The organism is Streptomyces sp. R41, from assembly GCF_041053055.1.
GTDB lineage: Bacteria > Actinomycetota > Actinomycetes > Streptomycetales > Streptomycetaceae > Streptomyces.
The window spans coordinates 1,476,552-1,534,222 of sequence record NZ_CP163443.1; the positions used below are offsets into that span (position 1 = coordinate 1,476,552).

A 57,671-nucleotide genomic window follows, 5' to 3' on the forward strand; every position below is an offset into this window, starting at 1 on the left:
CCGCCCCCACGACGGCGGCCCTCAGCTCCGCGGACGCGTTCTCCCGGACTCCCGACGCCACGCCGCCCGCAACGGACGGGCCGAGCCGCGAAGAGGTCCGGCAGCGGATCAGCTCCCTCTACGACCAGGCCGAGACCGCCACCGGGAACTACAACGCGACCCGCGCGATGTCCACGGGGACGCGCAGGCGCGTCAACCCGGCACTCGACAGCGGGAGCAGGCCCACCGACACCGCCCTCGACGACGTGGCCAGACAGTGGTTCGACGTGGCGCGGACACGGCTCGGTCCGACCGTCCCGGCGAGGCTGCCGGCCGACAGAACGCCGAACCGCCCGGCCCAGGCGCGGCCCACACGTCCGGCTGACGAACTCGCCGACCGTGGGCGGGAGTCGGCCGCACGACCCGTCCCGGAGTTGACCGCCGGGCCTGTCGCAGGAGTGACTGCCGGGCCGGTGGCGGAGTTGACCTCCAGGGCCGTCGCGGCGCTGCCGGCCGCGCCGCGGACACGGCGGGAAGTCGCCAAGGCCGTGCCCGCACCGGCAGCGCAACCGCGACAGCCCTCGGCCTCCTTGAAGACTTTCAAGGAGCAGATCCAGCAGAAGCTCGCGGTGGCCCGAGGGCTGCTCTCCCAGCACACCGCGCAGCTGAGCGCGCCCTTCCCGGCGATCGAATCCCGGCCGGCAGAAGACACCTGGCATAGCTACGGGGAACCGGCTCCTCGCCGGCCCGAAGAGGAGTGGCAGCAACAGCAATCGGTCACTCTCGGCACAGCCACGTCCATCGCCGCGGACGTGCCCATCGGCGCGGACAGCGCGTCGGACTCCGGGTACGGCAGCAAGGCCGCGAACGTACTCGCCTTTGCCCGTGGACAGATCGGCAGGCCGTGCGTCTGGGGCGCGTCCGGACCGGGCTCGTACGACTGCTCGGGCCTCACCCAGGCCGCCTGGAGAACCGCCGGGGTCGCGCTCCCGCGCACCGCGCGCGACCAGGCGAGCGTCGGTACGGCCATCCCCCTCGCCGACATCCGACCGGGCGACCTGATCTTCTTCTACGGCGACGTCAGCCACGTCGGCCTCTACATCGGCGACGGCATGATGATCCACGCGCCGAGCCCGGGGGCATACGTGCGCGAGGAGTCGATCTTCTACGCCGGAGCGTCGGCGATCCACAGCGCGGCACGGCCCGCGTGAAGCCCTGCGGCGTGGTGCACAGGGCCGCCCCGGGATCATGAGGGGCGCAGAACGGCCCATTGACCAAGCGGACGGTGAAGGGGGGTAGTTGGCAGAGTGAATAGTGCGCGACCATGGTGCGCATGACCGTGGCCGATCGCGCCATGACCCAACTGGAGTCATGGCCGAACCTGATAAGTGGCTCACCCCGATGCGCCGCTGGACGCGCCTTCGGGACGATGGGGCACGACATCGTGCACTTCCACTCCGACGACGCCGCGGATCTGCATCTCACGCATGCGGCCGTCCATCGGCTTCTCCCCCACCTGCAGCACAGCACCGCTGTGCGGGTGCACCCCGGATCCTCGTGGATCACCGTGCTGCTGGACTGCGACGCCGATGTGGCGCTTCTGCTCACGCTGATCAGTGTCGCTCTCAAGGAGCACGACCGGGCCGGAGGAGACGAACCTCCCGAGGGCCCCTCGACGCTCTGCGACTGGCAGCCTCAGGCATTCCCCTCGCCGCGCGCGGGGGCCTCCGCGGCCGTCCGTCACCGGCGGGTTCCGGCCGCGTGGAAGGCGGTCGGGCGGTTCATCCCGCACGGGCGCTGAACGCGATCACGGGCCTACGGACCTGCCACGGCCCCCACTCCCCCGGCCGACGGACCTGCCGAGCCCTGCCGGTCACGCGCGCACGGCGACAACGTGCCAGTGCCGGCCCTCCAGGTCGACGTACAGGCCGGGGTCGACCAGCTCGTCGCCCTCCCGCTCGTACGTCTGCTCGGTGAGCAGCTCGGTGAGGTGGCACGGGCGGCCGCGGAGGTCGGTCCACGGCAGGCGGATCCGGCCCTGGGCGGGCTGGTCGGAGAGGTTGACGACCACGAGGTGGCGGGCGGATCCGGTGGTCCAGCACCAGGCGACCAGGTTGTCGTGGGACGGATTGTCCGGCCAGCCCGTGCAGTCGAGCAGCCGCCACTCCCCTCCCTTGCGCATGCCGGACGAGGCGACCGAGGCCAGCAGCCGGTGGTGGAAGGCGAGCAGTTCCTTGTCGACGGGCTCCTCCGGGCGGCGGGAGAGGAAGACCGGCGGCCTGACCCGTCGGCCCTCGAACTGGCCCTCGTGCCACAGCGTCGCGCCGGGCAGCGTCGCGACGGTGACGGCCGCCGCCCGCTCCCGCTCGGGCGACATGGCGGCGGCGGCCCGCGGTTCGTCGTGGTTCTCCAGGAAGCGGACGAGCCCGCGCTGGTGGCCGAGGTCGGCCAGCAGATGCGGACGCACCGAGTCGGCGCCCTCGTGCAGCAGCCGGTCGTAGAGCCGCTTGTCGTAGCAGTGGTCGAACCCCTGCTGCTGGAGCGCCCATTCGAGGTCCCAGTAGGCCTCGGCGACGAAGAGGAGGTCGGGGTGGCTCTCGCGGACCCTGGGGATGACGTACGGCCAGAAGTCCTCGGCCGGTGCGGCGCCCGCGCGGTCGCCCCAGGTCTTCGCGAACACGTCGGTCATGAGCAGCATGGCCATGTCGCAGCGGACGCCGTCGGCCTGGCCGCCGATCGCGGCCAGGGTGTCGACGGCCGCCGTACGGAGCTCGTCGCTGAAGGCGTTCAACTGGACGACGTCCGGCCAGGGCGGGAAGTAGGGGTCGCGGCCGCGGGCGAAGACCTGCCCGCCTGCTTCCAGGAACGCGTCGGGGTTCCGGGCCAGGTCGTCCAGGGTTCCTTGGACGAGGCAGCCCGGGCGTTCGGTGAGCCATGAGTGGTCCGGGGCCACGTGGTTGGGGACGTAGTCGAGGATCAACCGGACGCCGCGGGCGGCCAGTTCGGCGCGGGCGGCGGCCAGCCCCTCCGGCCCGCCGAGCCCCTCGTCGACGACGTAGTTCCGGACGCAGTACGGCGATCCGGCCACGTCCTCCGTGCGGAGGTCGGTCAGTGCCGCGCGGAACGAGGCTTGGAGCGACTCGTCGCGCAGCGCGATCTCCAGCCCGGCCGGGCTGCGCTCCCAGACGCCCATCAGCCAGACCGCGTCGACGCCGGGCAGGACGACCTCGTCCCAGGCGGCCGCGGGCACTTCGCCCAGGGTGACCGGGTGGCCGTAGCGGCTGCTCAACTCCCGCAGCCAGATCAGGGTATTGATCTCGTAGATCACCGGCTGGTCGGGCCACGCGGTCATGACAGCGGCTCCTCTCGGTCACCCGTCGGGCGCAGGCTCTCGCGGCCGCGGGCGGACCAGTCCTCGGCGCCGAGCGTGTGGAACAGCGTCGCGGTCACCGCGGCCAGTCCGGTCCAGCCCGTCTGATGGGAGGCGCCGAGACCGGCGCCGTTGTCGCCGTGGAAGTACTCGTAGAAGAGGATCAGGTCCTTCCAGTGCGGGTCCTTGGCGAACTTGGCCTGGGCGCCGTGCACCGGCCGGTGTCCGTCGCCGTCGCGCAGGAAGGTGGCGGTGAGCCGGTCGGAGATCTCGCGGGCGACCTCGTACAGATTGAGCTGCCGGCCCGATCCGGTCGGGCACTCGACGGTGAAGTCGTCGCCGTGGAAGGCGTGCAGGTTGAGCAGGGCGCGGATGAGCAGCAGGTTGACCGGGAACCAGACCGGCCCGCGCCAGTTGGAGTTGCCGCCGAACATCCCGGAGTCGGACTCGGCGGGCAGATAGCCGACACCGTATGTCTCACCGTGCACTTCGAAGGTGTACGGGTGCTCGGCGTGGTGGCGGGAGAGCGAGCGGATGCCGTGCGGGCCGAGGAATTCGGACTCGTCGAGCATCAGGGACAGGATCCGCCGCAGCCGGTCCTCGCCGAACAGGGCGAACAGATACCGTCCTTCGGCGTTCGGGCCCAGCGCCTCGTGAGAGGAGACGGTGGCCTCGACGGCCGGGTGGCGCTCGACGAACTCCCTTGCTCCCGCGACCAGTTCGGGGAAGCGCTGATCCGCCCAGCCGCCGACCACGCTGGTGGCGGCGAGCGGGATGAGTCCCACGAGCGAGCGCACCTTGAGCCGGGTCGCCGTGCCGTCAGGCAGTCGCAGCACGTCGTAGAAGAAGCCGTCCTCCTCGTCCCACAGGCTCGCGTTGTCCGCGCCGATGCGGTTCATGGCCACGGCGATCCACGCGAAGTGCTCGAACAGGGACTGCGCCTGCTCGATGTAGACCGGGTTGTCGACGGCCAGCTCTATGGCGATTTCCAGGAGGTTCTGGCAGTACAGCGCCATCCACGCCGTGCCGTCCGCCTGGTCGAGGTGGCCGCCGGTGGGCAGCGGGGCACTGCGGTCGAAGACGCCGATGTTGTCGAGGCCGAGGAAGCCGCCCTGGAAGACGTTGTTGCCGTCGGGGTCCTTGCGGTTGAGCCACCAGCTGAAGTTCTTCATCAGCTGGTGGAAGGCGTTCTCCAGGAAGGCGCGGTCGCCGTGGCCGGTGCGGTGCTTCTCCAGCTCGTAGAGGAAGAGGGTGGCCCAGGCGTGCACCGGTGGATTGACGTCGCCGAAGTTCCACTCGTACGCCGGGATCTGCCCGTTGGGATGCAGGTACAGGCGGCGCAGCAGCAGGTCCAACTGCCCCTTGGCGAAGGCGAGATCGACCATGGACAGGGCGACGGTGTGGAAGGCGAGGTCCCAGGCGGCGAACCACGGGTACTCCCAGGTGTCCGGCATCGACATGATCTCGTCGTTGACCATGTGGTACCAGTTGCTGTTGCGCACCCGGGGGTCGGAGCCGAGCGGGTCGACTCCGTGCTCGGACAGCCAGCGCTCGACGTCGAGGTAGTAGTACTGCTTGCTCCACAGCATCCCTGCCAACGCCTGCCGGACCAGCCGCCGTTCGTCCCCGCCCATGCCGGCCGGGGTCATACCGTCGTAGAACTCGTCGGCCTCGGCGCGGCGTTGGATCATGACGGTGTCGAAGTCCGCACTCCAGTCGGCCAGTTCGGTGTCGCTGAGGCGCAGGCGCACGGTGGCGCTCTGCCCGCCGGGGACGGCCAGCACATGGTGAACGGCCGCCTTGGTTCCGGTCCGTTCGGGGTTGACGGCTCCGGTCTCCCCGTGGACGACGTATCGGTGGATGCCGTCCTTGACGTACGGGGAAGCGTTCGGGCTGTTGAAGATCCGCTCGTTGTTCGTGTCGTTCTCGGTGAACAAGGTCCGTGCGTCCGTGTCGCGGTACAGCCACCGAGGGCCCAGCTCCTCGTGGTCGGCGCGGAGCGGGCCGCCGGGTTCCTGCCGGATGCTCGGTACGGCGGTGCCGCCGGCCCAGGACCAGGTGTGCCGGAACCACAGGGTGGGCAGCAGGTGCAGGGTCGCCTCGTCGGGGCCCCGGTTGTGCGCGGTGATCTCGATCAGCAGGTCCTCGGGTCCCGCCTTGGCGTACTCGACAAACACGTCGAAGTAGCGGTCCTCGTCGAAGACGCCGGTGTCGAGGAGTTCGTACTCGAAGTCGCGGCGGCCCCGCGCCCGATTGGTCGCGGTGAGGTCGTCGTACGGGAATTCCGTCTGCGGGTATTTGTAGAGGTACTTCATGTACGAGTGCGTGGGCGTGCTGTCGAGGTGGAAGTAGTACTCCTTGACGTCCTCGCCGTGATTGCCCTCGGCGTTGGTGAGGCCGAACATCCGCTCCTTGAGGATCGGATCGCGGCCGTTCCACAACGCCAGCCCCAAGCAGAGGCGCTGCTTGTCGTCGCTGACGCCGGCGATGCCGTCCTCGCCCCAGCGGTAGGCGCGGGAGCGGGCCTGGTCATGGGTGAAGTAGGACCACGCCTCACCGTCCGGGCTGTAGTCCTCCCGGACGGTGCCCCACTGACGCTCGCTCAGATAGGGACCCCAGCGACGCCAGGGCACCCCGGCATCGTCGGCCTCGGCCAGCCGCCGGCGCTCGGCGTCCGGTGTGTCACCGCTCGTCCCCATCGCCCGCCCTCCTCACGATCCGGCACATTCCCCCAGACTCGGGCGTCTCGGACTCGACGGCAATGGCTGTGCGCCGATCAGGTCGAGCCGCAGGCTCGGCTGTTCGACGACCGGCGCGCACCACGGCTCAGGCGATCTCGACCAGGAGATCGCCGCCCTCCACCTGCTGGATCCTGTTGATCGCGAGCCGGGACACCTTTCCGGCCTTCGGGGCGGTGATCGCGGCCTCCATCTTCATCGCCTCGATGGTGGCCACCACACCGCCTTCCGCCACCTCGTCGCCCTCGGCCACCGCGAGCGTCACCACTCCGGCGAACGGCGCGGCCACGTGGCCGGGGTTGGCCCGGTCGGCCTTCTCGGTCGGCGGAACGTCGGAGGCCGCCGCGGTGTCGCGTACCTGGATCGGCCGCAGTTGGCCGTTCAGGGTGGACATCACGGTGCGCATGCCGCGCTCGTCGGCCTCGCCGATGGCCTGCAGTTCGATGAGGAGCCGTACGCCGGGTTCGAGGTCGACGGCGTACTCCTTGGCGGGGCGCAGCCCGTAGAAGAAGTCCTTGCTGTCCAGCACGCTGGTGTCGCCGAAGGTCTGACGGTGTGTTTCGAAGTCGCGCGTCGGCCCGGGGAACAGCAGGCGGTTGAGCGTCGCCCGCCGCTCCTTCGCCAGCCCCGTACGGTCGTCCGAGGCCAGCTCCCGCATGGGCTTGGGGTCGGCGCGACCGGCCAGCGCCTTGGTGCGGAACGGCTCCGGCCACCCGCCGGGCGGACTGCCCAACTCGCCGCGCAGGAAGCCGATGACGGAGTCGGGGATGTCGAACTTGTCCGGCGTCGCCTCGAAGTCCTCCGGCGTCACTCCGGCGCCGACCAGGTGCAGGGCCAGGTCGCCGACCACCTTGGACGACGGGGTGACCTTCACCAGACGCCCGAGGATCCGGTCGGCGGCGGCGTACATCGCCTCGATCTCCTCGAAGCGGTCGCCGAGGCCGAGCGCGATGGCCTGGGTGCGCAGGTTGGAGAGCTGCCCGCCGGGGATTTCGTGGTGGTAGACCCGTCCGGTCGGCGAGGCCAGGCCCGCCTCGAACGGCGCGTAGATCCTGCGGACGCTCTCCCAGTACGGCTCCAGGTCCCCGACCGCCTTCAGGTCAAGGCCGGTCGGCCGCTCGGAGTAGTCGGTCGCCGCCACGATCGCCGACAGCGACGGCTGCGACGTGGTGCCCGCCATGGACGCCACCGCGCCGTCCACCGCGTCCGCGCCGGCCTGGATCGCCGCGAGGTAGGTGGCGAGCTGGCCTCCCGCGGTGTCATGGGTGTGGACGTGCACCGGCAGGTCGAACTCACGGCGCAGGGCCGATACGAGGGTCGCGGCGGCCGGGGCCCTGAGCAGCCCCGCCATGTCCTTGACGGCCAGCACGTGGGCGCCGGCGGCCACGATCTGTTCGGCCAGCCGGAGGTAGTAGTCCAGGGTGTACAGCCGCTCGGACGGGTCGGACAGGTCGGCGGTGTAGCAGAGCGCGACCTCGGCGATCGCCGTTCCGGTGCGCCGCACGGCGTCGATGGCGGGCCGCATCTGCTCGACGTCGTTGAGGGCGTCGAAGATACGGAAGATGTCGATGCCGGTGACCGCCGCCTCCTGTACGAAGGCGTCGGTCACCTCGGTCGGGTAGGGCGTGTAGCCCACGGTGTTGCGGCCGCGCAGCAGCATCTGCAGGCAGATGTTGGGTACGGCTTCGCGAAGTGCGGCCAGCCGCTCCCAGGGGTCCTCCGCGAGAAAGCGCAGCGCGACGTCGTACGTGGCACCGCCCCAGCACTCCAGGGACAGCAGGTGCGGCAGGGTCCGCGCCACCACGGGGGCGACGGCGAGCATGTCCTTGGTGCGGACCCGGGTGGCGAGCAGCGACTGGTGGGCGTCCCGGAACGTGGTGTCGGTGACGCCGATGGTCGGGGACTCGCGCAGCCATCGGGCGAAACCACCCGGGCCGAGCTCGGCGAGCCGCTGCCGGGAGCCGGCGGGCGGTTCGGTGCTGGGCAGGGGCGGCAGTTTGGTGGTCGGATCGATCAGGTCGGGGCGCTCGCCGTGGGGCTTGTTCACCGTCACGTCGGCGAGGTAGGTGAGCAGCTTCGTGCCGCGGTCGGCGGAGTGCCGTGCGGTGAGCAGGTGCGGCCGCTCCTCGATGAACGACGTGGTGACCTGTCCGGCCTGGAAGTCCGGGTCGTCCAACACGGCTTGCAGGAAGGGGATGTTGGTGGCCACGCCCCGGATGCGGAACTCGGCCACCGCGCGTCGGGCGCGGCCGATCGCGGTCTTGAAGTCCCGGCCCCGGCAGGTGAGTTTGACCAGCATCGAGTCGAAGTGCGCGCTGATCTCCGTACCGGCGTGGGTGGTGCCGCCGTCCAGCCGGATGCCCGACCCGCCGGGCGAGCGGTAGGCGCTGATCCTGCCGGTGTCCGGGCGGAAGCCGTTGGCCGGGTCCTCGGTGGTGATCCGGCATTGCAGTGCGGCGCCCCGCACGGTGACGGTCTCCTGCGCGAGGCCCAGGTCGGCCAGCGTCTCGCCGGCTGCGATCCGCAGCTGTGCCTGCACGAGGTCGACGTCGGTGACCTCCTCGGTCACCGTGTGCTCGACCTGGATGCGCGGGTTCATCTCGATGAAGACGTGGTTCCCGTCGCGGTCGACGAGGAACTCCACGGTGCCCGCGTTGCGATAGCCGATCTCCCGGGCGAACCTCACGGCATCGGCACACATCCGCTCGCGCAGCGCCGGGTCCAGGTTCGGCGCGGGCGCCAGCTCGATCACCTTCTGATGGCGGCGCTGCACCGAACAGTCACGCTCGAAGAGGTGGATGACCTGCCCGTGCCCGTCGGCGAGGATCTGCACCTCGATGTGCCGGGGTTCGATGACGGCCTTCTCCAGGAAGACGGTCGGGTCGCCGAACGCCGACGCGGCCTCGCGGGCCGCCGCCTCGATGGACTCGCGCAGCAGGGCGGGGTCCTCGACGCGGCGCATACCGCGCCCTCCTCCGCCGGCGACCGCCTTGACGAACACGGGAAAGCCGATGTCCTCAGCGGCACGGACCAGTTCGTCCACGTCGGTGGAGGGCGCCGAGGAGCCGAGCACCGGTACCCCGGCAGCGCGCGCGGCGGCCACCGCGCGCGCCTTGTTCCCGGTCAGCTCAAGGGTTTCGGCGCTCGGCCCGACGAACGTGATGCCCGCCTCCTCGCACGCGCGCGCCAGGTCGGGGTTCTCGGACAGGAACCCGTAGCCCGGGTACACCGCGTCCGCGCCGGCCCGGCGCGCCGCACGGACGATCTCCTCGACGGAGAGGTAGGCCCGCACCGGATGCCCCGGCTGACCGATCTCATAAGCCTCGTCGGCCTTCAGCCGGTGCAGCGAATTGCGGTCCTCGTGCGGGAAGACGGCGACGGTTCGCGCGCCCAGCTCATAGCCTGCGCGGAAAGCGCGAATCGCGATCTCACCACGGTTGGCGACCAGCACCTTGCGGAACATGCACAATCCCTTCAGCCTGCCGGTGACGAGGACCATGGTGTCGGTGACGCCCCGGCCGCGCCATGTGAGCCGGGCCACTCACCCGCCGGCATTGCGCCACAGGCTCCAGGCGAGCGCCAGCCCTGCGAGGGCGATCGCGACCCGTAGCGGCGTCTCGGGCAGCCGCCGTACGACCGCCGGTCCCATCCAGGCGCCCGCGAGGCAGCCGAGGCCGAGCGCGGCGGCCGCGCTCCAGTCGACCGGGGCGAGAAAGGCGTAGGCGAGGGCCGCGGTGACGTTGGCGGCGCCGGTGGCGATGTTCTTGACGGCGTTGGTCACCGGCAGCGGCTCCGTCGTGGACAGGGAGAGTACGGCCAGCATCAGTACGCCGGCCGCGGCGCCGAAGTATCCGCCGTACAGGCCGACCAGCAGGACCGCGCAGGCGAGGGGTATCCGGGGTACGGAGGCCGAGTCCGAGTTGAGCTTCGCGGTCAGGCGTCGCAGGGGTTCGCGCGCCAGGATCAGCACCGAGCCGAGGGCGATGAGCCAGGGGACGACCAGTTCGAAGGCCGAGGACGGGGTGCCGAGCAGCAGGGCCGCGCCGATCGCCCCGCCCAGCGCCGCGGTGACCGCGAGGCGGACGAGCCGCCCGCGCTGCCCGCGCAGTTCGGCCCTGGATCCGGCGGCGCTTCCCACGGTGTTGGAGAAGAGGGCCACCGTGTTGGTGACGTTGGCCGCCACCGGCGGAAGTCCGGCGGCGAGCAACGCGGGGTAACTGAACAGCGAGGCCAGGCCCGCGACCGAACCGGCGAGCCCGGAGGCGACCCCCGCCGCGAGGAGCAACAAGGCCGCACCGAGCCCCGACTGACCGGCGATCAGTTCTTTCACGTGACCCTCTCGCTCCCGCACGACGACGCCGCGCCCTGGTATGCCTCAACTGGCGTTCCATAATATGAACACCATCCACATGGGCAGACAGCGGGATCAGCTGGCGAACGGCAGGGGAGACATTCCGGGCGGCATGTTGTACGGCGTGACCACCTGGATCGCCGAGGGCAGGGAGGGCCCGTCGTCCGGGAGCGCCCTGTGGGCCCGCATGATGGTCTGGCAGGCGCGGCGCACGTCCTGGCGCAGATCGTGATGGAGGACCGCGGACAGGCGGCGCTCGCGCAGCAGCCGGGTGTTGTCGTGGTCCAGGTCGTGGGCGATGAACACCGCGCACTTCCGGCCCAGGGCGTCGAAGGCGTCGAGGGTGGCGAGGTTGCCCCCTCCCATGGAGTAGACCGCGATGATGTCTTCGTCGCGCTCGAGTGCTTCGAGGACGAGGTCGCGCTGAGTGGCGTCCAGACCGTCGCTGTCGGTGACCTCCACCAGGGATCGCTGGGGATGAGCGACGCGCATCGCCCCGCGGAAGCCCATCTCGCGCTCCTCCTCGCCACGGAAGGAACCCCGGCTGATGGTGGTGAGCACGTTGCCGGGCCGGTCGCCGAGCCACTGCCCGAGGAGGTAGGCGGCGGTGGCCCCGGCCGCACGGTTGTCGATCCCGACATACGCCATGCGCGCACTGCTCGGCAGGTCGGTGACCAGGGTGACGACGGGGATGCCGGCCGCGACGAGTCTGCCGACGGCGGCACCGATCTCCGGCAGGTCAGGAGCCTTCAGAATCACCCCTTGCGAACCACGCTCGGCGATCTTGTCCATGGTCGCGACCAGCTCGGCGCAGGGGCCCGTCTCACGGAAGTGGAAGCGTGAGCGCACCACGGCGGGACGCAGGGAGGGCAGTTCGGCCTCGAGTGCCTCGCGCACCGCGGTGGAGAACCGCTGCGGCGTCTGCATCACGATGTCGATCATGAAGGTACGTCCGCCGATGCGGACCTGGGTCCGCTGGCGATCCAGGTCCTTGATCGCCTGACGCACTTCCCTGATCGTGCTCTCCCGTACGCCGCCCCGGTCGTTGAGAACCCGGTCGACGGTGGCCGTGCTCAGTCCGGCCTGACGGGCGATCTCCCTGATCGTATAGGGGTGACGCATGACCGACCTCAAAGATGATGATGGTTTTTTGATGTGTTTCTGCCGATTGAATGATGGGTTCGCGTTCATAAGACTGACAGAAGGACAGGGACGGCGAAAGGACCCGGGATGTCTCCCACACGTGCGGGATCACGGACTTGGCTGACCGAGGAAGACTGCGATCCGGACACATTCCGTCGGCTCGTCGAGCAGCGCACCGACGCCACCCACTACCCCTCGGCGGACCGGGTCGAGCAGAACGTTCCGCTCTACGACAGCGACCGGCTCCGCGCCCTCGCGGTCACCTCGCAGGGTCGTCGGGCGCTGCAGGAGGAACTGGTCCGGGCTCTGCTGGACGGGCCCGGCATCGTGGTCCTCAAGCGGGCGTTCGCCGACGCGGCCGTCGTGGACCGGGCGTCCGACATCTTCAACGCCCTGATCGAAGAAGAGCGTGCCACGGGCGCCGCCCACGGTGACCACTTCGCCAAGCCGGGCGCCAACGACCGCGTGTGGAACGCTCTGGACAAGGTGGCCGTCCGCGCACCGGAGGTCTTCGCCGACTACTACGCGGACGACATGCTGGCACTGGTCTCCGAGGCCTGGCTCGGCCCCGCCTACCAGGTGACCTCGCAGGTCAATGTGGTCAACCCGGGTGGCGCAGCACAGAGTGTGCACCGCGACTACCACCTCGGGTTCCTCTCCCAGGAGCAGGCGGCGGCGTATCCCGCCCATGTGCACCGGCTCTCACCGGTGCTGACCCTCCAGGGTGCGGTCGCGCACTGCGACATGCCCGTCGAGTCGGGCCCGACGCTCTATCTGCCGCACTCCCAGAAGTACGAGCCGGGCTATCTGGCCTGGCGGCTCCCGAAGTTCGTCACGTACTTCGACAAGCACCACGTCCAACTCCCCCTGGAGAAGGGCGACGCCGTCTTCTTCAACCCCGCGCTCTTCCACGCCGCCGGGCACAACCGCTCGACCGGTATCAAGCGCATGGCGAATCTGCTGCAGATCTCCTCCGCCTTCGGCCGCGCCATGGAGAGTGTCGACCGCGAGGCGATGGCTAACGCGCTTTTCCCGGTGCTGCTGCGCCGCAAGGCCGAAGGCGCCTCCGAGGACTGGCTGCGTCGCGTGGTCGCGGCCACGGCGGAGGGCTACCCCTTCCCCACCAACCTGGACCTCGACCCCCCGGTCGACGGTCTCGCACCACCCGCCCAGGCGGACACCGTCTGGCAGGCCGTCACCGAGGGCTGGGCCCCGGAGCGACTGCGCCAGGAACTGCGGGCCGGCGCCAAGCGCCGCCAGAGCTGAAGGAGACACAGCACTCATGGGACTGCTTGAGGACAAGGTCGTCCTCGTCAACGGCGGCAGCCAGGGCCTGGGCGCGGGCATCGTACGGGCCGCCGTGCGAGAGGGCGCGACCGTCGCCTTCACCGGGCGCCGGGCCGAGGCCGGCGAGAAGCTCGCGGCGGACGCGGGTGCCCACTTCATCCGCGCGGACCTCGCCGACCCGGCGCAGGCGCGTGACAGCGTCGTACGGACCGTGGAGACACACGGCCGCATCGACTGCCTGGTCAACGCGGCAGGGCTGACCTCGCGCGGCACGCTCCTGGACACCACCCCGGAGCTGTTCGACGCGCACATCGCCATCAACCTGCGGGCACCGTTCTTCGCGATGCAGGCGACCGCCCAGCACCTGGTGGACCGCAAGTCGCCGGGCACCATCGTCAACATCATCACCTCCTCCGAGCACGGCGGGCAGCCGTTCCTCGCCCCGTACGTCGCCGCCAAGGCCGGACTCGCCGGACTGACCCGCAACGCGGCGCACGCGCACCGCTGGGACCGCATCCGGATCAACGGTCTCGACATCGGCTGGACCGACACCGAGGGCGAGGACGCCACGCAGCGCGCCTTCCACGGCGCGGGCGACGACTGGCGCGATAAGGCCGCCGCGGCACAGCCCATGGGCAAGCTCGGACAGGTCGACGAGATCGCCGACTTCGTCGTCTTTCTGCTCTCCGACCGCAGCGGAGTGGTGACCGGCTCGGTCATCGACTGGGACCAGACCGTCCTCGGCGGACTCGACTGAGCCCCTCCGTGGGCCGAAGGAGCAAGATTCTCATGCGTATGGGCATCATGGGGCTGGGCCGGATCGGCGCGTTCCACGCGGAAACCCTCGCCGGCCTCGACGCGGTGGACTCCCTGGTGGTCACCGACCCGGTGGCCGCGGCCGCCGCCTCGGCCGCGGAGCGGTTCGGAGCCACCGCGGTGAACTCCCCCGAGGCCGTGTTCGCGGCCGGCGTCGACGGCGTCGTGATCGCCGCCGCCACCGACGCGCATCCGGAGCTGATCCTCGCCGCGGTCAAGGCCGGCGTCCCGGTCTTCTGCGAGAAGCCCGTGGCCCGCGGTATCCAGGAGAGCCTGGAGGTGCTGCGCGCCGTGGCGGGCAGCGGCGTCGAGGTGCACATCGGCTACAACAGGCGCTTCGACGCGGGCTGCGTCGCCGCACGCGAGGCCGTGGTGAGCGGCGAACTCGGCAAGCTGCACACCGTACGGTCCACCACGCTGGACCCCGCGCCGCCGCCGGAGGCCTACGTGGCGGTGTCCGGCGGCATCTTCCGGGACTGCTCGGTGCACGACTTCGACATCGTTCGCTGGGTCACCGGCCGTGAGGTCATCGAGGTGTACGCGACCGGCGGCAACCGCGGTGCCGAGTACATCGCGGCCGCGGGTGACGTCGACACCGCGTCCGCGCTTCTCACGCTCGACGACGGCACCATCGCGGTCGTCTCCAACTCCCGGCACAACGCCCGCGGTTACGACGTGCGCCTGGAGCTGCACGGCATGAAGGACAGCATCGCGGTCGGCCTGGAGGACAAACTGCCGCTGCGCTCCGTGGAGCCGGGCGCCACCTTCCCGGCGGGCACCCCGCACCACTTCTTCATGGACCGCTTCGCCGCCGCCTACCGCGCCGAACTCACCGCGTTCACCGAGGTCGTGGCCGGCACGCGCCCCTCCCCCTGCACGGTGGCGGACGCCGTCGAGGCGAGCCGGATCGCCGAGGCGTGCACGCTGTCGCTGGCCGAGCACCGCCCCGTACGTCTGGAGGAGGTGCGCACCGTATGACGGACGAGCCCCTGCGCATCGGCGTCCTGGGCGCGGCCCGGATCGCCGAACTGTCCATCGTCGGGCCGGCCCGTGCGGGCGGCCACCGACTCGTCGCGGTGGCCGCCCGCGACCGCGCCCATGCCGAGACATTCGCCGCCGCGTACGACGTCGAACGCGTCGCCGACTCGTACGCCGACCTCGTCGCCGATCCGAAGATCGAGGTCGTGTACAACCGTTCCTAGAGACTGAGCGGGAACGAGTCCTGTTGCCAGGACTCGTGCTCAGCCGTGTGCCCCGAACGGTTGTGGGCCCACTGGTCCCCCGCTTTCGCTCCGCATCCGGCGCCGACGGATCGTGCCCGTGGTCCGGGAATGCGGGGGCGGGTTTCCTCACGCCCCGAGATGCCCGATTCGGCCTGGACGGTCCGATGCCCCACCGCATCACGCTGGTGCTGTGGGGGCGGGTGCCGTCCGTCGCCGGATCGGGCATCCCAGGGGCGCGCCTTCCGATCGCCACGGCGGCAGCGTCGTGGCGGGTGATTTTGCGCGTCTTTGTGGTCAGGGGCTGCTGCCAGTGCTGGGCGCCCCAACGGCTGGTGTAGGCGGGATCGACGGCGACGATGGTGAGGCCGAGTTCGGCGGCCATGGACACCAGCCGGTTGCGCAGCTTCGCCGTGGGCATGCCGGAGATCAGCTGGCGGAACCGCTTTCGCCGCCCATGCTTCTCCCGGGTCTTCTCCGCCTGGAAGTCCAGGTTTTCGATGGCGAGGGATAGGCCGTGGCGCTGGGCCCAGTGCAGGAGGCGGATCAGGGCATGCCGCACCTGGGCGTCCCGATGCCGCGCGGTGCCGGTCAGGTCGTAGTCGAACCTGCGGGGCTCGCCGACGGGGTTGCCGTGGGTGTCCAGGCGCCAGGCGCCATGTGGTCGGCGTTGGTGTCCACGCCGATCAGCCCGCCGGTACGGACTGCGTCCAGCGGCACGGCCGTGACGGGCGGGATCTGCCAGGAGGCGGTCAGGTACCAGCGGGCACGGGCCACGTCGTGGTGGATGCGGTAGGCCACGGCACGGTTCGCGGTGATGCGGTCGGCCCACTGCTCGCCGCGGTGGCGGAAGCCGGCCCGGCAGGCCAGCACGTACCGGCCGTGCGGCGCGTTCGCCAACCCGGCAAGTGGCGTCGGGAGTTTGATGCTCACCTCACCGTCCGGGGTGACGCGGATGGTCTCGTTCCCGTACCGCTTCCCCGACTCGCCATCGGCCTGGAGGAACCAGCGTTCAGCCTCCCAACGGCTGCGCCACCCCGCCTCGGTCAGCTGGGCGGCTTCGAGGTGGTGCCGGTTGCGCAGCAGCTTCTTGCCACCGCGCACCACCCGCACGCGTCCGGCGTCACGGTCGGCCCGCTCACGCTCCAGCCGGTCTTCGAGCTGGTGCAGGCGCCGGAACTTGGTGAACCACTCCTGCTTCGAACGGTAGCCACCCGGCGAGCCCTTGGAGCCCTTGGCCCCGATCATCGGTTGCGAGAGCCGGTGCGCGATCGTGAGGATGCCTGCTTCGAGGTTGTGGATGCAGGCGAGCTGTCCACGCCGGGCCAGCGCGCATTGGTCATGCGTGGCCTTGGTCATGCTGCCCGCCCAGCGGGAGGACGACTCTGCGGTCAGAGCACGCTTGCGCTGGGCCCACTGGTGGCTGTCATGGTGGATCCCGGCTGCGCAGCGTGCCTTCAGGTCGCGCGAGGCCAGGGAGCCGAGCAGCTCACCAACCAGACGCAGGACCTTCTCGTCATGAGCGGTCAGGCCCTTGAGGCTGGCGCGGATCGCCACCCCGGAGGGCCCGGGCACCACGAACGGGGCCGCCACCTCGCGCAGGCCGCCCATTCCCCACCCCCACCCGGTACCGAAGATCCCAACAACACACCCAACGAGCACCCCTCGCAAAGGTCACCCATTCGATGCAGGAACCTTCGTTCCCCTCCAAGGTCCTTGCGCATATTCGCGACGCTCACTCATGCACACCAGAATGTGCCCAGGCGCTGTCAACCGCCAGCAGTTTCCAACCCCTTGGCCAACGGCCTCCACGGCCCCTGGAACCTGGCCGCCCTCGAAGCCGGCAAGCACGTGCTCCCCGAGAAGCCGTCCGCGAGCAACGCCGAGGAGGCGGCGGAGGTCCAGGAGGCGGCCGCCAGGGCGGGCACCGTCTTCATGGAGGGCTTCCACTATCTCTTCCATCCGGTCACCCGGCGCCTGCACGAGGTGCTGGACAGCGGGGAGTTGGGGGACCTCCGGCACGTCGAGACCATGGTCGCCATGCCCCCGCCGCCGGACGACGACGTACGGTGGTCGCTCCCGCTTGCGGGCGGAGCGCTGATGGACCTGGGGTGCTACAGCGTCTCTGATTAGCTGAGTGATCCTATGCAAGTCGTGGTGTCTGGCATGGGTTCTGCCCACCGTGGAGGGGTGGCGTGGGTGTGCAGGTGGAAGCCCGCGCCCAGTGCTGCTCCTCGTGGCCGGTGTCGGCTGGTGGTGGGTGTGCTGATCGTCGTCACGCCCTGGTGCCGGTGGGCTGCGCGGGGCAGCCGGGTCCGGTCCGTGTGAGCGTGCCCCTCCGGACGCTGGCCCGCCGAACCCGAGGGTCTGGCAGGGGAGGGTGCCCTGCGTCGCCTGGGCGCGGGGCGTGTGGTGCGGTGCCGGGTGGGTCCGGTCTTGGACCGATCAGTCCGGCTGCTCTTCGGCGGCGGCGCCGTGATGACCGCGCCTGCTTCGAGTCTGTCCACCACCGTACGGATCGTCATGGCCCCGCTGGTGCGGTCGGTGACGGTTTTGGTCTGGTGGGTGAGACCGCGGGCGGCGATGCGCCGCCACGCTCCTTGGTCGCGGTCGCCCTGCCAGCCGCAGGAGCCGCACACGGCCCATTTCCAGCCCGGTGTCGTGGGCCGGTCGGGGGCCTTGCGGTGCCGCAGTGGCACCAGGCAGTGCGGGCAGCGCTTGGAGGTGCCTCTGGCCGGGACGGTGACCACGGCGATACCGGCCTCCGCGGCCAGGTGCCGCATACGGTCCACGATCCGGCCGCGCACCGCCTGGGACATGCGGGTGTTGATGCTGCGGCCCATGCCGCGGGCTTCCATCGAACGGAGGTCTTCGACGTAGATGACGCTCGCCCCGGCGGTGATGGCCTGGTCGACGGCCCAGCGGGCGGCGGCCCGGGCCAGCGCGTCGTTGAGGTTCGACCGCCGATAGGAGACGTGCCGGATCTCGTCGGCCAGCACCGCGTGCCTGCCGGTCAAGTAGTGCTCTTCGGCCCCGCCGATGAGCCGCTCGTAGTGGCCGGCCTTGGTGTGCAGGTGCTCGCCCTGACGGCGCAGCCGGTGCTGTTTGGCGAGGACTCCGGCGGCGCGGAACATCGCCCCGGCCCCGAGGGCGGTGATCGTGCCGTCGCCGTGCAGGCGGGCGGCTCCGGCGGACAGCAGGGTGTTCAGCCCCCAGTCCACGCCCAGCGCGACCACATGCCCGGTCCGCTGGATCTTCGGGACGGCGTGGGTGTAGGCGAGATCGGCCCGCACCCGGCCCTGGTGGATGCGCAGGGTGGGCAGGTGCAGCACCACGTTCGCGGGGATCGTCGGCGGCAGCGCGAGCGGACAGGCCACCCACCCCCAGTCCGCGTAGGACCGCGGGTGGGGACGGGTCGGCAGTTGCAGTCGCAGCAGGGCCCGGCCTGGATCGGTCTCGTGCCGTTCGATGGTGTCCTGCTGCCCGTCACAGGCCGACAGCAGCAGCATCCGCGCGCTGCGGGGCGCGGCCTCCACCTCGAACACATCAGCCGGCATCCGACCGTGTTCCTTGACGAAGGCGGCGATCTGCCGGGTACGGGACTTGATCACGCCGGACGGCACAGACCGCCCGCCGGGCACCGCCTCCCGCACCGCATCCCACTCCTCCGCAGTGCGCCTGGCGGGGTCGGCGGGCCAGGTCGCGATGACCGCGGCGGTCAGGTCGGCACGCCACTTCGCCGAACGCAGTGTGCGCCCGGCCGTCTCCTGGGCCATCCGCACGATGCGGTCGTTGACGCGGATGCCCTCGGACGGGCCGACGGCCCAGCCCAGGCGACGCAGGGCCATCCACGCGTTCGACGGCAGCGCACGGCCCCCGGCGTCCTCACCGCGCGCCAGCACGTCCACATCACCGGTATTCCAGTGCTCGGCCAGCAGGGCGGCGGCCATGCCGGACACCAGATCGGCAGCCCAGCCCACCCGCTCCGACAGCACAGCAGCCGACAGGACTTCGCCGCCCCTCTCCTCCACGCCCGTACGCAGCAGACCACGGGCACAGGCGGTGCGGGCAGTCTCACCCTCGCCGAGCGGCAGCTTCCGGCTCACCACCGCCCCCTCCCCGTCCGTGATGCTGTCATCAGATCAACGACACACCCCACAAGAAGGTCACCCATTCGATCCCTGCACTCACATGCGACACAAACACCGAACACACCGCATGACGCCAGCAGATGACGAATCACTACGGATACCTAAGGAGGCATGTGAGCCTGCACGCCCAGCGCATGCTCGCCCCTTGGGCGGGCGGCCCGCCCCGACTGGTCGCCGCGCGGGGCGGCGAGCGAGGCGACAGCGGGGTCCCCCCGGACGGAGTCCGCAGGGCCGACGCTCCCGGAGTCGACGAATGGCTCGACGCCGACCTGGAGTTCCCGGGCGGCGCCACCGGTACCGCCCGCTGCCACATGGCCTACCACGAGTGGCGGATGAGCTGCCGGATCGTGGGCACGCTCGGTGAGGCCACGGCGGTGAACTTCGTCCAGCCACATCTGGACGACCGGGTCGTGGTGCGCACGGCGTCGGGCGAGCGCACCGAGGAGCTCGGCCGCCGGTCCTCGTACACCTACCAGCTCGACGCCTTCGCCGCCCACCTGCGCCACGGTGCGCCGCTGCCTCTCGACGCCGGGGACGCGGTCACCACCATGCGGCTGATCGACGACTGCTACCGGGCGGCCGGGTTTCCGGTACGGCCGCGAACGGTGCTTCCGAGTGCGACCGGTCCTTGAGAGCGCGGTACACCGATTGCGGGGCAATCGCGGCCCACGGTCATTTCAGGATGTTGACGGCCCGGGCGACCACCAGGACCACAGTCACCAGGGAGACCGAGGACTGCAGCATCATCAGCATCTTGGCCCAGCGCGACAGCGGCATCACGTCGGTCGGGCTGAAGGCGGTGGAGTTGGTGAACGACAGGTACAGGTAGTCCAGGAACGCCGGCTCCCAGTCCGGCGGCGCGGCCTGAGGGCTCTGCATCTGCACGAAGAGGAAGTCGGCGAACTGGTGGTGACCGCGGGCCCGCGCCATCGGGCCACCGCGGTCCCACTCCCAGTACCACAGCGCGAACACGATGACGTTCGTCAGCCAGATGCCGCCGCCGGTCAGCAGCAGCGGCCCGGCGTCCTTCCCCTCGGTGCCGTTCACCAGGCCCGCCACCAGCTGGACCGCCGCCCAGCCGTTGGCCAGGCTGATCACGCCGATCAGGGCCAGGCCCAGCCACCGCAGCCACCGGGTCCGGGGCTCGACCCGCCGTGGGTTCGCGGCGATCAGACCGGCCAGCAGCACCAACTCCAGGACCGGCAGCACCCAGTACGGCTGGAGGGTGAGCCGGTGCGGCAGCATCAGCTGGAAGGCGACCGCCACCAGGATCACGGCGGTCACCGCCCAGCGCGGCTCACCCCGCGTCGCCCGGCGCCACGCGGGTGCCACCTCGCGCTCGCGGCTCTCCAGCAGCCGCTCGATCCTGGCCAGGCGGCTCTCGGCGTCGTCCATACCGTCGGTCATGGCGACGATTGTCCCGGGTCACATATTGATCATGTGACCGGCCAGCCCGTGGATGGCCTCCTTGACCGCCTCGCCGAGCGTCGGGTGGCCGTGCACGTTGCGCGCGACCTCGTGGACGGTCAGGTCCCACTGCTGAGCGAGGGTTAGCTCCGGGAGGAGCTCGGTGACCTCGGGGCCGATCAGGTGGGCGCCCAGGAGCTCGCCGTGCCGGGCGTCGCTGAGGATCTTGACGAAGCCCGCGGTGTCGCCCAGACCGTGCGACTTGCCGTTGGCGGTGAACGGGAACTTCGCCACCTGGACGTCGAAGCCCTGCTCGCGGGCCTGCGCTTCGGTCCAGCCGAAACTGGCGATCTGCGGCTGGCAGTAGGTCGCCCGCGGGATCATGACGTAGTCGAGCTCCATGGTCTCCGCGTCGGCGATCGTCTCTGCCGCCACGATGCCCATCGACTCGGCCGCGTGAGCGAGCATCAGCTTCGCCGTCACGTCGCCGATGGCGTAGATGTGCGGGACGCTCGTGCGGCAGCGCCCGTCGATGTCGATCGCCCCACGGTCGGTGAGCTTCACACCGGTGTTCTCCAGGCCGTAGCCCTGCACGCGCGGCTGGAAGCCGATCGCCTGCAGCACCTTGTCGGCCTGCAGCGTTTGCCGCTGGCCGCCCGTGGTCACCATGACCTTGACCGCATCGCCCGAGTCGTTGATCGCCTCGACCCGGGTGGAGGTCAGCACATTGATGCCGAGCCGCTTGTAACGGCGGGTCAGCTCCGCGGAGACCTCCTCGTCCTCCAGCGGGACGATGCGGTCGAGGAACTCGACGAGGGTGACCTGGACGCCGTAGTTGTGCAGTACGTAGGCGAACTCGACGCCGATGGCGCCGGCGCCCGCGATGATGATGCTCTCCGGGAGCGTGTCGGACAGGATCTGCTCCTCGTACGTCACCACGCGCTCGCTGAGCGAGGTACCGGGCAGCAGCTTCGTGGTGGCGCCGGTGGCGATGATGCAGTGGCCGAAGGTGACGGTTTCCGTGCCGCCGTCGGCGAGGGCGACTTGGAGGGTGTGGTCGTCGGTGAAGGTGCCGTGGCCGGTGTACTGGGTGATCTTGTTCTTCTTCATCAGGTAGTGGACGCCCTTGACACGCCCGTCCGCCACCTTGCGACTGCGGGTGAAGGCCTCGCCGTAGTCGAAGCTCACCTCGCCGTTCACCCGGATGCCGAAGGTCTTGGCCTCCTGGGTGAAGATATGCGCCAGCTCTGCGTTGCGCAGCAGCGCCTTCGACGGGATGCACCCCACGTTGAGGCACACTCCGCCCCAGTACTTCTCCTCTACGACCGCCGCGCTGAGGCCGAGCTGGGCGGCCCTGATCGCCGCGACATATCCGCCCGGGCCGGCGCCCAGGACCACCACGTCAAAGTGTGCGCTCATGACGGCCAGCCTAATGCGAGGACAAAGAAAGATCACAAGGTGACCGCGGGCCACGGCGCAGACGCTGCCGACTGCCAGCCGATGGGCCGTCACCCGCCTGTGCCCGACCTTCGCGATCGCCTGCGAGGGCCACGAGGTGACGACGATCGAGGGCCTGGCCAAGAACGAAGAACTCGACGCCAGGCAGCACGCGTTCATCGCCGACGCACATGGTCACGATGGGCGGCAACATGATGCAGCACGTGCTGATGGAGGACTACCTGCGTCGGTTCCGGCTCGGGCCGCGCACGCAGAGCCTGGCCTGGACTGTGGCAGTGGCGCCGGCGGACTGGATCGGGAGTGGGACCTGGGTCCGGACGGCGCGCGGCCTCAGCGGGCAGGAGCGGGACGCGGTCCGGTTCCGGGTGGCGCAGGGCATCACGGGCCGTCCGGGGAACGCCTCGAAGGGGTGGCGGCGATGGGCGGAGGAGGCCTTCCATCCGCCGTAGCCCTGGCGGGAGTTGCTGGACGCGGCGGTCCGTTCGGCGGCCTCAGGCCCGGGCGCGGGCGCGGGCTACACGTACGGCCGGCCGTCACGGCGCTCGGCCGGGAATGCCCGGCGCCGTGCTGCCGAGCCTTCGGCGCAGGCCGCCCCGGGTCTCCGTGGTCATCGACACCTCCGGCTCGGTCAGTGACACCGAACTGGGCAGCGCGATCCTCGATGTTGCCGCGATCTCCCGTGCCGTGGGCGCCCGTCGCGACCGGATCACCGTGCTGCCGTGCGACGCGGCGGCCCGGATCGTGCACCCGCTGTGCCGCGGCGAGGGCATACCGCCGATGGGCGGTGGGGATACGGATCTTCGTGCGGGCTTCGCCAAGGCGCTCCGAGCGAATCCCCGCCCCTATGCCATCGTGGTCCTGACCGACGGCCAGACGCCCTGGCCGGCACGCGACCACCGTGCCGGACGGTGGTGGGTCTGTTCCCTCGGCAGCACGCAGCGAGGTCGTGGGACGAGGACGATCCCGTGCCGGACTCGCCGCCCGACTGGGCACGAGTGGTCGTCATCGGGTCGGCTCCCGCCGCCCGGTGAGGCAGCGATCCCGGGCACTGGAGGGGCTCGCGCCTCAACCCGAAGATCACGGCTCCCGGTGCTCGTGCGACGCCGCTTCCAGCGCCTCGGCCTCCGCCTCCGCCAGGCGTGTCTCGGCCTCGACGTCGATCGACCGGGTGAGCAGCCAGTAGAGCGCCGCGGAGACGGGCAGCCCGATGAACAGGGCGATGTCCGCTCCGCCGAGCGCCTCGGCGGCAGGTCCGACGTAGAGCGTGCCGACGGAGAAGAACGGCACCATCACGGCGAACCCGACCAGGTAGGCGATGATGCCGTGCCAGCCCCAGCGGCCGTAGATGCCGTGCGGATTGAAGATCTCGGCGACCGCGTAGTGGCCGCGGCGCACCACGTAGTAGTCCATGAGGTTGACCGCGGTCCACGGAATGAACAGGTAGAGCACCAGCAGAAGGAAGTTGTTGAAGTTCTCCAGGAAGTGGGCGGTGGCGGCCAGCGCACCCACCACGGAGAGCACCGCGGTGAGGCCGATCGTCACGAGCCGTACGGCCAGGGTCGGCCGCACTCTCTTGAACGAGTCGATCGCGCTGATGAGCGTGAGGGACCCGCCGTACATGTTCAGCGCGGTCACCGAGATCAGGCCCAGGGCGGCGAACAGCAGCACGATCGCGCCGAACCCGCTGAAGACCTTGTCACCCGCGGCGTTGATCGAGCGGATCGTCTCGAAATCCTCGCCCGCCCACGCGGCGAGCAGCGCCCCGAGCATCATCAGCCAGATACCGCCGAGCGCCGACCCGAAGTACGTCCAGTAGAAGGTCTTGCGGACGGTCACGTCCGGAGGGAGGTAGCGGGAGTAGTCCGAGACGTAGATGGCCCAGCTGATCTGGTAACCGGCGACCACGCCGAACTGCGCGAGGAACGGGGTCCACTGGAAGCCGCCGAGGTCGAAGGAGCCGGGGGGATAGTGCAGGGTGACCAGCACGCCCACGGTGAAGACCCCGAAGATGACCAGGAAGGTGTAGGTGAGGACCCGCTCGGCGCGGTGGATGACGTCATAGCCCACCAGCGCGATGACCAGCGCGATGAGGGTGACCACGACGACCCACAGCTTGACGCCGCCGTGCACCGTGGTGTGCAGCGCCTCGCCGGCCAGGATCGTGTTGAAGACGTTGAATCCGGCGTACTGCACATAGGCGAACAGCCACACCAGCAGGGCTCCGACATAGCCGAACTGCGGCCGAGACTGGATCATCTGCGGCAGACCCAGTTGCGGGCCCTGCGCGGAGTGGAAGGCCATGAAGAACGTGCCGAGGATGGTGCCCGCGGCGATGGCGATCAGCGACCAGACGAGGTTGCCGCCCTCGGTGATGCTGATCAGTCCCACCGCCAGAGTGGCGATCTGCGCGTTGGACATGAACCACAGAGGCCCGAGGTGCCACAGCTTTCCGTGCCGCTCGTCCAGGGGGACGTAGTCGATGGAGCGGATTTCCAGACCCGATACCCGTGGCTGTGATGCTGTGGTCACGAGTGCCTCCTTTGATGATATTCACCATCGAATGAGAAGATTCTCCACCCATGACCACGTTCATCCCCCGAGCCGCACCGGTCAAGGAGGACCGTACCGGCCGGTGGGTCCGACCGGCCCGCACTCCTCCGCTTCCCGGCGGGCTGCCGAGGCGGCACCGATAAGCCTACGAAGTGGTAACAGGCGACAACCGTGAGGTAGTTGCCGTGGTCTAGCCCACCATGAAGATCTCTTTCCTGCTCCACAACGCCTACGGAATCGGAGGCACGATCACCACCACGTTCAACTTGGCCCACGCACTGGCCGAGCGGCACGAGGTGGAGATCGTCTCCGCGCTGCGGCACCGGGAGCACCCGACCTTCACCCTGGACCCGAGGGTGTCGCTGCGGCCACTGGTGGACCTCAGGCAGGAGGAGCGGCATCCGTTGCATCTGAGACCGGCGAGGGTGTTCCCGCGCGGCGAGTACCGGTACCGGCAGTACAGCGAGTTGACCGACCAGCGGCTCGGCGAGTGCCTCGCCACGATCGACGCCGACGTCGTGATCGGAACCAGGCCGGGCCTCAACGTGCATCTCGCGCTCCAGGCTCCGCGCCACGTCGTACGCATCGGGCAGGAGCACCTCACCCTGGACAATCATCCGCCGCGGCTGCGCAACACGCTGCGCCGTGCCTACCGTGGGCTCGACGCGATCACCACGGTGACCGAGGCGGACGCCGCCGTCTACCGGCGCAAGATGAGGCTGCCCGGCGTACGGGTGGAGACACTCCCGAACAGCGTGCCGGATCCCGCACTGCCGGCGGCGGACGGCAACGCGAAAGTGGTCGTCGCGGCCGGCCGACTGGTCCCGGTGAAACGGTACGACCTGCTCATCGAGGCCTTCGCCGTGGTCGCCGCCGAACGCCCGGACTGGCAGCTGCGCATCTACGGCAGGGGTGAGCAACACGATCGGCTGCGACAGCTCATCGCGGACCTCGGTCTGTGGAACAACGTCTTCCTGATGGGTGCGGTGGCTCCCATGGAAGCGGAGTGGGTCAAGGGCTCGATCGGAGCGGCCGCCTCCAGCTTCGAGCCGTTCGGCATGACGATCGTCGAGGCGATGCGCTGCGGCCTGCCGGTGGTGAGCACCGACTGCCCCTATGGACCCGGTGAAATCATCCAGGACGGGGTCGACGGCCGGCTCGTTCCGGTCGGGGACCGTGACGCGCTGGGCGCGGCCCTGCTGGAACTGGTCCGTGACGACGACCGGCGCCGCGATACGGGCCGAGCGGCCCTGGAGAACGCGCGGCGGTTCTCTCCCGGCCCTGTGGTCGAGCAGGCCGAGCGCCTGTTCGCCGAGGCGGTCTCGGCGAGAAGGGCGGGGCGACGGGCCGTACAAAGGCGTGCCCGCGTGCACCGCGTCCTCGTCAGCCAGGGTTTCGCCGCCCGCGACGTCGCATCCGCCGCGGCCGGCAGCGCGCTGCGCCTTGCATGGAGGGGGCGGCGGTGAGCGGGGGCGACGGTGCGCAACCACGCGTCGACTGCGTGGTCGATACGGACGGCCGCATCACCTTCGGTCTGCCGATGGGGTCGACCGAAGGTCATCAGTTGCTGCTGCGGCTGCGCCCGAAGAAGGGACAACCCGAGAAGGTCCGTCACGTCCTTGACCTGGAGCTCGCCGACGACGGTCGCCGACGCGCCGTCCTGGGCCCGGACGCCGTTCTCGCGGAGGGCCGGTGGGACGTGTACCTGCTCCGGGAACCGGGATCCCAGCGGCAGCGTGTGCGCCCAGGCCTGCGCGACCTACGGGCCCTCGTCGACGGACACCTGCATGACCGGCGGTCACCGCTGGCCGTGCGCATTCCCTACGTCACCAAGGACGGCTGTCTCGCGGTACGGGCCTGGTTGCGCCCCGCCCACGCGGAGGTCGACGGCATCGACGTCACGGACCGGTCGATGACGGTCGGCGCACGCCTGCACGGCGCCTCGCTCGGGGAGGGAGCCGTCGTATGCCTGCGCCTGCGGGGCGGCAGCGGCACCCTACGCGTCCTCGAGCCGCGGGCCGGCGACGACGGCCGAAGCTTCTCCTTCACCGTCGACTACGAGGAGTTGGACGCCGGCACGGGCGCTGGGAGCGGCGTCTGGGACGTCTTCGTGCAGCCTGCCGCGGCAGCACCTCTCATCCGGGTCGCCCGTCTCCTCGACGACGTGGCGGACCGCAAGGAGGTGTTCGTCTACCCGGCGGTCACGCACGGCGGTGCCGTCCTGCGCCCCTACTACACCGTCGACAACGACCTCTCCGTGACGGTGACGAAGGCTGGTTGAGGCTCGGTCGGCAGCAGGCCCTGGAGGCAGGCGGGTGATCAGTACTCCAGTTCGGGGCGCAGGGGGCCGCCCACCGCGTGGAGGTGCCGCAGCACCTGGGCGTAGGAGTTGAGGAGTCCGGTCTCGTGATACGCGATGCCGTGCCGGGCGCAGAACGTGCGCACGAGTTCCTGGGCATGGCGCAGGCTGGGCCGCGGCATGGAGGGGAACAGGTGGTGCTCGATCTGGTAGTTCAGCCCGCCGAGCGCGAGGTCGGTGATCCGGCCGCCGCGGATGTTGCGTGAGGTCAGTACCTGCCGGCGCAGGAAATCGATCTTGTCGTCCTTGGCGAACATGGCCATGCCCTTGTGGTTGGGGGCGAAAGAGCACCCCATGTACAGCCCGAACAGGCCTTGGTGCACGGCGATGAAGCACACGGCCTGGACGGGAGACAGGACCAGGAACACGGCGGCGAGATAGCCGCCGAGATGCGCCGTCAGCAGTCCCGCTTCGGCCAGCTTGGTCGTCCGCGAGGTCGCGGTGCCGGTGCGGTCGAGCAGCGCCCGTACGCCGGCGACGTGCAGGGCGAGTCCTTCCAGAAGCAGCATCGGGAAGAACAGCCAGGCCTGGTGACGGGCCAGCCAGGCATACGCCCCGCTGCGGACGCGGGCGTGGTCCTCGGTGAAGGCGATCGCGCCATCGGCGATGTCGGGGTCGCGGTCGACGTGGTTGGGGTGGGAATGGTGCCGGTTGTGCTTGGCGATCCACCAGCCGTAGCTGAGGCCGATCAGCAGGTCGGCGTGCACGCGGCCGAGCACGTTGTTGACGCGCTTGGAGGCGGCGATCTGGTGGTGTCCGGCGTCGTGCCCGATGAACCCGGTCTGGGTGAACATCACCGCGAGGAAGGCGGCGGTCACCAGCTGCCACCACGACTGCCCGATCAGGGCGAACGCGGTCCAGCCGGCGGCGAGCAGGAGCAGGTTCGCCCCGACCTTGACGGAGTAGTAGCCCGGCCGCCGCTTCAGCAACCCGCTCCGCTTCACCTCGCGGGAGAGTGCGGCGTAGTCGCTGCCCCGGCCACCGGGCAAGGGTTTGGTCATCTCGGCGTGGTCCGCCGGACCGGCGTCCCGGTAGCTGACGTCAGTGGTCACAGTGTTCCTTTCGGCGTGCACGGGCGCTGCCTCCGGCGCGAGGGCGGGGCGCCGTCAAGGGCGCCGTTCGGGGGCAGCGCGAGGCAGGCCCGCGGCGCGGGCCTGCCTCGGAATGGGGTGTCCTCAGAGCGCGCGGACCTGGTCGGCCTGCATGCCCTTGGGGCCCTGGCTGGCGGTGAACTCCACCCGCTGGTTCTCTTCCAGGGAGCGGAAACCACCCGTGTCGATCGCCGAGTGGTGGACGAAGATGTCGGCGCCGCCCTCATCGGGGGCGATGAAGCCGAAACCCTTGTCCGCGTTGAACCACTTCACGGTTCCTTGAGCCATGTGACGTCTCCTTCGAGATGGCGAGTAGGTCGGAGACCGCGCACTCGCGCGATCCCGGGCTGCTGGTCGCCAGCCGTCGAAGAAAACCCCCGCAAACGGCAAAGCACCCGCTGTCAGAACTCCGCGGGCGCTTCCACGTTCGCAAACTTCAACTACAACCACTCCCTACAACGTGCGGAGCGCGGGGATCGTTCCCGGTCGGGCGGGGAAGGGTCCGGCGGCCGGGCGAAGAAGGGCTCGACGACCGGGCGGAGAAGGGCTCGGCGACGCCCTGGCGGGTCGGCTCCGGGTCCGGAGAGGAGTACCGTGGCGGCACCGAGCGCATCTCGCATGCCGTCATCCGTTTCGGCGTCGCCCTCGGGGAACGGCAAGGCCGGAGCACATCAGGTCCGGTCGGAAAAGAGCCGCACCATGCCGCCTGGCTCGTACTGTCGCGCTGTCTTCCGTATCCCGTTCCGCGCCCCCTCGTAGCGGATTTCCTCGTTCCCGGGGTGTCTGAGAGGCATTCCGGCGCCTCATGCACGCCCTGAAACGATCAAGAGGATGCAGGACGCATGTATTCACAGGACTCGATCTCCGGCCGCCGCCGCGGCCGCCCCGAACCGACCGCCGAGATGCTCTCCGGACTGGCGTGCCTCATCTGCGGCACCGACTACCGGAACGCGCCCGACCCGGAGGCGGTAGTGGTTTCCCACCGCGACGACAGGCAGCTGCTGGCCTGCCACGGAACGTGCGCACGCATCGTGAGCGGGTCGGTCAACGGTCTGGACGAGACGCCCCTCCCGCTGGCCGAGCGCGTACGCAGGCACCAGGCCGACCGCTCCTGACCCGGAAGCCCGGCAGCCGCAACCAGCACGACAAGAACGAAATGATGAGGAAGCGCATGAGCCTGATGAGCCTCGGAGTACTCGCCTCCTCCCGCAAGGAGAACGAGTTCCGGCTGCCGTTGCACCCCGGTCACCTCGGCCGGATCGCCCCTGATGTACGCGAGAAGATCTTCCTCGAACAGGGCTACGGCGAACGGTTCGGCGTCGCCGACGACGCGCTGCGACCGCTCGTGGCCGGCCTGCGCTCCCGCGAGCAACTTCTCGCCGAGTGCGACGTGTTGCTGCTGCCCAAACCCATGCACGAAGACGCCGCGGCGCTGCGCGAGGGCCAGGTGCTGTGGGGATGGCCGCACTGCGTGCAGGACGAGAAGATGACCCAGATCGGCATCGATCGACGGTTGACCCTCATCGCCTGGGAGGCCATGAACCACTGGACGTCCACCGGCGCCTTCAGTGTCCATGTGTTCCACAAGAACAACGAGCTCGCCGGTTACTGCTCGGTGCTGCACGCCCTGCAACTCGGCGGGCTGACCGGCAGCTACGGGCGTCGTCTGCGCGCGGTGGTCATCAGCTTCGGCGCCACGGCGCGCGGAGCGGTCACGGGCCTGGGCGCCATGGGCGTTTCCGACGTCACGGTGCTCACCCAACGCGCCGCGGCGGCCGTGGCGTCGCCGATGCCGTCGGTCGTGATGGGGCACTTCGAGGAGCAGGAGGACGATCCCTCACGCCTGCGGGCATTCACCGCGGCCGGTTCCATGCCGCTGGCGGAGTACCTGGCCGGGTTCGACATCATCGTCAACTGCGTCCTCCAGGACACCGACGCGCCGCTCATGTTCGTCACCGACGAGGAACTCGCTCTCTTCCGGCCGGGGACCTTCTTCATCGACGTCGCCTGCGACGAGGGCATGGGCTTCGCATGGGCCCGCCCGACCACCTTCGGCGCGCCCATGCACACGGTGGGGTCGGGCTGCCACTACTACGGGGTGGATCACAGCCCGTCCCACCTGTGGAACTCCGCGACCTGGGAAATCAGCGAGGCGCTCCTTCCCTACCTGCGCAAGGTCATGAGCGGTCCCGCGTCATGGGAGGCCGACGCCACCGTCAAGAACGCCATCGAGATCCGCGACGGCGTTGTCCAGAACCCGAAGATCCTCTCCTTCCAGCACCGGACAGCCGCCTACCCCCACGGCCGCGAGGTCCCGGCCCCGGAGCTGCGCTCCCTCGCACGACCGGCCTGACGACTCCGGCGGTGCCGAGTCAGCAGGGGCTTGTCAGCCTGCCCTCGGCCTATGCGCCACGACGGACCCGGGCGGCCTTGCGGGCCTCGGCAGTCAGGCGGGCCTCGGCGGACCGGCGGGACTCGCCGGCGGCGCGACCGGACCGACCCGGGCGGGTGCCCAGACCGCGGAAGGGGGCACCGCCGCGCTTCGGGCGCTCCGCGACCGGCCCGCTGCCGCTGACCGGGACACCGGAGGGAGCCTGGGCGCCGGTGATGCGGCTCAGCTCGGCCTCGCCCGAGCGGACCTGCGTGATCTGCGGCCGGATGCCGGCGTCGGACATGAGACGGGTCATGTCCCGGCGCTGGTTGGGCAGAACCAGCGTGACGACACTGCCGGACTCGCCGGCGCGGGCGGTACGGCCGCCGCGGTGCAGGTAGTCCTTGTGATCGCTGGGCGGGTCGACGTTGACGACGAGGTCGAGGTCGTCGACATGGATGCCCCGGGCCGCGACGTTGGTGGCCACCAGCACCGTGACGCCGCCTGTCTTGAACTGGGCCAGGGTGCGGGTGCGCTGGGGCTGCGACTTGCCGCCGTGCAGCGCCGCGGCCTTCACCCCGCTGCCCAGCAGGTGCTTGGTGAACTGGTCGACGGCGTGCTTGGTGTCCAGGAACATGATCACGCGCCCGTCACGGGCGGCGATCTCGGTGGCGGTGGCGTACTTGTCCGCGCCGTGCACGTGCAGCACGTGATGCTCCATCGTGGTGACCGCGCCCGCCGAGGGGTCGACCGAGTGGACCACCGGGTCATGGAGATAGCGACGGACCAGAAGGTCGATGTTGCGATCCAGCGTGGCCGAGAACAGCATGCGCTGGCCGTCGGGGCGCACCTGGTCGAGCAGTTCGGTGACCTGGGGCATGAACCCCATGTCGGCCATCTGGTCGGCCTCGTCCAGGACGGTGATGTTCACCCGGTCCAGGCGGCAGTCCCGGCGCTCGATGAGATCCATGAGACGGCCGGGGGTCGCGACGACGACCTCGGCCCCGGCGCGCAGTGCGCCCGCCTGCCTGCCGATCGACATGCCGCCGACCACGGTGGCCAGCCGCAGCTTCAGCAACCGGGCGTAGGGGGTGAGCGCATCGGTGACCTGCTGGGCCAACTCGCGCGTGGGGACGAGGATCAGGGCCAGTGGTTTCCGGGCCTCGGCGCGCTGTCCGGCCGTGCGCACAAGGAGCGCCAGGCCGAAGGCGAGGGTCTTGCCCGATCCGGTGCGCCCGCGCCCCAGCACATCGCGGCCCGCGAGGGAGTTCGGCAGCGTGGCGGCCTGGATCGGGAACGGCTCGTTCAGGCCGAGGCTGGTGAGCATGTTCAGCAACTCGACGGGCATGTCCAGTTCCCCGAAGGTCGCAGCCGCGGGGAGGGCCGGGGTGACGGTGACCGGGAGCGCGAACTCCCCGTGCGGGGCGGAGGGGCGGCGCCCGTTGCCGCCTGAACCGACGCCGGGGCGCCCCTGACCCTGCGGCCGAAAACGGGCTCCCCGGTCAGACCCGAAACGGTCGTTCGTACGAGCTGAGCGGTTCATGGAGAACCTTCCTCGATATGGCGCGCATCGAGGAATTCTCGGCATACATGAGCCGAACGAATTGCAAGAACGAGCCGAACTTAAGACTACGAATAAAAGAAGCAGGCCACATGGCCCCGCGATGAAAAAAGGCAAACTCCGCAAAAGCACCAATTCGCTTCGGGAGTTTACGGGAACCGTAACTGCAACTCGGGCAATTTTAGCACGGTGCACACATCCGGACGCGACGGCACCAATTTTCACCCGCGATGCGTTGACCACGCACTATGCGCATTTCTGAGGCGGCAGAATAAGATCAACCAGCCCCTTCCCTTGTGACGGGTATCACGGCAACTGGTCGACGCGGTCGGACAGTACATGGCATGCGAGGGTTCCACGGGCTGCGGAGCGGTGGGGGTGCAACCCTTCTACGCGGTCGGGGGTCTCCCTTTGTCGGCGTGGGCCCAAGATTCTCGCGGTCCGCTCAAGAATCGACACAAGGAGATCCGTTGACGACCGCCACCCCGTGGAATTCGGGCCGGCTGATGCCTAACCCAGCGCCCACCGAGCTCCGCACCCCACCGCACGACGGCACCGGGACGCCGCATGCGTTGCGACTCGACATCCAGGGGCTTCGTGCCCTGGCGGTCTCGCTGGTCGTTCTCTCCCACGCCGGGGTGAGCCGGTTCAGCGGGGGTTATGTCGGTGTCGATGTCTTCTTTGTGATATCAGGCTTTCTGATCACCTCGTTGTTGTCGCGCGAGCTCCGCGCCACGGGCGGTATCTCGATCCGGAAGTTCTACGCCCGCCGGGCGCTGCGCCTGCTTCCGGCATCCACGCTCGTCGTCGTCGCCACGCTCGGCGGTTCCTGGCTGTTCCTGTCGAAGATCCGCTTCGCCGACTACGTGGGCGACGCGCTCAGCAGCGCTCTCTACGCGGTGAACTTTCGGCTGGCGATCACCGGCACGGACTACCTCGCCCAGGGAAGCCCGCCGTCACCGTTCCAGCACTTCTGGTCGCTGGCCGTCGAGGAGCAGTTCTATCTGCTGTGGCCGCTGCTGCTCCTTCTCAGCTGGAAAATGGCCCGGCGACGTGCACTTCTGGTGGCGCCGCTCGTCGCGCTCTGCCTGGTTTCGTTCGGGCTGAGCGTGTCCGTGACGGAGAGCTCGCCGCCTTGGGCGTACTTCGGTCCGCACACCCGTATCTGGGAACTGGGCGTCGGGTCCCTTCTCGCGCTGTTCGTCGCCCGGCTGGAGCAGCTGTCCCCCACCATTTCGGCGCCGATGACGTGGACCGGCCTGGCCTGCGTCGTGCTGTCGGCGCTCTGGTTCGACCAGGACACGCCGTTCCCCGGATATCACGCGCTCCTGCCGGTTGCCGGAGCCGCGCTCCTCCTGGCCGGCGGCTGTTCGCCGGCCAGGTTCGGCGCCGGATGGCTGCTCTCGCGACGGCCGGTGGCCTGGCTCGGCGGGTTGTCGTACGGCTGGTATCTGTGGCATTGGCCGCTTCTGCTCATCGGACCGATGGCGTTGGGCAGACCCACCACCGTTCGGCTGGCGCTGGTGCTCAGTGCGATCGCCCTGCTCATGGCGTGGGCCACTGCGCGCCTGGTCGAGAATCCGGTGCGCTTCCACCGGGCGTTCCGCGGCCGGCACGGCCGGGCACTGGGGCTTGGTCTCGGCCTGTCGGTGGGCGCCGCAGTGATGTCCCTGATCGCGGCGGCCTTCCCGCCCCCGATCGACTCCGGTGCGCACGCGCCCGCGCTCAAAGACGCTCTCGCGACCGCACCGGACGCACGGTCGCGTCTGACAGAACTCCTGGATGCCTCGGACACGCGCCTTCCGAGTAACCTGGCGCCGGCACTGGCCAAGATCAAGGACACGAAGTCCGCGATCTATCGGGACGGGTGCCACGTGAACTACGCGAGCACGCGGACACCGCCGTGCGTCTACGGAAGCCGCTCCTCGGAGAAGGTCGTCGTACTCTTCGGTGATTCGCACGCGGCCCAATGGTTCCCGGCGCTGAACCGGCTCGCGTCGACGCACGGATGGAAGCTGGTTTCGCTGACCAAGGCGTCCTGCAAGGTGGCCGCGGTGACCATCGTCCAAAACGGCAAGCCGTACACGGCATGCGATGCATGGCGAAGCAGAGCGCTCGCACAGATCAAAGAGCTCCGTCCCTCGCTGGTGATCGTCTCGTCTTCGGATGCGGGCAACCCGGTACAGGCGATGCGTGATCCCCTTCAGGGCTGGACCGCGGGGTTCCGGGACACGTTCCAGAAACTCGCGGGAACCGGTGCCCGGGTGGCCGCCATCCTCGACACTCCTTGGCCGAAGGGTGACGCGGTCGACTGCGCGGCTCTGTATCCGCTGCGGCTGGGGCGCTGTTCGAACCACGTCCCTCAGGCGATCAAGGACCAGACCCGCAGAAACGCGATCACGGAGGCGGCAAGGTCGACCCGCGTCGCGGTCATCGACCCGGAGCCCTGGCTGTGCACCCGTTCGGGCAACTGCCCCGTGGTCGTGGGAGACACGTTCGTCTACCGCGACGACAGCCACATGGCCGAGGCCTACGCCGAGGCCATCGCTCCCGTTGTCGGCGATCGGCTGTCCGAACTCTTCGGCACAGACCTGCGGGGCACCGGGCTCCGGTGACGAGAAGGAAAGGCCGTTTCGGGCCTCCCGCCGAAGGCCGCACGGCGGGGCTTCGGTTCGCGGTGCGTTCCGTCCAAGGCTCCGGCGCCGGCAAACGTGCGGCGACCGGCAGCGGGCCGAGCAGGGTGAGGACGAACTGCGGGCGGATCACCTCGTACAGCGATCCGCCCGCTTCTGCGTGATCGTCGGCTACAACGCGACGCGGACGGCGAAGGCGTAGGTGCCCGAAGGAACGCTGTAGACGGCCCGGTCGCCCTCGATGCGCTGGAACTGCGCGCCCTCGGGTGTCTCGTACGGCTTACGGCCGCCCGTCGGCACCCGCACCTCGGCCGTGGGGCCCGCCGCACCACCGCTCCCCCGCCGGCGACGACATGACCGTCTGCGCGGCACTGGCGGTCGCGGTGTTCAGGCGAGTTCGAGAAGTCCCCTGCGGACGGCTTCCGACACAGCCGCTGCCCTGTTGTCGGCCTTGAGTTTGCGGTAGATGCGGACGAGATGGGTCTTGACGGTGGCCTCACTGAGGAAAAGCGCCTCGGCGATGGCCCGGTTGCTGCGGCCTTCCGCCAGCAGCCGGACGACCTCGATCTCGCGATGGCTCAAGTCCTGGTCCGGACGGACCACTTGGCCGACGAGTTCACCCACGATCTCCGCGGCAAGTCCCACGGAGCCGGCGGCCGCGGTGCGGACTGCCTGGAACAGTTCCTCGGGCGGCCCCGCTTTGAGTACATAGCCGCGAGCACCCGCCTCCAACGCACGGACCACGTCGGTCCGTCCGGCGTAGCTGGTCAGCATCACCGCCGCCACGCCCGGCGCCTTCAAGGCCAGCCGACGGACGGCCTCGACGCCGTCGATCCCTTTGTCCGGACCGGCGAAGCGAAGATCCATCAGTACCACGTCCGGCATCAGCCGAGCGGCCAGGCGGACGGCTTCCTCACCGCTGCCGACCTCCGCGATCACCTCGAGGTCGGGTTCGCCGTCCAGCAGAGCGCGCAGTCCGGCACGTACGACAGCGTGATCGTCCGCGATCAGCAGGCGGAGCGGTTCGCCGGTCATGAGGCAGTCGCCGCGGTGACAGCTTCGACCGGCTGGGCTCGGGGCCGCGCGGACAGCGTGGCACGGAACCTGGTGCCCCTGCCCGGCCCGCTGCTGACCTCGAGCTCACCGCCACATTCGCGCAGCCGTGCCCGGGCAGTGGGCAGACCGAATCCGCGGTCCGCGCGGGCGCCTGCCCTGAACGCCTCGGCCGGGTCGAAGCCGACTCCGTCGTCGCTCACTTCGAGTTCCACCCGATCCCCGTGCCGACGGAAGGTGACCAGCACATTCACCGCGCGGGCGTGTTCGCGTACGTTCGCCAGTGCGCTCTGCGCGACGCGGAACAAGGTGGTGGCTGCGCGGTCGTCGAGGACGGGCTGATGCGCGCCCACCGAGCAGAACTGGACCCGGGCCGCGGCCCCCTCCGCCCCGGAACGGGCACACAGCAGACGCAGTGCGCCTTCCAGGCCGGCCTCGGCGACGGCGGACGGGGTGAGATCCCGGATGATCCTGCGGGTCTCGGCCAGGTTGGAACCCAGCCCGTCGGTCACAGCGCGGACACGGGTCCGCGCGACGTCCGGCCGCTCCTCCCAGTCGCGCTCGGCCGCCTGAAGCAGCATCAGGCTGCCGGCGAGTTCCTGGGCCAGGGTGTCGTGCAGATCCCGGGCGATACGGGCCCGCTCCGCCACTACGCCCGCCTGACGCTGTTGCTTCGCCAGCGTGTCCCGCGTGTCCCGCAGCTCTTCCACCAGGCGCTGGCGGACCGCCGCGTCCCGCTGTTGGGCCCGGTAGAGGGCGACGGTTCCCCACACGGCCGCCACGGGGACCAGGACGACCTCGGCGTCGACGTGACCCGTGGAGCGGACGAGTGCCCCGACCAGTACCGACGTGATCACGGCCACTGTGACCACGGCGGCGCGTAGGCCGAGCGCGCGCAGGGCCGCGCAGGCGAGCGGGACCGCACACCAGACGTAGGCGGTCGTCAGCGGTGGTGGAGCGAGGAACGCAAGGACGGTCCACAGCAGGAGCAGTACGGGGATCCAGGAGCGGCGGCCCAGCACGCCGAGCCGGTCCCACCACGCCAGGCCGCTCGCGTACGCCAGTGCCAGCAATCCGCTGACGCTCACGATGGACCAGCACCACGGGTTGTCCTCGAGCCGGGTCAGCCGCACGAGACCGGCAGCGACGACGAGGAAGAACGCCAGATGGGATATGTGTTCCAGGGTGGGCCGACTGCCGCGAGCGGTCAGCGGAGTGCGATCGGACACGGCAGATCCCCTTGGGCGGACTGATCCGGGCACGGGGCCCGAGTCTATCCGCCACCTGTATGACCTGTGTGAACAGTGGGGCCCGCGGCGTTCGTCCGGAGGTGTGCCGGACGAACGCCGCGGGCCCCACTGTCGCTTGCCACGGCGGCCGCTACGCCCCCGGGTGCAGTCCGAGCCACCCGGGCGTGGGATCGCCCTTCACCTCGCCGAAGTACAGGGCGAAGGTCTGCTTCCAGCGTTCGACCTCCGCGCGGTCGGCCATGAAGCGGGGGAAGCCGTCGATGTGCGCGTTCGGGTACTCCCAGATCGGCTTCAGGCCCGCCGGAGGCGTGACGTCGGTCCGTACCGACCAGCCGTTGAAGGACGTCTGCTGCTGGGTCGTGGACAGCTGCCAGTTCAGGTAGAGCTTGGCGGCAGTCGCGTTCTTGGCCTGCTTGAGGATCGCGGCCCGCTGCCCCCAGGCCATGAAGGGGTGGCCGTCGGCGACGACCCACTTCGCGGGCGACGTCGCCGGTGAGGCCAGGGAGCCCGCGGTGCCGATGCCGACCGGCTTCTGTCCGCCGAAGACCGCGTCCGCGGGCGAGTTGCTGCCCCGGGCGAACCGCACGTCCTGCTCGGCGAGCGCGGCCACCCATTCCCAGCCGTACTGCTGCGCGTACAGCGAGTAGAGGTAGAGAACCGCGTCGTCGTCGTGCGGGTACGACGAGGCGATCTGCCCCTTCCACTTGGGGTCGATCAGGTCGAGCGGGCTCTTCGGGGCATCCGAACCGACCGCGGACACCGCGTACATGAAGCTGAAGCCGATCGCGCCGATGGCGACCCACGCGCCGTGCGGGTCCTTGAAGCCGTCGTACCTTCGAGAAACCGGCCGGCTTGTAGCGCAGCAGGCGGCCCTGTTCCTTCCAGCGCGTGAAGTCCTGCAGCGTCTGCAGCTGTACGACGTCGGGGACGAGGGTGTCGGTCGCGAACTGGTTGTCGACGCGGACGTCGTGGTACTTGCTGTAGTCGACGATCAGCGTCAGATCGATATCGGGGAAGCGGCTGCGGAAGGCCGCCTTGGTGGCGTCCTGCTGGGTCGGCGTGTCACCGCCGGCATAGATGACGAGCTTGCCGCCGTCCGCGAGGGCCGCCTGGTACAGCTCGTCGAGTGTTCTGGTCTCCTCGGCGCCGGAGGCACGCCGGGATCCCACGGACGAGGTGGCGGCGGCGGGAGTCGCTGCGGCGCCGAGCGCGCCCATTCCGAGGGCGGCACCGGCTCCGGTGGCGAGTACACGTCGTCTGCTGAGGAAGCTGGACACTCTGCTGGGACCTCTCTGATGGGGGGTGAGGCCATGGGCGGGGACCCGGCGCCACGGTCGGTTGTGATTCTTGTGCCGCGGAGAGGCTGTTCGCGTCGACCGAACGGAGCGGAGAAGGTTCAGGAGGTGGAAGCCGCGTTCAACCGAACGGTTGAACGGCATCGGCCTACAACTTCAACCAGCCGCTCGCGCCTCGTCGGCGATGCGGTATCCGCACAGGCACCCCGCGCACCGTGGACCTGGCCGCCCACCCACGGCGCTCCCCCACAAGTGCAGACACATCACCCGAGGAAGCTCGACCGCGCCTGCCAGCTCGGCCGAGATGGGATCTGATGGATCTTCCGATGGGCGGCATCCTTCGCTCAGGCACAGCCAAGAGCTCGTCCTCGCAGGACAGTTGCAAGCTACGACTGCTGCTCACACACCGATGAGCCGTCAGGCAGGATTCCCCCACCGCACATGCAGAGTGGGGGGCTTTCGAAAGACCAGACCGTACGGAGTGGCACCGCGGTCCGGGTCGAGGCGCAGGGCAGGGAGGCGTTCGAGCAGGCGCTGGAGAGCGATGCGGGCCTCCAGGCGGGCGAGGTGCGCGGCGAGACAGTGGTGCGGGCCGTGTGCGAAGGCCAGTTGGAGACGGGCGTTCTCGCGGCGGACATCGAACCGATCAGGATCGGGAAAGACGGCCGGGTCGCGATTGGCGCCGGCCAGGGAGACGGTGACCAATTCACCGCGGCGGATCGTGGCCGGGCCGAGGACGGTGTCACGGGTGGCGTAGCGGTCCACGACCGCCGCACCGGGTTCCAGGCGCAGCGATTCCTCGATCGCGCCGTCCAGCAGGTTGGCGTCGGCCCGGACGAGGGCGAGTTGGTCGGGGCGTTGCAACAGGTGCAGCAGCGCGTTGGTGATCATCGCCTCCGTGGTCTCGATGCCTCCGAACATCAGCACCGCGGCATTCGACGCCACCTCGGGCAGCGCCAGCCGCCCGGCAGCGGAGACGAGGAGCGACGATGAGCTCCGGCGCGCGACGGTGGCTTCCACGGCGGACCGCAGCTGCGCGTACGCCGCCGCACCGGCGGGCCCCGCCTCATGTCCGGCGGTGATGTCCGAGACCGACCGCACGATGGAGTCGTACCAGGAGAGCACCGTGGCCGCGGTGGTGCCGGCCAGGCCGAGTGCCTCGGTCACGACGGCGACCGCGAGCGGGCCGGCGAAGGCGCGTCGCAGTTCGGCCGCGCCCCCCGGTTCCAGTGCGGTGATGAGCCGGTCGGTCTCGCGCTCGATGAACGAGGCGAATCCGTCGCGCACCTCCCGAGGGCGGAAGGGCGAGGCGAAGGGCTCGCGGTGGCGGGTGTGCTGCTCACCGTCCAGGGACAGCATGCTCGGCCCGACGACCTGCGCGGTGGAGAACCGGGGGTCGTCGACGGTGAAGGTCACTGCGTCCCGCATCACGCTCAGCGCGAGGTCGCGGCGGGTCACAAGCCAGCCGCCCAGCGCGGGCAGCCAGGACACGGGCTCCCGTGCACGCAGCAACGCCAGTCGCGGATGCGGGTCCCGGGCGAGTTCGGCGAGCGTGGTCGCGGCCCCGAGCGGAAAGCGGTCGACGACGGTCATCACGAGCCTTGGCCGGACATGGGCAAACCGATCACAGCCAAGGCTAACAACTCCTCCGAAGGCGTGGCGGATCGGGGCTCCACTGTTCCGGCGTGCGGGAGCACGGGCGAGAGCGGCTGGAAGGCGCCCGCTCCCATACGACCTCACCGGCGCCGCCCAGTACCGGGACAGCGCGGTCGGCCGAAGGGACTCCACCCTCGGCCGCAACGCTGAACATCTCGTACGTCACCGGCTGCAGCGAGGTCAACACCCGTCTGCAACACAGGCGTTGATATGCCCACCGACTGGACCCGCCGAAGGGCACCGTCACCGTGGGTGCCAACTCCAGTATTCGCCTCCCCTACGCGCAGAGCAGACTCAGGGGCCGCACGGGCCAGTTCTGCTACCTCGACGACATCCAGTCCTGGTCCACCAAGGAGACCGCCGTCGACGGGGACGCGGCGCCGGCCTGGATGGCGTCGTTCGTGGCGGACCAGGGCCAGGAGATGTCCGCTGGATCACCCGGTCACTTGAGGTACCCGAGGATGGTCATCATGCCGCTCTCCGAGTGGTACTGGTTGTGGCAATGCAGCATCCACAGACCGGGGTTGTCGGCGTCGAAGTCGATGACCAGCTTGCGGTGGGGAAGCACCAGGGCGGTGTCCTTGAGCGCACCGACGGCGTCGACGCCGGTGAGGGCGAAGGTGTGGCCGTGCAGGTGGATGGGGTGCCACATGTCGGTGGCGTTGATCATGGTGAGCCGTACCCGTTCACCGGCGCGGACCGGGTGGCGCCTGTGCGTGTCGTGGGGTCGGTGGTCGAAGCCCCAGTCGTACCTCCTCATGCTGCCGGTGATCCTGATGCGCAGCTCGCGGTCGGGTTCGCGGTCGTCCAGCGCCACGGACTCGTCCGGTACGAGGCGGCGCGCGGGCACGACCTGCCCGTCCAGTTCGTCCGGGCGGACGTCCCGCCCGGGAAGGGTTCTTCCCCTGTCGGTGCGCAGCACGGCGAGGGCCCGGCCCGGCTTCCCCTCGGCGAGTGCGACGAGGGGGAAGACGCCGTCCTGGGCGGTGACCAGGACGTCGTACCGCTCGGCCATGCCGACGAGGAGAGCGTCGGTCTCCGTGTGCTCCACGGGATAGCCGTCGGTATGCGTGACGGTCATGGTGTGGTCGCCCAGCGCCACCCGGAAGGCGGTCTCGGAACCCGCGTTGATGATGCGCAGCCGGACGCGGTCGCCCGGGCGGCACCGGAACACCCGGGGACTGGTCGGCAGGCGGCCGTTGGCGAGGTAGTACGGGTAGGCCACATTGCCCCCGTCGCCGTCGAGCATGCGGCTGTAGGAGTCGCGCAGCACCCGGGAGGGGCCAGCCGGCCGGCGGCCGCTTCCGGGACCCATGGCCACCGCTGTGGCCGTGCCGTGCTGGAGCTGGCCGAGCACGCCTTCCGGGGTGGAGCCGTCCACGTCGTCGATCCAGTCGTCCAGGACGACGACCCATTCCTTGTCGTAGGCGAGGGGTTCCCTGGGGTCGTCGACGATGAGCGGCGCGTACAGCGCACGGTCGGGCTGGAGTCCGACATGGGAGTGGAGGAGATAGGTGCCCGGGTAGGAGACGGTGAAGCGGTAGGTGAAGTCGGTCCCCGGGCGGATGGCGTTCTGCGTCACGCCGGGGGCGCCGTCCATGTCGCAGCGCAGTCGCACCCCGTGCGAGTGGAGCGTGGTGGAGACCGGCAGACGGTTGGCGAGGGTGAGGCTCAGGACGTCACCGGCGGTGACGCGCACCAGCGGACCGGGCAGTGTCTCGTCGTACGCCCAGCTCCGGACGATCCGCCCGCCCAGGTCCAGCGTGGACTGGGCGGCGGTGAACCCGAGCCTGCGCACCGGGCCGGAACCGCGTCTCCGCTCGGTCGCAAGGACCTCCGGACCCGACGGGTCGACATATCCCCCGAGTCCTGGCGGGGCGAAGCCGGCCTCGCCGAGCGCGGTCCCCTCGGGGCCGTGGTGGGGGCGGAGAACGAAGTCGGGACGGGCAGGCAGGAGTCCCGCGCCGGCGGCAGCGAGCGGGGCACGGAGCAGGGTACGCCGCGAAGGTGTATGCATGCCTGCAATAAGACACGTTTTGTAGTGATTTAGCGGGAAATACGGCGTTGCGCCTCGATGATGTCGGCTTCCGGTGCCCCAGTCGGCGGGCGGTGTCCCGGGCCGTGTCGTGGAACACCAGCCCCAGGGTCCGCCGCCGAACCTGGCACCTGGCCGATGCCTGCAACGCCTGCGTTGCTGCAATCCCGCACGCAGCAACCGTCTCGGAACCCCCGGCGCACATCACTGGTGGCTCCGGTCCATGAACCTCGCAGGACATGACGAAGTCCCGACTGGGGGCTCTCCCACAGGGTTTCTCCTTTGGTCGGCATCGCGGGCAGAATCAACGCGTGCCGTCTTTCGATCAGGTCCGTTTCCGGCTGCCTCGCGGCGCCCGCGCTGACGCTGCGCTGGCCGGCGGGGTATTCGTGTTGGTGGCGCTCGCTGAGGGGCAGCGGCTGAGCCACGGCGGGGACGCGATGGCCTCGCTGATCGCGTCCTGGTTGCTGATCACGGCGGTGTGCGGAGCGCTGCTGTTCCGGCGCCGGTATCCGGTGACGGTGGGCTGGTTCACGGTGCTGGCCACGGGCGCCTACTACCTCCTGAGCGACATCGACGCCCCGCTGATCATGGTTCCGATCGTGGCGTTGTACGCCCTCGCGGCCCAGGGCCGGACGCAGGCGGCCATTGCCATGGCGGCGGCCATGGTGATCGGCGTATCCGTGGGCCCCCTCGCGGGCAACAGCGATATCAACGGCACGGCGGTGTTCATGCTCACCGGCTGGCTGGTCGCCGTCGTGGCTCTCGGCAGCGTGCGGCACAGCCGGGTGGCCTACGCCGAGGAGGAGGCGCGACTGCGGGCCACCGAGGAGCGGCTGCGCATTGCCCGCGAGCTGCACGATGTGATCGGGCACAACATTTCGATGATCAACGTGCAGGCGGGTGCTGCACTGCACCGGCTGAAGAAGGATCCTGCCCAGGCCGAGGAGGCGCTCGGCGCGATCAAGGCGAGCAGCCGGGAGACCCTGCGGGAGCTCCGGGCCACCCTCGGCGTGCTCCGCCAGGTCGACGAGGAGGCGCCCACGGCACCCCCGCCGGGGCTGGCCCGGACCGACGAGCTGGTGGCCTCGGCGAAGCTGGCGGGGCTCTTGGTGCGGATCGAGCGGACCGGGGCTGAACGTTCGCTGCCCGCCCCTGTCGACCTGGCCGCGTACCGGATCGTGCAGGAGTCGCTGACCAACGCCGCCAAGCACAGCGGCGCCGGACGGGTCACGATCCGGCTCGCCCACGCGGACGGGGAGCTGACCCTGGCCGTCGAGGACGACGGCGAGGGCGCAGCGACCCGCCCGGCCGGGTCCGGTGGCGGCAGCGGGATCACCGGCATGAAAGAGCGGGCGCGGGCACTGGGTGGCGAGCTGGCCGCGGGCCCGCGGCCAGAGGGCGGATTCGCGGTGCGGGCCCGGCTGCCGTACGAGATCACAGGAGAGCCGAAATGGAGCGGAGTGACCGATGATCAGGGTCCTGCTGGCGGATGACCAGCGGCTCGTCCGGGCCGGGTTCCGGTCGATCCTGGAGGACGAGGACGACATCGAGGTGGTGGGGGAGGCAGCGGACGGAGAAGCCGCGGTCCTGGCCTGCCGCGAGCTCGAGCCGGACGTGGTCCTGATGGACATCCGGATGCCGGGGATGGACGGTCTGGAAGCCTCCAAGGTGATCGCCGGAGAAAGGCAGCTGGCGTCGGTGAAGGTGGTCATCCTGACGACCTTCGATCTGGACGACTACGTGTACGGGGCGCTGCGTGCCGGGGCGACGGGCTTTCTGGTGAAGGACACGGAGCCGGAGGAACTGCTGCAGGCGGTGCGGGTCGCAGCCCGGGGCGATGCCCTGATCAGCCCGTCGGTCACACGGCGGCTCATCGCCGAGTTCGCGGGCCGGGTGAAGGGCCCTGAGCCGGATCCCCGGCTCGATGTCCTCACCGACCGGGAGCGCGAGGTCATGCAGTTGGTGGCCGCGGGGCTCACGAACGACGAGATCGCGGCACGGCTGGTGCTGTCACCGTCGACGGCGAAGACGCATGTCAGCCGGATCATCTCGAAGCTGGGGGCGCGGGACAGGTCGCAGGTCGTGGTGCTGGCGTACGAGTCCGGAATGGTCAGCCCGGGCTGGCTGGCGGAATAGGCCGGCCGTCGGGGCGGACGGCCCATCCGGCAGACGGCGCCGGTCCCGCGCGACTCCTGGGGTACGACGCAGCGGCAAACCGCATCCGCTGAGGTACGACACAGCGGCAGCCCGCATCCGCTGGGGTACGCCCAGTGTCGTCCGGAGGCTGACGCTTCCGACCCTGTTGCGCGTGCACGATCAACGGCATGAACGCACCCCCCTTTCGCGCACGGGCCACGACCGTGCTCGTCGGCGCGCTCGTCGGGGCCGCCGCCGGAATTCTGCTGGTCACGGCCGCCGGGGCCCTGGAGGTCGGCGGCGTGTTTGCCGCCCTGGGGATCGGCGTGCCCACGCTGTGCGGCGCCGTGGTGGGCGCGCTTCTTACGCCAGGCCACTCCCGCTCGAATCCGAGGTAGTCACCCATGTCTCCTACCCGCGGCGCAGCCGCGCCCCTTGCCCTGCCCGCACCGGGCCGGCCCGATCGGCCGCGCGGCGGCCGGTTCGGCGCCCTGGCCGGCTGGGCGCAGCGTCACCGCTGGTCCGCCCTGCTGCTCTGGGTCGCCGTCCTAGCCGCCGTCACGCTCGGTTCGCAAGCCGCAGGCTCCGCGTACAAGAACGACTTCGCCCTGCCGGGCACCGACTCCCAAGCGGCCACGGACCTGTTCACGAAGCACGGTTCCGCCCAGGCCGGCGACAGCGTCGACATCGTGCTGAAGGACAGCCAGGGCATCGACGGCCGCAAGGCCGCCGTCGAGAAGATGCTGGCCGAAGTGAAGGGACTGCCGAGCGTCGCCGATGTGCGCAGCCCGTACGCCGATGCCTCCGCTGTGTCCGAGGACGGCACGATCGGCTACGCCACCGTGACTCTCGACGGCAAGGCCGAGGCCGTGCCCAAGGAGGACGTCACCGCGATCATCGACACCGCCAAGGGCGTCGAGGCGGACGGGCTCCAGGTCGAGCTCGGCGGCGACGCCGTGCGTGGCGCCGAGGACAAGGGAAGCCCGACCGCAGAACTCGCCGGCATCCTGGCCGCCGTGATCATCCTCGGACTGCTCTTCGGCTCCGTGGTGGCGGCCGCCGTACCGCTGATCACCGCCCTCTTCGCGGTCGGCGCCGCCATCGGCCTGATCGCTCTCGCCTCGCACGTCTTCACCATCGCCGATTTCACGCCGCCCATCACGATGCTCGTCGGACTCGGCGTGGGTGTCGACTACGCCCTGCTGATCTTCTACCGCTACCGGCACGAGCTCACCCACGGCGCTGAACCGGCCGAAGCCGGCCGCAAGGCTCTGGACGCCGCCGGTCGTACGGTCTTCGTCGCCGGCTGCACCGTGATCATCGCCCTGCTGGGCCTGGTCGCACTCGGCCTCGGCTCGCTGCAGGGCGTGGCCCTCGCCCTGGCACTGACCGTGCTGACCACGATGGCCGCCTCGTTGGTCCTGCTGCCCGCACTCCTGGCGCTCTTCGGCCACCGCATTCAGCGCCACGTACTGAAGCACGCGGCCCAGGCCGCGTCCAAGGGCGAGGTCGAAGGCCGCCGCTGGCGGGCCCTGGCCGCAGCTGTGCAGCGCCGTCCATTGCCGACGCTGCTGGTCGCCGTCCTCGCTCTGCTCGCCCTGTCCGCACCTGCGCTGGGCATGCGCCTCGGCTTCGCCGACGCGGGCAACGACCCGAAGACCTCGACCTCCAAGCAGGCGTACGACCTGCTCGCCGAGGGCTTCGGCCCGGGCTTCAACGGTCCGCTGGTCGTCTTGGTGCGGGGCGACAAGGCCGCCGGCCAGGCCGTCCGGTCCGAGCTGGCCAAGGCCGAGGGCGTGGCCGCGGCCAGCCCCGCGATGCCCTCCGAGGACGGCGCCCTGTCCACCGTGATCGTCTACCCGAAGACAGCACCGCAGGACGAGGGAACCACCGATCTCGTGCACCACCTACGCGATGACGTGGCCCCGAACCTGGAGCACGACACCGGCGCCGAGATCCTGGTCGGCGGCTCCACCGCCGCCTCCCAGGATTTCGCCGAGACGGTCTCGCAGCGGCTGCCGCTGTTCGTCGCCGTCGTCGTCGGACTGTCGTCGCTGCTGCTGATGCTGGTCTTCCGGTCCGTGCTGATCCCCATCAAGGCAGCCCTGCTGAACCTGCTCTCGATCACCGGCGCGCTCGGCGCGATGACCCTGGTGTTCCAGGAGGGCTGGTTCGGAGTGCAGCCAGGGCCGATCGAAGCATTCCTCCCCGTGCTGATCTTCGCGATCGTGTTCGGGCTGTCCATGGACTACGAGGTGTTCCTGGTCTCGCGGATCCACGAGGAGTGGGAGCGTACGAAGGACCACTCCATCGCAGTGCGGGAAGGACTGGCCACCACCGGCAAGGTGATCACGGCGGCCGGGGCCATCATGATCGTGGTGTTCGCCGCCTTCATGCTGAGCCCCGACCGAATGCTCCAGCAGTTCGGGCTGGGCCTCGCCGTGGCGATCCTGATGGACGCAGTAGTCATCCGCTGCCTGATCGTCCCGGCCATCATGCAACTGCTCGGTAAGTGGGCCTGGTGGCTGCCCGCCCCCCTCGCCCGGCGGCTGCCCAAGGTGGCGCTCGAGCGCCCCGCGGACAGCTGACGACCGACGAGGAAGAGCCCGCCCCTGATCGGCAGATTCCAATGATCGCCGCTACCCGTGGATCAGGCGGCGAGGAATCCCCGCATGCGCTCGGCTGGGTGTCCAGCCGAGCGCATTGCGTGGACGGCCGTTGAGCCCGGCGGCGACCGGGGCGCCCAGGGGGAGACTGCGGACGGTGTCAGGCCAGGCAGCTACGACGCGGGTTCCGTGGTCCTTGTCGCTCCCCCGATCGGGCCAGGAGTATTCGGTCGTAGCCGGATCATGGCAGGCTCGGCCCCGATTGGGTTCGTCCGTCGGTGGTCGTCGGATGACGTTGCTTGGGGCCGGAGTTGTCCTTTGGGGCAGTCCTGATCGCGGGCCGCGGCCGTTGGGGATTCTGCCCTGCTCAAGAACAGTCGAGAGCATGAATCACCATGACTCGGGCGGCATTTCGGACGCCCTGACAGCCGGGGTGACCGATATCGGCTTCCACCGGGCGTGGGACCGAGTTGTCCCTGCGGGCGCGGCTCTGGTGCATCCGCGCCGCCCCTCACCCGCCCGCGGTGTCAGGGACCCGGCCGCCCGGGCGCGCCAGCCCCCGGATCGACAGTCCGCTGTCGGCGGTGAACATGCTCCCGGTCATCGCGGCCGACTGCGACGGGGATGCCAGCAGGGTGAAGATCCCGCTGTACGCGTCGACGTCCGGCACCTCCTGCAGCGGCAGCACCTCCCGGGTGCCGTCAAGCACCGAGTCGGCGGCCGTCTGACCGAGGGAGGTCGTGCCGCGCAGCCCGGTCGGCCTCAGAAGCAGCTCAGCGTGGCGCAGGTTCAAACAGTTCGATGAGGTTGCCGGCCGGGTCGGTGAGGAGGATCTGGCGTCCGCCCGGGCCCGTGATGACGTCGCTGCGGAAGGACAGCCCGGCGGTGCGCAACCGGTCGATCTCGGTGTCGAGGTCGTTGACGGTGAGATGGATGCGGTTGCGGCCTGGCGCATTGGAGTCATCGGGCGTGGCTCGGGCGCCGGAGCTTGCCGGCCCGGACAGCAGCAGCCGCAGCGGGCCGCGGACCACGTCGGCGAAGGCGGGCGCGGGGTTGGTGCGCAGGCTGAAGCCGAGGTGGGTGGTGTAGAAGTCGACCGCGGCGGCCACGTCGTCGACGATGTAGCGGACGGCGGCGAGTTCGTCGGATGGTGTCATGGCTGGACCTCCGGGTTCGGGGCGCGGGTGAGGACGGGCAGCAGGTAGCGGATACGCGTGTCGATCTCCGCCGCCGTGTGCCTGAAGGCGGGGTAGCTTGCCTGGTCGTTGCCGTCGGCGGCAGCCGGGTCGGGGATGCTCCAGTGGGTCCGCCGCGGCTGACCGCTGAACTCGGGGCAGATCTCGCGGACCTTGTCACACAGGCTGATCAAGTGATCGAAACGATTGCGGGCCACCGTGTCCAGCTGGCGTGGCCGCTGGTCGGCGATGTCGATGCCGTAGTGCTCGCGCAGGACCCGCACGGCGTTGGGATGGATCCGCGGTTTGGGGTGGCTGCCGGCGCTGGTCACCTCCACCTGGCCGCCGGAGCGGTGGCGCAGCAGAGCCTCGGCGATCGGGGAGCGGGCGCTGTTGCCGGTGCACGTGAACAGCACGCAAGGCCGAGCCGACTGTTCGGTGGCCGTGGGAGGTGGTGGGGTGGGATCGAGGCGCAGTGCCGGGTGCAGGGCGACGCCGGCGGCGGCCAGCGCGTGCGCGCAGCGCTCCAGATCCAGGTGGTAGTAGCTGTCGCGGGCGTCGAAGCTGCTGCGATGGGCAGTGACGAGCCCGCTGCGGCGCAGCAGCCGCAGATGGTAGGAGATCAGGTTCTGCGGGTGGCCGAGCAGGGCGACCAGCTCACGGACCCGGTAGTCGCTTGCGGCCAGCGCGGTCAGCAGCCGCCACCGCAGTGGGTTGGCGGCCAGGCTCACAAACGCCGGGGCAGCGTGACCTGTGGGCACCATGCCAATAGGATAAATCAAACCCGTTTGATGGATTCCGCTCCGCGGGCGAGGGTGAAGCGGAAGCCCACTCCGAATGGACCAGCGCCGAAGCCCACCACGAGGCGGCCGAAGGCACTCGCACACGACATGCGGCACGAGATCTTCTTCAGGCCCCCCGGGGGCTGCGGCTCATCTACCGCACGCCGTATTACCTGTACCGCGGGCCGTGCCGGCCCTCCGTGTAATCCGGATGATCCAGGGCACCCAACGTGGAGGACGCATCTCGTCGGGAAGGAGAGATCGCAAAGCAATGGATCACCTCTTCCACCTCTCCGGTAACGTCACGGTATGAGCCATCCACATCCGGAACTGCACACCGCCCCGCCACTGCCCGACGGAGGGCTACGGGTCGTCGCCCTGGGCGGCCTGGGTGAGATCGGCCGCAACATGACCGTCTTCGAGCACGCCGGCAAGCTGCTCATCGTCGACTGCGGCGTGCTGTTCCCCGAGGAGACCCAGCCCGGCGTTGATGTGATCCTGCCCGACTTCACCTCGATCCGGGAGCGCCTGGACGACATCGTGGCCGTCGTGCTCACCCACGGGCACGAGGACCACATCGGGGGCGTGCCGTATCTGCTGCGTGAGCGGTCCGACATCCCCGTCGTGGGCTCCAAACTGACCCTGGCGTTCCTTGAGGCCAAGCTCAAAGAGCACGGCATCCGGCCGCGCACGGTGCGGGTGCGTGAGGGCGACCGGCGCGGGTTCGGGCCGTTCGACTGCGAATTCGTAGCGGTGAATCACTCGATCCCGGACGGTCTCGCGGTCGCGATCCGCACCGGTGCCGGGATGGTGCTGCACACCGGCGACTTCAAGATGGACCAGTTCCCGCTGGACGACCGCATCACCGACCTGCGTGCCTTCGCCCGCCTCGGTGAGGAGGGCGTCGACCTCTTCCTGGTTGACTCCACCAACGCCGAGGTGCCCGGATTCACCGTCGCCGAGCGCGAGTTGAACCCAGCGATCGAGCAGGTCCTGCGCACCGCGCCACGCCGCGTGATCGTCTCCAGCTTCGCCAGCCATGTGCACCGCATCCAGCAGGTCCTGGACGCCGCTCACCAGCACGGCCGCAAAGTCGCCTTCGTAGGCCGGTCGATGGTCCGCAACATGGGCATCGCCCGCGACCTGGGCTACCTGAAGGTTCCGCCCGGCCTGGTGGTCAACATGAAGGAAATGGAGAAGCTGCCGGACCACAAGATCGCCCTCGTCTGCACCGGATCCCAGGGCGAGCCGATGGCCGCGCTGTCGCGGATGGCCAACCGCGACCATGTGATCCGCATCGGCGAGGGCGACACGGTCCTGCTCGCCAGCTCCCTGATCCCGGGCAATGAGAACGCCATTTACCGGGTGATCAACGGGCTGACCCGGTGGGGTGCCCACGTCGTCCACAAGGGCAACGCCAAGGTGCACGTCTCCGGACACGCCAGCGCCGGTGAACTCGTCTACTGCTACAACATCATCAAGCCCCGGCACGTCATGCCCGTCCACGGCGAATGGCGTCACCTCCGGGCCAACGGCGACCTCGCCATCCGTACCGGCGTCGATCCCGACCGGGTGGTCATCGCCGAGGACGGTGTCGTCGTCGACCTCGTCGACGGGCGCGCCTCGATCACCGGCAAGGTGCCCGCGGGCAACGTCTACGTGGACGGCATGGAAGTCGGCGGCGCCACCGAGGCCTCCCTCAAGGACCGCCTCACCCTCGCCAACGAAGGCGTGGTCACCGTCGTGGCGATCGTCGACGCCGACACCGGCGCCCTCGCCGAACCCCCCGACTTCCTGGCCCGCGGATTCGTCCACGACGACACCACATTCGAACCGGTCATCCCGGTGATCGAGAAGACCTTGGCCAGGGCGGCCGAGGAAGGCGTCGGGGACGCGCACCAGCTCGAACAGCTCATCGCCCGCGCGGTGGCGTCCTGGGCGTTCCGGACCTACCGCCGCAAGCCCCTCATCATCCCCGTCATCATCGACGCCTGAGCCGGGACCGACTGCGGGCAGTGCAACGCGGCGTCTCCGCACGTCGAGCCAGGCCGTCGGCCGTCGCTCGAGCCGTGGCGGACGGAGAACCCCCAACCGTGGCAGGGCAGAGAAGGGTGCGTGGCTGAGCGCACGCTTCGAAGAGATCGCCCGGCGCCCCTGGGTGACATCGGTCTGCGGCGCCGGCGGTATCCGGCGTCGGAGATGATCCGCGCTGCCTCCTGCCGCACAGCCACCCGCTGATCCGCGGGCGGATGCGCCGTGGCCGGGTGGTGCATGGTGGGTACATCACCACGCACCACCCGGCCGCCCCCCGTTCATGGGCGTCTTCCTCCTCAGACCCCCAGTCCCTCAGACCCGGCGCAGTTCACGGCCGTTGGAGACCGCCAGCGCGAAGTCCTGATGCGGCTCCACCGAGATCACGGAGCGCAGCGAGCGCCTGGTGACGGACACGCCCCAGACGCGGATCAGATAGGGGTCGGTGCCCGGCTCGTCGATCACGACCTGCTGGACGTTGTTGGTCGCGTGCGGGAAGGGCCGCACGTCTCCGTCCCGTACCGGTCCGCCGTCCTCCGCCCGGACCTGCAGGTAGAGCTTGTTGACGAGGTCGCCGTTGCCGGGTTGGGACGGTGCGTCGGTCCAGACGAGGGTGATCTTGAGCGGTCGGCCCGGGTCGAACTGCTCGAGGCGGTACGTGACGAGCTCGCCGGTCTGCACCGCGTCCATCCACTCGTCGACGAAGAGCATCCGATGCCGGCCGTCCCTGCCGATGGCCCCGGCGACATCGACTCGGCCGAAGCCGCTGGCGCCGTTGGGCCCGGTCGGGATCTCCCCGGTGAACTGGCCCTTCATGGCGGCCGCGCCGTTCACCAGGCATGCCTTGACCAGTGCGGAGGTCGGTTGATGCTGCCGTTCCCGTACCAGGTACTCGCGGACCAGGGCCGCGGCGCCCGCGGCGAGCGGCGTGGCCATGCTGGTGCCACCGCTCCAGCAATAGGCGCTGCGCAGCGGGTGGTTGAGCGGCAGCTTGCCCCACAGCGGGACGGCATTGGGCGGCAGGGCGCGCGACAGCATCGACAGGACGTTGGTGCCGGGTGCGATCAGGTCGGGCTTGATCCGGCCGTCGTCCGTGGGTCCGCGCGACGAGAAGGCGGCCAGCCCGTCGACGTTGTCGGAGATGTGGCCTGCCGCGCCCATCTTGGGGAAGCGCAGCACCCCACCCCTGGTGAACCGGTCCCAGGTGGTGTCGCGTCCGGGCGGCGGCGCGGAGCCCGCCGGGCGGTCGTTCTCGCCGGCGCCGATGGACAGGCAGTTCTTCGCGGTTGCCGGGGAGCCGATGGAGTCCGAGTCGACCACGCCGTTGCCATCGTCGTCCGCGCCTTCGTTGCCGGCCGAGAACAGGATCAGCATGTCGGGGTTGTTCCAGGCGAACTCGTCGACCGCACGCGCCTTGGTGGTGTAGAGGCCGGCGGTCGGTGCGCCCCAGGAGTTGGTGTGGATACGGGCCCCGGCACGGTAGGCCTGCTCGAAGAGCGGCCCGAGGTCCTCGGGAAGCCCGTGCAGACCGGCCTCGGCGGGCGGCCAGGTATCGCTGATCCGGGGCAGCCCGGCGACCTCCGCCTCGGTCTTCCAGTGCACGCGCTGGCCGATGGCCTGGAAGAAGACCTTCGCCTCCGGCGCCACTCCCGAGGGGGCCGGTGTGATGTTCGCGTCCCGGGCGGCCGCGCCGTTGCCGAGCACGGAGCCCGTCACATGGGTGCCGTGTCCTATGTCGGGGTCGGAGGGCCCGTCGTCGCTGCCGGGCGGGTCGTTGACGTACGGCGCCAGGGTGAGGCGGGTCGGCCAGCTCACCATGCCAGCGACCCGGCCCCGTACATCCGGGTGCATCGTGTCGGGGTCGCCGGTGTCGAGGCCGGAGTCGGCGATGGCGACGATCTGGTCGGCGCCGGTCAGCTCGATGCCGCCTGCCGAGTTGTCCTCCTGGACTTCGAGGACCAGTCGGGCGCGATCGTTGTGGAACTCCGGCAGCGCGTACGGCAACACGGCCTGGACGCCGGGCTGTTCGGCGAGGCCCGCCGGGTCGGCGTTCGCCACGAGGGTGCGGCCCGCCGCGGACAGGACGGCTCCGCCCGACTCACGGACCGCTGCGGCCACGTCCTCGATGCTCTCGCCGGGGAAGACGGAAACCTCGACGAGCTGGCTCTCGGCCCCGGCCGGATGGGCGAGTTGCTCGGTGCCCAGGGACCGTGTCGGCGTGGTGTGCACCTTCGGGGAGACCTTCATGGCGGGCCGGTACGGCGTCACCTCGGCGACCCACGGCAGCGCGGTGAGAGCGTCGACGTTCTCCGGGAGCACGCCGATGAGCAGTGTGAAGTTCGCGAGGCTGTCGTGGATGCGGGCGCCGTGAGAGCCCAGCTCGCGCAGCCACCGAGGCGCGGGGGGTCCTGCCAGCCGCAGCAGGTAGTAGGCCGTGCGTCCCGCCGGGGGCTCGAGGGCTGCCTCCTGCTGGGCTTCTACCGCGTCGGCGAAGGAGAAGGAGTTTCCGGCGGTGAGCAGCGGCCGTTCGGCGAGCTCGGTGGCTTGGACGTCCAACGCGCCGACGCGGATGGCCTGTTCGTCGGTCGCGCGGATGAGCATGGCGTCGGGGTAGCGGGCGAGCACCTCGACCCCGGTTCCGCGGACGGCGGTGTCCTCGTCGTCCGTCCGTACATGCACCAGCAGTGTGGCAGTCATGGAGGACTCCCCTTTCACGCTATTCGGTTGGCTGTCGACGAGTGTGGTGGCGGCCGGTGGCCGGTTGACGAAAGCTGACGGAGCTGGACAGAACTGGCCGTCGGTCAGCTCTGGTCGAGCAGGCGGTGCAGCGCGGACGCCTCGGGGACCCCCAGTGCGTCGAAGAGCCCGGCCGCGGTCTGCCACTGGCGGCGGGCCGCGGTGCGGTCCCCGGACTCCTGGCTCAGCCTGCCGAGGCCGGTCAGGGCACGGGCCTGCTCGTAGCGGTCGCCGTTGTGTTGGGCCAGCTCCAGGGCGGTGCGGAAGGAATCGGCGGCGTCCTCGGACTTTCCGGTGGCGTGCTGGGCTTCGCCGAGGTCGACGAGCGCGCCGGTCTCGACCTCGGCCTCGCCCACCTCATGGGCGAGTTCCACCGCCCGGCCCAACTGGTCGAGGGCCTCACTGTGGCGGCCGGCCCGCAGATGGACGTCGCCGAGGCCGCGCAGGGCATCGGCCTGGCCTGTCCGGTATCCCGTCTCCAGGTAGATGGGCAGGGCCTGTTCATGATGGTCGGCGGCGTCGGCGAGGCGGCCAAGACGCAGGCTTGCCGAGCCGAGGTTGGTGAGCGCGACCGCCTCGCCGACCCGGTTACCGATCTCACGGTTGATGGTGAGGGCGCGGGCGTAGTGGTCGTACGCCTCGGCGTAGCGGCCGGTGCGCTCCAGGGTGGTGCCCAGGTTGTTGAGGACCCGGGCCTGGCCGATGCGGTCGCCGCGCTCCTGGTAGAGGGTGAGCGCCCGCTGCTGGTGGTCGAGTGCCTTCGGGTAGTCGCCGAGCTGCCGGTACACGGTGCCGAGGCCGTACAGGGCGGCGCCCTCTCCGATGTTGCCGGCCAGTTCCCGGTGCAGGGCGAGCGCCTCTTCCAGGTGGCCGCGGGCCTCTTCGTACCGGCCGAGCCGCCAGGCCAGTGTGCCGAGCCCCTGCAGCGCGTTCGCCTCGCCGGCCCGGTCGCCGCTCTCGCGGTGCGCTGCGAGTGCCTGCAGGTGGTGGTCGACGGCCGCGGTGTACGAACCGGTGCGCAGATGGGCGGTGCCCAGACGGTTGAGGGCGTCGGCCTCTGCCCGGAGGTCGTGCCGGGCGCGGGCGGCTCGCAGGGCGAGCCCGTGCAGAGTGAGGCCGTCGCGGTAGTGGGCACCGGTGTCGAGGTGACGGTCCAGGCAGACCGAGAGCTCGACGGTGTGCTCCGGCGAGATGTCGACAGCGGCGGCCGCGACGGCCAGGAGGTTGGAATGCTCGGCGGCCAGCCAGGGGTCGTGCGGTCCGGCGGCGCGGCGGGCGGTGTGCAGATAGTGGTTGAGGAGCCGGAGCAGCGCGGGCTGCCGGTCGGTGCGGTCCGCGGCCTGCTCGGCCGCGTAGGCGCGGAGCAGATCGTGCATCGCGAAGCGGCCCGCGCTGCTCTCGTCGAGGAGGTGGGCGCGCGTGAGGGTGTCCAGCAGCCGGTGCGCCGTGACCGGTTCGGCGTCGAGGAGCGCGGCGGCGGCCTCGATGCCGATGTCCTGGCCGGGGTGCAGTCCGAGCAGTTGGAACGTGGTGAGCGCCGGGTCGGGCAGCAAGCGGCAGGACCAGGAGAACACCGTGCGTACGGCGGTGTAGTCGTCCTCGCCCGCGGCCAGCAGGTCGAGCCGGCGGGACTCGTCGCCGAGGTCGGCCACCAGGCGGGACAGCGGTACGGCGGGATGGGCCGCCGCCAGTTCGGCGGCGATGCGCAGGGCGAGGGGCAGCCGGGCGCAGCGTTCGGCGAGGGCGACGGCCTGCTCGGGTTCGGCCTCGGCGCGAGCCCCGATCAGGCGACTGAGCAGGGCGACGGCTTCGGTGAGAGGCAGTACGTCGAGGTTGATGCGGACGGCGCCGTGCCGGGCGACGAGCGCGGGCAGCGAGTCGCGGCTGGTGACGAGGACCTGGCAGGTGGGCGTGCCGGGCAGCAGGTCGCGCACTTGGTCCACGGAACGGGCGTTGTCCAGGACGACGAGGGTCTTCCGGCCGGCGAGCAGGGTGCGGTAGCGGGCCGCCCGCTCGTCGAGGCCGTGCGGGATGGCGGAGCCCTCGACGCCGAGGGCACGCAGGAACACTTCGAGCGCTTCCGCGGCGGACACGGGCCGGTCCGGGTCGTAGCCACGGAGGTTGAGGTAGAGCTGTCCGTCGGGGAAGGCGTCCGCCACACGGTGCGCCCAGTGCACGGCGAGGGCCGTCTTCCCGACGCCCGCGGTGCCCGACACCGCCGAGATCACCACGGCGGTGGCGTCGGTGGCCGACTCGGCGAGCAGCCGGTCCAGGTCGGCGATCTGACTGTCACGGCCGGTGAACGCCGTGACGTCGCCGGGGAGTTGGCGGGGCGGCGGGAAGTGGTCGGCCGCGGCCGGCGGGGCTGCCGGGACCGTGGGGTCGGCGCTGGCCGCGAGCCACAGGGCGTGGAACCGGCCGGGATCACCCCCCAGCGTCTCCACGATCAGCTCGAGAAGTCCCCAGCGTGGCACGGCGGGCCCGGAGAAGGCGACCGAGACGGTGGTGTGGCTGCAGCCGACCTCCTTGGCCATCTGGCGCAGGCTCGGCCGGCCGGCCCGGTGATGCAGCTCGTGCAGCGCGTCGAAGAGGGACCGCACCGGTCCCTCGGCCAGGTCGGGCCTCGGCAGCACCCTCATGCGTCCTCCCCCAAGGTCGCCTGGTCAAAGGCTCCTCTGCCGCATCCCGTGCTGTAAAGCCGGTTGCGGGCGGCCAGTTCTGTCAGGTTCCGTCAACCCGCCCCGCGCGCCCCAAGACTGATGAGTGACCCGACGGACCGCCGGAAAGGGGCGAAGGACATGACCACCTTCGAGGACGCGACACTGCTCGGACTCGCTGTACAGGCCCGGCTCAAGCGCCCGGCGCCGACCGCACCGATGGACTCGCACCAGCTTTCGGATGTCCAGCGGGAAGAAGTGGCGGCCGCTCTGCGGTATTTGGAGGCATCGGGTGTACTGACCGGGAGCGAGAGCACGTCGTTCCAGGAGTACGTGTCCAACGGCAAGCTGCCGGAGGCCGATTCAGCTCCCTCGCCGTTCACGGTGGGTTCGGTTCTCGCGATCCTCGTGCAGCACGGTGCGCAGGCCGGCGCGCTCGGCCATGTCGTCGACGCCGCGGTGGACGGCTTCGTGCACGCCGGCCCGCACGCCGCGGTCGGCTGCGCCTCGATCGCCGCGATGGAGTCGCTGCGGGCGACGAAGAGCGCCGTACCGGGAGCCGTCTTCGTGCCAGGGGCGACCAAAAGCAGCACGGGCGGCATCAAGAGCGGCACCGGCGGAATCAAGAGTGCCGTCACTCCCTGAGCGCCGTGCCGACCGCGGTGTGCGGACACTGCGCGTCAAGGTGCTGCGGTACGTCTGGGAGACCGGCTGGTCGGGGGCGCGGCCGGTCAGGCCCTGGCCCGACGAGGTCTTCACCGAGGTCTTCCAGGAGGCCAACGGGCGCAGTGTGCGGGACTTCTGGCTGCGGTCGACCCTCGGCCGTACGGCCGTCGACTTCGACATCGCCCCCTGGACCGTCCTGCGCGGCGGCTTCCAGGAGACGCTGAAGGAGGACCGCGCCGGGACAGTACGGGCCTGCCGACGCCAGGCCGAACGAGACGGAGTGGCGCTCTCCGGTTTCCACCGTCTGATCGCCTTCCTTCATGAGCCACCGTCGGACACGGGGCTGTGCGGCGGCTCACTCGTTCTCGACCAAGGGGCCCGCGCGCCCACGGACTTCCGTCGCGAGGTCGGCCGCCTGATCGGCTTCGGACCGGTGCTCGACGCCCGTGGCCTGCCCGGTGCTCCGTACTGCGTGATGGGCTCGGGGACCTGCCGGGCCGCCGCGGCCACGCTGTTCGCCCACGACCCGGTGTTCCGGGCGTCGTCGAGGGCGGTGCGCGTCGGGGCGCCGGGGACCGTAGATCTGACCGCACTGGGGGACGCGTCCTGGCACGGTGGCGAGCCGGTGCTCGCCACCGTGCCGGTGACCGGCGGCGACATCGTCGTCGAGTACCGCACGGACAGCGGTCTGCCGCCCGCGGTGGTCGTGCACTCCGTCGGGGTCCGCTCCCCAGGGGTACGTTTCGAGGGTGCCCTCGCGCCCGAAAGCGGCGCGCACACCGTGGTCCTCGGTATACGGGTCGCTGTCCTCGGCACCTCGCCCCGGAGCGTCACGCTGGAATTGGACCCTCGCGGCCGGCGGTGAGCCGAGGGGCGGTTGCCGCTCGCGGGGCCGGGACGGGCGAGCCCAGCAGCCCGGCGAGCAGCGAGCACGTCGCGGCTCCAGAAGCAGCTCACCGTCATCGACGGACTCCAGACCGACGATCAGGGCGATCCGTACGGCTCGGCCTGGCGCCCTGCAGCAGTAACCGGTACCCGGCCAGGCTGTCGCTGCATTCGCCGCCGCCGGCGGCCGCTTCGCACAGCACATAGCACCCACGGCACG

At 70.2% G+C, this 57,671-nt stretch carries 39 protein-coding genes and 7 pseudogenes (1 of these 46 only partly in view); 22 read left to right on the forward strand and 24 right to left on the reverse strand.

Going from position 1 to position 57,671, the window contains the following annotated elements:
• Both AB5J53_RS07005 and AB5J53_RS07010 read left to right on the forward strand, forming a co-directional pair.
• On the forward strand, nucleotides 1-1,190 hold the 3' portion of the coding sequence (locus AB5J53_RS07005; RefSeq protein ID WP_369244742.1) for a C40 family peptidase. It extends 58 nt beyond the left edge of the window; only the last 1,190 of its 1,248 coding nucleotides appear in the window; its start codon lies beyond the left edge, outside the window; its stop codon occupies nucleotides 1,188-1,190.
• Between the two features lie 143 nt (nucleotides 1,191-1,333).
• Nucleotides 1,334-1,780 carry a luciferase family protein gene (locus AB5J53_RS07010; RefSeq protein WP_369252100.1) on the forward strand — a complete coding sequence of 149 codons (447 nt, stop codon included), beginning with the start codon at nucleotides 1,334-1,336 and terminating at the stop codon, nucleotides 1,778-1,780.
• Between the two features lie 72 nt (nucleotides 1,781-1,852).
• Here the strand turns inward: AB5J53_RS07010 and AB5J53_RS07015 are convergent, their stop codons facing one another.
• The 5 genes from AB5J53_RS07015 to AB5J53_RS07035 form a co-directional block, all read right to left on the reverse strand.
• A complete protein-coding gene (locus tag AB5J53_RS07015; RefSeq protein ID WP_369244743.1) occupies nucleotides 1,853-3,331 on the reverse strand; it encodes an alpha-amylase family glycosyl hydrolase in 1,479 nt (492 codons plus the stop codon).
• Entirely contained in the window at nucleotides 3,328-6,048 is a 2,721-nt protein-coding gene (locus AB5J53_RS07020; RefSeq protein WP_369244744.1) for a glucosidase, read from the reverse strand. Before AB5J53_RS07020 ends, AB5J53_RS07015 begins: the two co-directional genes overlap by 4 nt.
• Nucleotides 6,049-6,175: 127 nt before the next feature.
• The gene (locus AB5J53_RS07025; protein WP_369244745.1) at nucleotides 6,176-9,550 is read right to left on the reverse strand and encodes a pyruvate carboxylase; all 3,375 of its coding nucleotides are present in this window, start codon (nucleotides 9,548-9,550) and stop codon (nucleotides 6,176-6,178) included.
• Nucleotides 9,551-9,628: 78 nt separating this feature from the next.
• Nucleotides 9,629-10,417: a sulfite exporter TauE/SafE family protein gene (locus AB5J53_RS07030; RefSeq protein ID WP_369244746.1), complete on the reverse strand. Its 789-nt coding sequence runs from the start codon at nucleotides 10,415-10,417 to the stop codon at nucleotides 9,629-9,631.
• Nucleotides 10,418-10,513: 96 nt separating this feature from the next.
• Nucleotides 10,514-11,560 carry a LacI family DNA-binding transcriptional regulator gene (locus AB5J53_RS07035; RefSeq protein WP_369244747.1) on the reverse strand — a complete coding sequence of 349 codons (1,047 nt, stop codon included), beginning with the start codon at nucleotides 11,558-11,560 and terminating at the stop codon, nucleotides 10,514-10,516.
• A gap of 108 nt (nucleotides 11,561-11,668) precedes the next feature.
• On the opposite strand from AB5J53_RS07035, the gene AB5J53_RS07040 reads away from it, so the two are divergent.
• The 4 genes and pseudogenes from AB5J53_RS07040 to AB5J53_RS07055 all read left to right on the forward strand — a co-directional run.
• Entirely contained in the window at nucleotides 11,669-12,847 is a 1,179-nt protein-coding gene (locus tag AB5J53_RS07040; RefSeq protein ID WP_369244748.1) for a phytanoyl-CoA dioxygenase family protein, read from the forward strand.
• 16 nt (nucleotides 12,848-12,863) lie between these two features.
• Nucleotides 12,864-13,625: an SDR family oxidoreductase gene (locus AB5J53_RS07045; protein ID WP_369244749.1), complete on the forward strand. Its 762-nt coding sequence runs from the start codon at nucleotides 12,864-12,866 to the stop codon at nucleotides 13,623-13,625.
• 32 nt (nucleotides 13,626-13,657) lie between these two features.
• A complete protein-coding gene (locus AB5J53_RS07050; protein WP_369244750.1) occupies nucleotides 13,658-14,662 on the forward strand; it encodes a Gfo/Idh/MocA family oxidoreductase in 1,005 nt (334 codons plus the stop codon).
• Nucleotides 14,659-14,877, forward strand: a pseudogene (locus AB5J53_RS07055) (Gfo/Idh/MocA family oxidoreductase); the annotation flags it as partial. The gene AB5J53_RS07050 and the pseudogene AB5J53_RS07055, both read left to right, overlap by 4 nt.
• Before the next feature lie 5 nt (nucleotides 14,878-14,882).
• On the opposite strand, the pseudogene AB5J53_RS07060 reads toward AB5J53_RS07055, so the two are convergent.
• A pseudogene (locus AB5J53_RS07060) lies at nucleotides 14,883-16,515 on the reverse strand (IS200/IS605 family accessory protein TnpB-related protein).
• On the opposite strand from AB5J53_RS07060, the pseudogene AB5J53_RS07065 reads away from it, so the two are divergent.
• Nucleotides 16,423-17,028 (forward strand): annotated as a pseudogene (locus AB5J53_RS07065) (Gfo/Idh/MocA family protein); the annotation flags it as partial. The pseudogenes AB5J53_RS07060 and AB5J53_RS07065 sit on opposite strands and share 93 nt — an antisense overlap.
• Nucleotides 17,029-17,033: 5 nt before the next feature.
• Here the strand turns inward: AB5J53_RS07065 and AB5J53_RS07070 are convergent.
• Nucleotides 17,034-19,010 (reverse strand): zinc ribbon domain-containing protein, encoded by a 1,977-nt coding sequence (locus AB5J53_RS07070; protein ID WP_369244751.1) that lies wholly within the window; start codon nucleotides 19,008-19,010, stop codon nucleotides 17,034-17,036.
• A 161-nt stretch (nucleotides 19,011-19,171) separates the two neighbouring features.
• Here AB5J53_RS07070 and AB5J53_RS07075 point away from each other — a divergent pair.
• Nucleotides 19,172-19,687: pseudogene (locus tag AB5J53_RS07075) on the forward strand (Gfo/Idh/MocA family oxidoreductase); the annotation flags it as partial.
• Between the two features lie 40 nt (nucleotides 19,688-19,727).
• On the opposite strand, the gene AB5J53_RS07080 reads toward AB5J53_RS07075, so the two are convergent.
• Both AB5J53_RS07080 and lpdA read right to left on the reverse strand, forming a co-directional pair.
• Entirely contained in the window at nucleotides 19,728-20,462 is a 735-nt protein-coding gene (locus AB5J53_RS07080) for a hypothetical protein (RefSeq protein ID WP_369244752.1), read from the reverse strand.
• Nucleotides 20,463-20,480: 18 nt separating this feature from the next.
• Nucleotides 20,481-21,881, reverse strand: coding sequence for a dihydrolipoyl dehydrogenase (gene lpdA / locus AB5J53_RS07085; protein ID WP_369244753.1), 1,401 nt, complete (start codon nucleotides 21,879-21,881; stop codon nucleotides 20,481-20,483).
• A 245-nt stretch (nucleotides 21,882-22,126) separates the two neighbouring features.
• Here lpdA and AB5J53_RS07090 point away from each other — a divergent pair.
• Nucleotides 22,127-22,951 (forward strand): annotated as a pseudogene (locus tag AB5J53_RS07090) (VWA-like domain-containing protein); the annotation flags it as partial.
• 46 nt (nucleotides 22,952-22,997) lie between these two features.
• On the opposite strand, the gene AB5J53_RS07095 reads toward AB5J53_RS07090, so the two are convergent.
• On the reverse strand, nucleotides 22,998-24,449 hold the full coding sequence (locus AB5J53_RS07095) for a cytosine permease (protein ID WP_369244754.1): 1,452 nt from the start codon (nucleotides 24,447-24,449) through the stop codon (nucleotides 22,998-23,000).
• A gap of 221 nt (nucleotides 24,450-24,670) precedes the next feature.
• Here AB5J53_RS07095 and AB5J53_RS07100 point away from each other — a divergent pair, with 221 nt between their 5' ends.
• Nucleotides 24,671-25,936 (forward strand): glycosyltransferase family 4 protein, encoded by a 1,266-nt coding sequence (locus AB5J53_RS07100; RefSeq protein ID WP_369244755.1) that lies wholly within the window; start codon nucleotides 24,671-24,673, stop codon nucleotides 25,934-25,936.
• Nucleotides 25,933-26,751 carry a hypothetical protein gene (locus tag AB5J53_RS07105; protein ID WP_369244756.1) on the forward strand — a complete coding sequence of 273 codons (819 nt, stop codon included), beginning with the start codon at nucleotides 25,933-25,935 and terminating at the stop codon, nucleotides 26,749-26,751. Before AB5J53_RS07100 ends, AB5J53_RS07105 begins: the two co-directional genes overlap by 4 nt.
• 38 nt (nucleotides 26,752-26,789) lie before the next feature.
• Here AB5J53_RS07105 and AB5J53_RS07110 read toward each other — a convergent pair whose 3' ends face one another.
• Nucleotides 26,790-27,881, reverse strand: coding sequence for a fatty acid desaturase (locus AB5J53_RS07110; protein WP_369244757.1), 1,092 nt, complete (start codon nucleotides 27,879-27,881; stop codon nucleotides 26,790-26,792).
• A gap of 123 nt (nucleotides 27,882-28,004) precedes the next feature.
• Nucleotides 28,005-28,208 (reverse strand): cold-shock protein, encoded by a 204-nt coding sequence (locus AB5J53_RS07115; protein ID WP_369244758.1) that lies wholly within the window; start codon nucleotides 28,206-28,208, stop codon nucleotides 28,005-28,007.
• A gap of 554 nt (nucleotides 28,209-28,762) precedes the next feature.
• Here AB5J53_RS07115 and AB5J53_RS07120 point away from each other — a divergent pair.
• Both AB5J53_RS07120 and AB5J53_RS07125 read left to right on the forward strand, forming a co-directional pair.
• Nucleotides 28,763-29,035: a hypothetical protein gene (locus tag AB5J53_RS07120; protein WP_369244759.1), complete on the forward strand. Its 273-nt coding sequence runs from the start codon at nucleotides 28,763-28,765 to the stop codon at nucleotides 29,033-29,035.
• Between the two features lie 56 nt (nucleotides 29,036-29,091).
• A complete protein-coding gene (locus tag AB5J53_RS07125; RefSeq protein ID WP_369244760.1) occupies nucleotides 29,092-30,273 on the forward strand; it encodes a N(5)-(carboxyethyl)ornithine synthase in 1,182 nt (393 codons plus the stop codon).
• A gap of 49 nt (nucleotides 30,274-30,322) precedes the next feature.
• Here AB5J53_RS07125 and AB5J53_RS07130 read toward each other — a convergent pair whose 3' ends face one another.
• Entirely contained in the window at nucleotides 30,323-31,834 is a 1,512-nt protein-coding gene (locus tag AB5J53_RS07130) for a DEAD/DEAH box helicase (RefSeq protein ID WP_369244761.1), read from the reverse strand.
• Between the two features lie 488 nt (nucleotides 31,835-32,322).
• Here AB5J53_RS07130 and AB5J53_RS07135 point away from each other — a divergent pair, with 488 nt between their 5' ends.
• Nucleotides 32,323-34,467: an acyltransferase family protein gene (locus tag AB5J53_RS07135; protein ID WP_369244762.1), complete on the forward strand. Its 2,145-nt coding sequence runs from the start codon at nucleotides 32,323-32,325 to the stop codon at nucleotides 34,465-34,467.
• Between the two features lie 189 nt (nucleotides 34,468-34,656).
• On the opposite strand, the gene AB5J53_RS07140 is transcribed toward AB5J53_RS07135, so the two are convergent.
• From AB5J53_RS07140 to AB5J53_RS07160, 5 genes and pseudogenes are all read right to left on the reverse strand, one after another.
• Nucleotides 34,657-34,785: a hypothetical protein gene (locus tag AB5J53_RS07140; RefSeq protein ID WP_369244763.1), complete on the reverse strand. Its 129-nt coding sequence runs from the start codon at nucleotides 34,783-34,785 to the stop codon at nucleotides 34,657-34,659.
• Nucleotides 34,786-34,872: 87 nt separating this feature from the next.
• Nucleotides 34,873-35,520, reverse strand: a complete 648-nt coding sequence (locus AB5J53_RS07145) for a response regulator (protein ID WP_369244764.1) — start codon at nucleotides 35,518-35,520, stop codon at nucleotides 34,873-34,875.
• Nucleotides 35,517-36,767, reverse strand: coding sequence for a sensor histidine kinase (locus tag AB5J53_RS07150; RefSeq protein ID WP_369244765.1), 1,251 nt, complete (start codon nucleotides 36,765-36,767; stop codon nucleotides 35,517-35,519). Before AB5J53_RS07150 ends, AB5J53_RS07145 begins: the two co-directional genes overlap by 4 nt.
• A 151-nt stretch (nucleotides 36,768-36,918) precedes the next feature.
• Nucleotides 36,919-38,065 (reverse strand): annotated as a pseudogene (locus AB5J53_RS07155) (ABC transporter substrate-binding protein).
• Nucleotides 38,066-38,500: 435 nt separating this feature from the next.
• Nucleotides 38,501-39,676 (reverse strand): cytochrome P450, encoded by a 1,176-nt coding sequence (locus tag AB5J53_RS07160; RefSeq protein WP_369244766.1) that lies wholly within the window; start codon nucleotides 39,674-39,676, stop codon nucleotides 38,501-38,503.
• A gap of 136 nt (nucleotides 39,677-39,812) precedes the next feature.
• Between AB5J53_RS07160 and AB5J53_RS07165 the strand changes: the two are divergent.
• Nucleotides 39,813-40,155, forward strand: a pseudogene (locus AB5J53_RS07165) (glycoside hydrolase family 9 protein); the annotation flags it as partial.
• A gap of 26 nt (nucleotides 40,156-40,181) precedes the next feature.
• Here the strand turns inward: AB5J53_RS07165 and AB5J53_RS07170 are convergent.
• Nucleotides 40,182-41,756, reverse strand: coding sequence for a multicopper oxidase family protein (locus AB5J53_RS07170; protein WP_369244767.1), 1,575 nt, complete (start codon nucleotides 41,754-41,756; stop codon nucleotides 40,182-40,184).
• Nucleotides 41,757-42,085: 329 nt separating this feature from the next.
• Between AB5J53_RS07170 and AB5J53_RS07175 the strand changes: the two genes are divergently transcribed.
• The 4 genes from AB5J53_RS07175 (at nucleotide 42,086) to AB5J53_RS07190 (ending at nucleotide 46,501) form a co-directional block, all read left to right on the forward strand.
• Entirely contained in the window at nucleotides 42,086-43,270 is a 1,185-nt protein-coding gene (locus AB5J53_RS07175; RefSeq protein ID WP_369244768.1) for a sensor histidine kinase, read from the forward strand.
• Nucleotides 43,245-43,913, forward strand: a complete 669-nt coding sequence (locus AB5J53_RS07180; RefSeq protein ID WP_369244769.1) for a response regulator — start codon at nucleotides 43,245-43,247, stop codon at nucleotides 43,911-43,913. The genes AB5J53_RS07175 and AB5J53_RS07180 overlap by 26 nt, the downstream gene beginning before the upstream one ends.
• Nucleotides 43,914-44,101: 188 nt before the next feature.
• Complete coding sequence (locus AB5J53_RS07185; protein WP_369244770.1) at nucleotides 44,102-44,311, forward strand: hypothetical protein; 210 nt, start codon at nucleotides 44,102-44,104, stop codon at nucleotides 44,309-44,311.
• A gap of 6 nt (nucleotides 44,312-44,317) precedes the next feature.
• Entirely contained in the window at nucleotides 44,318-46,501 is a 2,184-nt protein-coding gene (locus tag AB5J53_RS07190; protein WP_369244771.1) for an MMPL family transporter, read from the forward strand.
• A gap of 529 nt (nucleotides 46,502-47,030) precedes the next feature.
• Here the strand turns inward: AB5J53_RS07190 and AB5J53_RS07195 are convergent.
• The 3 genes from AB5J53_RS07195 to AB5J53_RS07205 are packed head-to-tail and all read right to left on the reverse strand — an operon-like array spanning nucleotide 47,031 to nucleotide 48,458.
• Nucleotides 47,031-47,312 carry a hypothetical protein gene (locus AB5J53_RS07195; protein WP_369244772.1) on the reverse strand — a complete coding sequence of 94 codons (282 nt, stop codon included), beginning with the start codon at nucleotides 47,310-47,312 and terminating at the stop codon, nucleotides 47,031-47,033.
• On the reverse strand, nucleotides 47,293-47,676 hold the full coding sequence (locus AB5J53_RS07200; RefSeq protein ID WP_369244773.1) for a VOC family protein: 384 nt from the start codon (nucleotides 47,674-47,676) through the stop codon (nucleotides 47,293-47,295). Before AB5J53_RS07200 ends, AB5J53_RS07195 begins: the two co-directional genes overlap by 20 nt.
• The gene (locus AB5J53_RS07205; RefSeq protein WP_369244774.1) at nucleotides 47,673-48,458 is read right to left on the reverse strand and encodes an ArsR family transcriptional regulator; all 786 of its coding nucleotides are present in this window, start codon (nucleotides 48,456-48,458) and stop codon (nucleotides 47,673-47,675) included. The genes AB5J53_RS07200 and AB5J53_RS07205 overlap by 4 nt, the downstream gene beginning before the upstream one ends.
• A gap of 327 nt (nucleotides 48,459-48,785) precedes the next feature.
• Here AB5J53_RS07205 and AB5J53_RS07210 point away from each other — a divergent pair, with 327 nt between their 5' ends.
• Nucleotides 48,786-50,471 carry a ribonuclease J gene (locus AB5J53_RS07210; RefSeq protein WP_369244775.1) on the forward strand — a complete coding sequence of 562 codons (1,686 nt, stop codon included), beginning with the start codon at nucleotides 48,786-48,788 and terminating at the stop codon, nucleotides 50,469-50,471.
• A gap of 351 nt (nucleotides 50,472-50,822) precedes the next feature.
• On the opposite strand, the gene AB5J53_RS07215 is transcribed toward AB5J53_RS07210, so the two are convergent.
• Entirely contained in the window at nucleotides 50,823-53,204 is a 2,382-nt protein-coding gene (locus tag AB5J53_RS07215; RefSeq protein ID WP_369244776.1) for a S8 family serine peptidase, read from the reverse strand.
• Between the two features lie 104 nt (nucleotides 53,205-53,308).
• Nucleotides 53,309-55,882, reverse strand: a complete 2,574-nt coding sequence (locus AB5J53_RS07220) for a tetratricopeptide repeat protein (RefSeq protein ID WP_369244777.1) — start codon at nucleotides 55,880-55,882, stop codon at nucleotides 53,309-53,311.
• Nucleotides 55,883-56,041: 159 nt separating this feature from the next.
• On the opposite strand from AB5J53_RS07220, the gene AB5J53_RS07225 reads away from it, so the two are divergent.
• Both AB5J53_RS07225 and AB5J53_RS07230 read left to right on the forward strand, forming a co-directional pair.
• Nucleotides 56,042-56,545 carry a hypothetical protein gene (locus AB5J53_RS07225; RefSeq protein ID WP_369244778.1) on the forward strand — a complete coding sequence of 168 codons (504 nt, stop codon included), beginning with the start codon at nucleotides 56,042-56,044 and terminating at the stop codon, nucleotides 56,543-56,545.
• Nucleotides 56,529-57,431, forward strand: coding sequence for a hypothetical protein (locus AB5J53_RS07230; protein WP_369244779.1), 903 nt, complete (start codon nucleotides 56,529-56,531; stop codon nucleotides 57,429-57,431). The genes AB5J53_RS07225 and AB5J53_RS07230 overlap by 17 nt, the downstream gene beginning before the upstream one ends.
• Nucleotides 57,432-57,671: the final 240 nt, after the last annotated feature.

Coding starts and splice junctions, on each gene's coding strand:
- AB5J53_RS07215 (WP_369244776.1), bottom strand. CDS start 53,204: ATGACTGCCACACTGCTGGTGCATGTACGGACGGACGACGAGGACACC.
- AB5J53_RS07160 (WP_369244766.1), bottom strand. CDS start 39,676: ATGACCGTCGTCGACCGCTTTCCGCTCGGGGCCGCGACCACGCTCGCC.
- AB5J53_RS07040 (WP_369244748.1), top strand. CDS start 11,669: ATGTCTCCCACACGTGCGGGATCACGGACTTGGCTGACCGAGGAAGAC.
- AB5J53_RS07050 (WP_369244750.1), top strand. CDS start 13,658: ATGCGTATGGGCATCATGGGGCTGGGCCGGATCGGCGCGTTCCACGCG.
- AB5J53_RS07180 (WP_369244769.1), top strand. CDS start 43,245: ATGATCAGGGTCCTGCTGGCGGATGACCAGCGGCTCGTCCGGGCCGGG.
- AB5J53_RS07210 (WP_369244775.1), top strand. CDS start 48,786: ATGAGCCATCCACATCCGGAACTGCACACCGCCCCGCCACTGCCCGAC.
- AB5J53_RS07010 (WP_369252100.1), top strand. CDS start 1,334: ATGACCCAACTGGAGTCATGGCCGAACCTGATAAGTGGCTCACCCCGA.
- AB5J53_RS07035 (WP_369244747.1), bottom strand. CDS start 11,560: ATGCGTCACCCCTATACGATCAGGGAGATCGCCCGTCAGGCCGGACTG.
- AB5J53_RS07045 (WP_369244749.1), top strand. CDS start 12,864: ATGGGACTGCTTGAGGACAAGGTCGTCCTCGTCAACGGCGGCAGCCAG.
- AB5J53_RS07025 (WP_369244745.1), bottom strand. CDS start 9,550: ATGTTCCGCAAGGTGCTGGTCGCCAACCGTGGTGAGATCGCGATTCGC.
- AB5J53_RS07020 (WP_369244744.1), bottom strand. CDS start 6,048: ATGGGGACGAGCGGTGACACACCGGACGCCGAGCGCCGGCGGCTGGCC.
- lpdA (WP_369244753.1), bottom strand. CDS start 21,881: ATGAGCGCACACTTTGACGTGGTGGTCCTGGGCGCCGGCCCGGGCGGA.
- AB5J53_RS07130 (WP_369244761.1), bottom strand. CDS start 31,834: ATGAACCGCTCAGCTCGTACGAACGACCGTTTCGGGTCTGACCGGGGA.
- AB5J53_RS07100 (WP_369244755.1), top strand. CDS start 24,671: ATGAAGATCTCTTTCCTGCTCCACAACGCCTACGGAATCGGAGGCACG.
- AB5J53_RS07205 (WP_369244774.1), bottom strand. CDS start 48,458: ATGGTGCCCACAGGTCACGCTGCCCCGGCGTTTGTGAGCCTGGCCGCC.
- AB5J53_RS07190 (WP_369244771.1), top strand. CDS start 44,318: ATGTCTCCTACCCGCGGCGCAGCCGCGCCCCTTGCCCTGCCCGCACCG.
- AB5J53_RS07125 (WP_369244760.1), top strand. CDS start 29,092: ATGAGCCTGATGAGCCTCGGAGTACTCGCCTCCTCCCGCAAGGAGAAC.
- AB5J53_RS07015 (WP_369244743.1), bottom strand. CDS start 3,331: ATGACCGCGTGGCCCGACCAGCCGGTGATCTACGAGATCAATACCCTG.
- AB5J53_RS07220 (WP_369244777.1), bottom strand. CDS start 55,882: ATGAGGGTGCTGCCGAGGCCCGACCTGGCCGAGGGACCGGTGCGGTCC.
- AB5J53_RS07200 (WP_369244773.1), bottom strand. CDS start 47,676: ATGACACCATCCGACGAACTCGCCGCCGTCCGCTACATCGTCGACGAC.
- AB5J53_RS07145 (WP_369244764.1), bottom strand. CDS start 35,520: ATGACCGGCGAACCGCTCCGCCTGCTGATCGCGGACGATCACGCTGTC.
- AB5J53_RS07170 (WP_369244767.1), bottom strand. CDS start 41,756: ATGCATACACCTTCGCGGCGTACCCTGCTCCGTGCCCCGCTCGCTGCC.
- AB5J53_RS07185 (WP_369244770.1), top strand. CDS start 44,102: ATGAACGCACCCCCCTTTCGCGCACGGGCCACGACCGTGCTCGTCGGC.
- AB5J53_RS07115 (WP_369244758.1), bottom strand. CDS start 28,208: ATGGCTCAAGGAACCGTGAAGTGGTTCAACGCGGACAAGGGTTTCGGC.
- AB5J53_RS07080 (WP_369244752.1), bottom strand. CDS start 20,462: ATGACCGACGGTATGGACGACGCCGAGAGCCGCCTGGCCAGGATCGAG.
- AB5J53_RS07225 (WP_369244778.1), top strand. CDS start 56,042: ATGACCACCTTCGAGGACGCGACACTGCTCGGACTCGCTGTACAGGCC.
- AB5J53_RS07120 (WP_369244759.1), top strand. CDS start 28,763: ATGTATTCACAGGACTCGATCTCCGGCCGCCGCCGCGGCCGCCCCGAA.